The organism is Mesorhizobium sp. WSM1293 (assembly GCF_000513875.1).
Classification (GTDB): domain Bacteria; phylum Pseudomonadota; class Alphaproteobacteria; order Rhizobiales; family Rhizobiaceae; genus Mesorhizobium; species Mesorhizobium ciceri.
Map to the genome: position 1 here is coordinate 55,846 of NZ_AZUV01000019.1, position 55,032 is coordinate 110,877.

The window sequence follows — 55,032 nt, forward strand, 5'->3', positions numbered from 1 at the left end:
GGATCGCCACCAAGACGTAAAGCCGGCGGGCTCAATCCTGGTGCAGGATGAATTCCAGATAGAGGTTGCGCTGCAGGATCGAGTGGTTGTCGTCGGAGATCAGCGACACCATCAGCGCGCCGTCGTCGCGGGTCCAGACGTCGAGCCCTTCCATATTGTCGATCTGGTAGCCCATGTCGGCCTCCAGCAGCACCGGCCCGTCGGCGACCGCGCCCTTCTCGACGCTTTCGCCATAGATGCGCCGCAGCCGCATCTTGACGCCCCTCGCCATCGAGAAACTGCGCTCCAGAAGCAGCAGATCGCCATCCGGCAGGAAGGCGCCGTCGGTGATGTCGAAATCGCCGTTGCGCTTGACAGTAAAGACGCCCTTGTGCGGCCCCTCGATGATGGCGGCATAGATGTTGCCGGCCTTGTCGAGGCTCTTTTCGGAGACCACGACCAGGCCGCCCTCATGCTGACCGTTGGCATTGGCGTGGGTGACGGTCTCGAAGCCACGATTCTGGCGCAGCTCCTGGGCCGGAACGACGAAATCCAGCGGCTTGAACGGCGCCTTCATGTCGTTGGCGTCGATCTTGAACTGGGCGACGCGGTGGCTGCGCTCGAAGCCGACGGTGGCAATGCCGTCCTTGACCGCGAGGCCTTCCGCATCGACCTCCCATTTCCTGTCGATCGGCCGGCCGGTCTCGTCGACCATCTGCTGCATGCGGAAATTCTGGATGCCGGAGGGCCGCTTTTCCGCGTCGCGGACCACCGTGCCGAAGAACCAGAAGCCGGTGTCGGCAACGCCGATGAAGTCACCGCCGGCCTTCAGGAAGCGGAAGGCCGACAGCGCGCCGAAATCGCGTGTCGGCGAGGTCATCTCCAGCCCGCCGACGAATTCGAAAGGGCCGAATTGCTTGTCGGCACGGCCAATGTGAAATTCGGTGATCGGGCGGGCCGAGATTTCGACCGGTTCGACAGAACCAGAGTCGGGCGAACCGGCTGCCGCCGAAGCCAAGCCGGAAAGCAGGGCGATGGCGGCGAAAAGCGTCTGCTGAAAGCCGCCGCGCCTGGAGATCATCCGGCGCGCCGCATACCACCGCCGCGCCGCGTATCCTTCGCGCTTTCCTCGGCAAACAGCGAAGCCAGCTGCTCGGTCATGGCGCCAGCCAGCTCCTCGGCATCGACGATGGTGACGGCGCGGCGGTAGTAGCGCGTGACATCGTGGCCGATGCCGATGGCCAAGAGTTCCACCGGCGAACGCGTCTCGATCAGCTCGATGACGGCGCGCAGATGGCGTTCGAGATAATTGCCCGGATTGACCGACAGCGTCGAATCGTCGACCGGCGCGCCGTCCGAGATCATCATCAGGATCTTGCGCTGCTCGGGCCGGGCGATCAGCCGGTTATGCGCCCACAGCAGCGCCTCGCCGTCGATATTTTCCTTGAGCAGGCCTTCGCGCATCATCAGGCCGAGATTGCGCCGTGCCCGCCGCCACGGATGGTCGGCCGATTTGTAGATGATGTGGCGCAGATCGTTGAGCCGGCCAGGATTCGGCGGCTTGCCGTCCTTCAGCCATTTCTCGCGCGCCTGCCCGCCCTTCCACGCCCGCGTGGTGAAGCCGAGGATCTCGACCGAGACGCCGCAGCGCTCCAGCGTGCGCGCCAATATGTCGGCGCAGGTGGCGGCGACCGTGATCGGCCGGCCGCGCATCGAGCCGGAATTGTCGAGCACCAGCGTCACCACCGTGTCGCGGAACTTGGTGTCGCGCTCCTGCTTGAACGACAGCGGCTGCATCGGATCGATGACGACCCGCACCAGCCGTGCCGGGTCGAGATAGCCCTCTTCCAGGTCGAAGTCCCAGGAGCGGTTCTGCTGCGCCATCAGCCGGCGCTGCAGGCGGTTGGCCAGCCGCCCGACGACGCCGGACAGGTTGGCGAGCTGCTTGTCGAGGAAGGCGCGCAGCCGGTCGAGCTCTTCTTCTTCGCACAGCTCCTCGGCGCCGACCGTCTCGTCGAAAGCGGTGGTGAAGACCTTGTAGTCGATCTCTTTCGGCAGATTGGTGAAGGGATTGTCGTTGCGGCGCGCTTCGCCGGGTGTTTCGGCATCGGCGTCGTCATCGTCGGACAGATCGTCGGCGGTGGCGTCGGAGGCTTCCGTCTCGGCCGACTGCTCGTCATCGGCCGAAGCTTCGGCATCCTCGGACTGCGACTGCTCGGAGCCGGAATCCTCTTCGCCGCCCTCCTCGCTCTGCTCCTCGCCTTGCGGCTGGTTGTCGTCATTGTCCTCGGAATCTTCCGTCTCCTGGTCGTCGCCGAGTTCCTCGGCCATCTCCATGGAGGCGAGCATCTCTCGCACGACCCGGGCGAACGCCTGCTGGTCGCCGAGCTTGGCCGACAATCCGTCGAGGTCGGCCTTGGCCTTCTCCTCGACCCAGGGGCGCCAGAGCTCGACCAGCCGCTCGCCGCTTTTCGGGACCGGACGGCCGGTCAGCTTCTCGCGCACCATCAGGGCAAGAGCTTCCTCGATCGGCGCGTCGGCCTTGTCCTTGATGTCGACGAGGTTGGCCTTGGCGTATTTGTCCTCCAGCATCGAACCGATATTGTCGGCGACGCCCTGCATGGCGCGAGACCCGATCGCCTCGACGCGGGCCTGCTCGACCGCGTCATAGATGGCGCGGGCCGCCTTGCCTTCCGGCGCCAGCTTGGTGTGGATGCGCACATCGTGGCAGGCGCGCTTCAGCGCCATGGAATCGCCGAGGCCGCGGGTGATCGCAATATCGGTCTTCGACGCCTTCTTCGGCAATTCGGGCAAGCGCGCACGGCTGCCGGCGAGCGCCGGCCGGTCCTTGGCGAAACCGACTTCCAGTTCCTTGTCGCCGGCAATGGCGCGCATGCAGACGGTGACGGCACGCTTGAAGCTGTCGGCTTCAGACCCCGTCTTCGACTTGTTGCGCGTGTTGTCGCCCGGCCCCGCCATTGAGACTGTGCTTACCCCAGCACCACGTTGGCGGCGCTCTCGGGCAAATCCTCGCCGAAGGCGCGCTGGTAGAACTCGGCCACCACCGAGCGCTCCAGTTCGTCGCACTTGTTGAGGAAGGTCAGCCGGAACGCCATGCCGATATTGCCGAATATCTCGGCATTCTCGGCCCAGGTGATCACGGTGCGCGGGCTCATCACGGTCGACAGATCGCCGTTGATGAAGGCCGAGCGCGTCATGTCGGCGACGCGCACCATCTTGTTGACGATGTCTTTGCCCTTGCCGTCGCGATAGTGCTTGGCCTTGGCCAGCACGATGGCGACTTCGTTGTCGTGCGGCAAATAGTTCAGCGTGGTGACGATCGACCAGCGGTCCATCTGCGCCTGGTTGATCTGCTGGGTGCCGTGATAGAGGCCGGTGGTGTCGCCAAGGCCGACCGTGTTTGCGGTCGAGAACAGCCGGAAGGCCGGATGCGGGCGAATGACCCGGCTCTGGTCGAGCAGCGTCAGCCGGCCCGACGATTCCAGCACGCGCTGGATGACGAACATCACATCCGGACGGCCGGCATCGTACTCGTCGAAGCACAGCGCGACATTGTGCTGGTAGGCCCAGGGCAGGATGCCGTCGCGGAATTCGGTGATCTGCAAACCGTCCTTGACGACGATCGCGTCCTTGCCGACGAGATCGATACGGCTGACATGGCTGTCGAGGTTGACGCGCACGCAAGGCCAGTTGAGGCGGGCGGCGACCTGTTCGATATGGGTCGACTTGCCGGTGCCGTGATAACCCGACACCATGACGCGGCGGTTGTAGGCAAAGCCCGCAAGGATCGCCATCGTCGTGTTCTTGTCGAACAGATAGTCCGGATCGATGTCCGGCACATGCTCCGATGTCACCGAATAGGCCGGCACCACCATCTTGGACTCGAAGCCGAATTTCTCCTTCACCGACACCGTCGTGTCGGGCAGGTTGGCGATGTCACGATCGACCTTGTTCATATCTCTCAACGTCTCCACGGGCGAAACGTCTGATTTCGCCGGCAATCGATTTTGTCCGGGGGCGGTCTTAGAGCCTTTTCCAACCTTATGAAAGTTGGAAAACGACACGAACCGTATGGCCGCTCAGCACAGGCCCGCCTGTTTGAGCACGCGATAGGCCTGCAGCACATCGCGGAACCGGTCTTCCGAACCTCTGTCGCCACCATTCGCATCCGGATGGTGCAGTTTCACCAGTTCCTTATAGCGCGCCTTGATCTCCTTGCCAGTCGCCTTTGTATCAAGACCAAGCGTTTCCAGCGCCTTGGCCTCAAGCGGCTTGGCCTTGCGCTCGCGCGCCTCGCGCGGATCCTTGGGTCCCTTGAACAGGTCGAACGGGTCGCGCATGCGGTTATAATAGCCGGCGCGGCCGGAACGCATCTGGGCCATATCGGGCGACGACCGGGTCGAGGCCCCGTTGGCGCCCATCTTCCAGGTCGGCCGGTGCCCGGTCATGGCTTCCTTCTGGAAGCGCGCGACCTCGGTGTCCGGCACGCCGGAAAAGTAGTTGAAGCCCTTGTTGTACTCGCGCACATGATCGAAGCAGAAGTGGAAATACTCACCCTCCTTCATGCGTCCGACCGGCGCACGATGGGTGCCCGCTTCCTTGCAGCCGTCCCACTGGCAGATCGGCGAGTGCGACTTCAGCTCCGCGTCCTTGTCGGGGCGGACGCGAATCTTCTCGAAATATTTGGGGTACGGCTTCATCTTACCCATTTATGGGGCGTTCGCAGATGCGAAACAAGAATTGACATTTTCGCGATCATCGCCCTAACCGCTGAATCGCGGCATAAAGCAGGCGAATGGCGGATTTTGTTGCGCGGCGGCGGCCCCTCGCGAAACCGATTTTCGGTTTCCAGGCCGAGACGCCAACGATATGTGGTGAAGGGAGATGGCGATGTCCATACAGGCGACCATGGAAGACAAGCTCAACAAGGCATTTTCGCCGGACAGGCTGGTTATCATCAACGAGAGCCATCTCCATGCCGGCCACCACCATCACGGCTCCGACCATCACGGCACTTACGACGGCACCGGCGAGACGCATTTTCGCGTCCGCGTCGTCGCTTCCGCCTTTGCCGGCATGAGCCGCATCGACCGTCACCGCGTCGTCAACGAACTGCTTGCCGACGAACTGAAGGCCGGCGTGCACGCGCTGGCGATCGAACCTGCGGCTCCCGGCGAAAAGACCCGCTGGTAGGTCGCTTCCCCGCGCTCAGAGCACCGCTTCGATGAGGAACGGCCCGCGCCGTGACAGCGCACTGTCCAGCAACGCGTCGAAGCGCTCGCACGTATCGGCGCGAGCCGCCTCCACGCCCATGCCTTTGGCCAGCGATACCCAGTCGAGCGAGGGATGGTCGAGGTCGAGCATGCGCCTGGCGTTCTCGCCGATGGCGCCGACGCCGACATTCTTCATCTCGCCATGCAGGATCGCATAGGTTCGGTTGGAAAACACGATCGTCACCACGTCGAGCTTTTCCCGCGCCTGCGTCCACAATCCCTGCACCGTGTACATGCCGCTGCCGTCGGCTTCGAGATTGACCACCTTGCGGTCGGGACAGGCGATTGCCGCCCCGGTCGCCATCGGGATGCCGCCACCGATCGATCCGCCCGTGCCCATCATGTAGTCGTGCGGCGCGGCAAAGGCCGACAGCGCGAAGAAACGCCTGGCCGAGGTGACCGCTTCATCGCAGACGATCGCATCGGCCGGCAGTTTGCGCGCCACCGAAAGTGCGACGGCATCTTCCGTCAGCTTGCCGTTCGGCGTTGCCTCGTCGGGAAAAGCGGCCGCCAGCACCTTGTGTCGCGACGGCTTGATGCCAAGTTCGTCGCGAAGCGCCTCCAGCGCCGCATGCAGATCGTCGCCATGGGCGGCCAATGTCAGCACCTCGCAGCCTTCCCGGACAAGCCGTCCCGGTTTTCCCGGATAGGCGAAGAAGGCAACCGGCTCCTTTGCGCCGACCAGGATCAGAACATCGACGTCGCTCAGCACAGCCATCGCCGCATCGACCGGATAGGGGATGCGGGTCGGCGCGACACGCCCGCGCCCGCGTTGCATCCGTGCGATCAGAACCTCGCCGAACAGCCGGACGTCGCTGCCCGTCGAGATCTGCCCGGCGATGGCGAGCGCATCGGCGCGCGCGGCCTTTCCGCGAACGGTCATGCCGGCCCGGCCCGGAGCGGCACGGATCGCCGCGGCGATCTTGCGTACCGCGTCCATATCGACGGCCGGCGTCGGCGCCAACGTCACCTTGCCGGGCAAAACCGCCTCGACTTCGCCCCAGGCGGCATCCGCCGGCAGGATCAGGGTCGCGACGCCGGGTGGTGTCAGCGAGGCGCGAAAGGCCGCTTCAGCTGCCGGCACGACATCGGCCGGACCCTTGACGCGGCCGACCCAGTTGGACATCGGCGCCGCAAGGCTCTCGATATCGCTGGTGAGTGGGGCATCGAGCGGCAGATGGTAAGAGGCGTGGTCGCCGACGATGTTGATCATCGGGCTGAAGGCACGCCGGGCATTGTGCATGTTGGCCAGCCCGTTGGCCAGGCCGGGACCGGTATGCAGCAGCGTCGCGGCCGGCCGATCGGTCATCCGCGCATAGCCATCGGCGGCACCCGTCACCACGCCTTCGAACAGCCCGAGCACGCAACGCATTTTCGGCTTGCGGTCAAGCGCTGCAACGAAGTGCATTTCGGAGGTGCCGGGATTGGCGAAGCAGACCGTCACATCATTGGCCAGAAGCACGTCACACAGGACATCGGCGCCGTTCATGCAATTCCCTCCCGCTCAAGATCGCAGAGCAGTTGCACCCGCGAGCACCTGCAGCAATGTCTTGCCGCTACTTTTGATCTAATCCAGTGCCGTAAAGATCAGCCAACCGTCGATTTCAGGAATGCCAGCGCGGCCGCGGTCAGCGCGTCGCCCTCCTCGCCGAAATCGCGATTGATCGACATATGCGTATAGGCGCTGCCGTCGAACAGCGTAACCTTGGTGCCCGTCGAGCGCAGGCGCTCGGCAAAGGCCTTGGAGTCCTCGCTCCGGCCCGATGCCCGCGAATAGGCGATGAAAGTCGGCGGGTGCTTGCGGCCGTCGACATAGCTGGCCGGCGAAAGTGCCGCCCATTGCGCGGGATCGGAAAAGACGCGGGCATAGGCCCGGACCATACCGCCATTCTTGGCAAGTGCTGCAAGATCATAGGCCCTGGTGTCGTCGAGGATGAGCGCGGCTATGCCCGGCAATCCGCCGCGCATGCCGGTCAGCGCAACCAGATGGCAGCCGGCCGAATGGCCCATGCCGACGATGCGGTTGGGATCGCCGCCATGCCGGGCGATGTTGGCCCTGATGTAGGCATAGGCCTTTTCGACGTCACCAGCCTGGGTGGCGACATTGGCCTGCGGCAGCATGCGGTAATCGATGGAGACGAAGCAGAAGCCGTTGGCGAGCAGGAAGGCCGATTTGGCGTCCACCTGACTGCGTTTGCCAAACTGCCAGGTGCCGCCATGAACGAAAAACACGACCGGCAGGCCGATTGCACCATCGGGCGCGTAGATGTCGAGCTTGGCCGGCCCGTAGTCGAAGGTTTCTGGCGTGGGCCGGCGTGTTTTCCACGCGGCCGACGCTTCCAACGGCAGCATCGCCGCCATGGAGGCCATGATCAGGCTTCGTCGATCGATCATCATTGTCTCCTGGCAAGGCAAGACTGCACGCGGCCGCCCCAGCCGTCCAGTCAAGGGTTCGCAACACACCCGCTACCCGCGCTGAATACGGCTCCGCAACGAGCGCTTTGGTCTCGCGGAGTAGCCTCAATCCTTAAGATCGCGGCCACCTCTTCACATGAAGGGAACAAACGGTGCCCCCCGGCAGTTGAATGCGAGACGAGCCGAATGGAAGCCACAGCGGCTCCGAGGGCAAAAGCATCATGCGAGAGAACCAGTCTGACGTCTTCGATCTCTTTTCGGAAATTTACACCAACGCGGCGCAGGAAGAGATCAGCATCCAGCAATATCTCCTTGCCTGCCGCGAGGACAAGTCGATGTATGCCTCGGCGCCTGAACGGATGGTCGAGGCGATCGGCGAGCCGAACCTGGTCGACACCAGCAAGGATGAGCGGCTCGGCCGCATTTTCTCCAACCGGACCCTGAAAGTGTACCCCTCCTTCGCCGATTTCTACGGCATGGAGGATACAATCGAGCGCATCGCCGGCTATTTTCGCTATGCGTCCCAGGGGCTCGAGGAGCGCAAGCAAATCCTCTATTTGCTCGGCCCGGTGGGCGGCGGCAAATCCTCCCTTGCCGAGCGGCTGAAGAAGTTGATGGAACAGCGTCCGATCTACACGCTGAAGGTCGGCAACCAGGTCAGCCCGGTTTTCGAATCGCCGCTTGGCCTTTTCCATCCCGATCGCATGGGCGACCTGCTGGAGGATAAATACGGCATTGCACGACGCCGCTTGAACGGGCTCATTTCGCCATGGGCGGCCAAGCGCCTCGACGAACTTTCCGGCGACATTTCCAAGTTCAGCGTCGTCAAGCTGATGCCGTCGCGACTGCGCCAGATCGGCATCGCCAAGACCGAGCCCGGCGACGAGAACAATCAGGACGTTTCGGCCTTGGTCGGCAAGGTCGACATCCGGCAATTGGAAAACTTCAGCCAGTCCGATCCGGACGCCTATTCCTATAGCGGTGGACTGAACCGGACCACCCAGGGCCTGCTTGAATTCGTCGAAATGTTCAAGGCGCCTATCAAGGTCCTGCATCCGCTGCTGACGGCCACCCAGGAAGGCAGCTACAACGGCACCGAAAATTTCGGCGCCTTTCCCTACCAGGGGATCATCGTGGCCCATTCCAACGAGTCGGAATGGCTGCAGTTCAAGAACAACAAGAACAATGAGGCTTTCCTCGATCGCATCCTCGTCGTCAAGGTGCCGTATTGCCTGCGGATAACCGAAGAGCGGCAGATCTACGAGAAACTGCTGCGGGAGAGCGAATTGGCCGCCAGTCCCTGCGCTCCAGAGGTGCTGGACATCCTCAGCCGGTTTACCGTCTCGACCCGCTTGGCCGAGCACGACAATTCGCCGCTCTACACCAAGATGCGCGCCTATGATGGCGAGAACCTCAAGGAAGTCGACCCCAAGGCCAAGTCGGTTCAGGAATATCGGGACGCCGCCGGCGTCGACGAGGGCATGGCCGGCGTCAGCACGCGCTTTGCCTTCAAGATCCTGTCGCAGACCTTCAACTACGACACCGAAGAGGTGGCCGCCGACCCCGTGCATCTCATGTACATCCTGGAGGAGGCAATCAAGCGCGAACAGTTTCCGAAGGAGACGGAAGCCGCCTATCTGGAGTTCATCAAGTCCGAGTTGGCCGCGCGGTATGCCGAATTCATCGGCCATGAGATCCAGAAAGCCTATCTGGAATCCTACAGCGAGTACGGCCAGAATCTTTTCGACCGCTACATCGCCTACGCCGACGCCTGGATCGAGGACCAGGACTACAAGGATCCTGACACAGGCCAGATCCTCAACCGCGAGGTTTTGGACAACGAGCTTTCACAGGTCGAAAAACCGGCCGGCATCGCCAATCCCAAGGACTTCCGCAATGAGGTGGTGAAATTCACCCTGCGCGCCCGTGCAAGAAACCATGGCCGCAACCCGGCGTGGACAAGTTACGAAAAGCTGCGGGAAGTCATCGAAAAACGCATGTTCGGCCAGGTCGAGGACCTCCTGCCGGTGATCAGTTTCGGCTCCAAGCAGGACAGTGTCACGGAAAAGCGGCACAATGAATTCGTGCAGCGGATGGTCGAGCGCGGCTACACCGAGCGGCAGGTGCGTCGCCTTGTGGACTGGTACATGCGGGTGAACAGGGCGGGTTAGAGAACCCGGATGGTTCCATGCCGATCTTCATCGACCGCCGCCTGAACCCGAAAGACAAAAGCCTCGGCAATCGCCAGCGCTTCCTGCGACGCGCGCGCGAGGAATTGAAACGCAGCATACGCGATCAGATCCGCACCGGCAGGATCGCCGACGCGGATTCCGAGCATGCCGTGCGCATGCCCGAAAGAGGCACAAGCGAGCCGAGCTTCAACAACGCCCGCGACAGCGGCAGGCGCCAGCACATCTTGCCGGGCAACAGGCATTTCTCCGCTGGAGACCTGATCCCCAAACCCGGCGGGGGCGGCGGGGGAGCATCGTCGCCGGGAAACAAGGCATCTGAAGACGACTTTCGTTTCGTGCTGTCGCGCGAGGAAGTGCTCGATCTTTTCTTCGAGGATCTCGAGCTCCCGGACATGGTCAAGCTCAACCTCAAGGAGATCCTTGCCTTCAAGCCGCGCAGAGCCGGCTTCGCCGCCACAGGTTCGCCGACCAACATCAATGTTGGCCGCACAATGCGCAACAGCCACGGCCGCCGCATTGCGCTGAGGCGCCCCAAGCAGGTCGAACTGGATGCGATCCTCGAGGAAATCGCCTCGCTCGAGTCGACGCCATCCAGCGCCGACGCGCGCCAGCGTATTGCGGCATTGCGCGAAGAGCTCGACCGGCTGGAACGCCGCCGCCGCCGGATTGCCTATGTCGATCCGGTCGACATCCGCTTCAACCGCTTCGATTCCCGGCCGGTGCCGAACGCCAATGCCGTCATGTTCTGTCTTATGGACGTGTCCGGGTCCATGGGCGAGCGCGAGAAGGATCTGGCCAAGCGCTTCTTCGTTTTGCTGCACCTGTTCTTGAAACGGCGCTACGACCGCATCGAGATTGTCTTCATCCGCCACACGCACCTGGCTCAGGAGGTCGACGAGGAATCATTTTTCTACAACACCCAAAGCGGCGGCACCGTCGTTTCCACCGCGCTGGAGGAAATGCACCGTATTATCACCAGCCGCTACCCGGCCCATGACTGGAACATCTATGCCGCCCAGGCCTCGGACGGCGACAATTTCGCCGGCGATTCGGAGCGATGCATTTCGCTGCTCAATGGCGAGCTCATGCGGCTGTGCCAGTATTTTGCGTATGTCGAGATCATCGACGAGCGTGAAGCTCATATTTTCGGCTCGACAGAAAACGGGACATCGCTGTGGCGTGCCTATAACTCCATCGACCAGAAATGGCCGAACTTCCAGATGAGCCGCATCGCCACACCCGCCGATATCTATCCGGTTTTTCGCCAGCTCTTCGGCAGGCAACCGGCCGCCCTCAAGAGGGCATGAGGGTTCCCGATGGCCAGACAAGCGAGCAAATCCAGCCTGCTTTTTTCAGGGTCCGACTGGGATTTCAAAACATTGTCGCGGGCCTATGACGCTATCGAGGCACTTGCGGTCGAAGAGCTTCATCTGGACACCTATCCCGTTCAGATGGAGATCATCTCGTCGCAGCAGATGCTCGACGCCTATTCGTCCATCGGCATGCCATTGATGTACCGTCACTGGTCTTTCGGCAAACATTTCCTCCACCAGGATCTGCTCTATCGCAAGGGCGGGCGGGGGCTTGCCTATGAACTGGTCATCAATTCCAATCCCTGCATCGTCTATCTGATGGAGGAAAACACCATGGCCCTGCAGGCCCTGGTGACGGCCCACGCAGCGCTCGGGCACAATCATTTCTTCAAGAACAATCAGCTGTTCAAACAGTGGACGGATGCGGGTGCGATCCTCAGCTACCTGGACTTCGCCAAGGGCTACATAGTCCGCTGCGAGGAGCGGCACGGCCTCGCCGCCGTCGAGGCTGTTCTCGATTCCGCCCACGCGCTGATGGATCAGGGCGTGTTTCGCTATCACCGGCCGCCGAGGTTGTCGTCGGAACGGCAACGCGAAGGAATTCGCGAGCGTCTCGAATACGAGGAGCGCTCCTACAACGACTTGTGGCGTACGCTGCCGGCCTCGCAGCAAGCGGCCAACGACAAGGGCCAGGACCCAGAGTGGAAGAAATCGCTCAATCTGCCCGAGGAAAACCTGCTCTATTTCCTGGAAAAGAACAGCCCAGTCCTGGAGCCCTGGCAGCGCGAGATCATCAGGATCGTTCGTGTCATCGCGCAATATTTTTACCCGCAACGGCAGACACAGGTGATGAACGAAGGTTGTGCCACTTTCGTGCACTATACGCTGATGAACATGCTGTTCGACCGAGGCCAGATCAGCGAAGGCGCCATGCTCGAAATCCTGCGCAATCATTCCAACGTGGTCTTCCAGCCGGCCTTCGACGATCCGCGTTTTTCAGGCATCAACCCCTATGCTCTCGGCCTCGACATGATGCAGGACATTCAGCGCATCTCGACCAAACCCACGGCCGAGGACCGCGATTGGTTCCCCGACATGGCCGGCCAGGGCAACTGGCGCGAGGTCCTGCTGGACGCCTGGGCCGAGCATCGCGACGAATCCTTCATCCGCCAGTACCTCAGCCCGGCCTTGATCCGGAAATGGCGGTTTTTTGTGCTCGGCGACGCTGCCGACCAGCCGCATTGCCTGGTCGCGTCCATCCACGATGAGCGCGGCTACGCCAAGATACGCGCCGCGCTCGCCAACAGTTATGATCTCGGCGCGAACCGGCCGGACATTCAGGTGGTGGATGTCGATCTGCTCGGCGACCGCCATTTGCGGCTGCAGCACAAGGTCAATGACGGCATCCTTCTCGAGGATGCCAGCCGCGACGCCACGCTTCGTCACATCCGCAGGCTTTGGGGTTATGAAGTCAGCCTGGCGGCCATGGATGCCGAGACCGGCGCGACGATCCACGAACGCTCGACGAGCCAGATCGCGGGATGACGGCACCCGGTCTCCCGGCGCACATCAGGCGTCGCCGGCTGGCCTGATCCTCAGCCTTGCGATCCGGTTCTTGTCGCGTTTCATGACGATGAAGCGCTTGCCGTGGAACGTAAAAGCCTGCTTCTCCTCGGGGATCGATTGCGTCTCGTGGATGACGAGGCCGGCAATGGTGGTTGCCTCCTCATCCGGCAGGTTCCAGTCGAGAGCCCGGTTGAGGTCACGGATCGGCACCGTACCGTCGACGACCACGGAGCCGTCGGCCTCCTGCTTGACGCCCTGTATGTCGACATCGTGCTCGTCGGCGATCTCGCCGACGATCTCCTCGATAATGTCCTCCAGCGTCACCAGCCCTTCGACCTCGCCATATTCGTCGACGACGACGGCGAAATGCGCCTTGCGGCGAAGGAAGGCGTTGAGCTGTTCCTGCAAGGTCGTGGTGTCGGGCACGAACCAGGGTTTCGAAGCGATCTTCATCACGTCGATCCTGGAGAAATCGTTGCCGACTTCGTTCAAGGCGCGCAGCAGATCCTTTGCATGCAGCACGCCGACGATGTTGTCGAGCGAGCCTTTCCACAGCGGCATGCGGGTGTGCGGGCTTTGCAAAATCTCGCGCACCACCGCTTCCGGCGCATTGTCGGCATTGACCGAGCGCATGTTGGTGCGGTGGACCATGATGTCGGAGACTTCGAGCTCGGCGAGATCGAACAGGCCGCCGACGCGGTCGCGATCCTCGCGCACCACCTGGCCGTCGCGGCGGAAATCGTCGACCGCGCCGCGCAATTCGTCCTGGCTGGAGCGCTGCGGCTCGATGCGCGAAAGCTCGTACCCGAACATGGCAAGCAGGCGCGTGCGCACGGCAACGAGCAGCACGATGAGGATGGCAAGGACGGCGACAACGATCCAGCCGGGCTCGTTCATCTCCGGTCGCTTTCCTTTGGGTGGTTCTCCCTCAGAAACGACAGCACTTCCGATGCCGGAACATCCTTGGCAATGAAAGCCTGGCCGACGCCGCGCGTCAGGATGAAGGTCAGCGCGCCGCGCGACACCTTCTTGTCCTGGGTGATGAAGGCAAGCAGCGCCTCGGCGTCAGGCAGATCGCCCGGGATGTCGGCTATTCGCCAGGGCAGGCCGACGGCGCGCAGATGCGCCTCGACGCGCGCGGCATCGTCGGGGCTGGCCAGATTGAGCCGCGACGAGAACCGGTAGGCCAGCGCCATGCCGATGGCGACCCCTTCGCCATGGACGAGGCGGCTTCCGTCATATTGGGTGGCGGCTTCCAGCGCGTGGCCGAATGTGTGGCCGAGATTGAGCAGCGCGCGGTCGCCGGTCTCGAACTCGTCACGCGCAACCACGTCGGCCTTGGCGCGGCAGGCTTCGGCAATCGCCTGCGCCCTCTCCGGCCCGCCGGCAAAAACCTGGACCCAATTCTTTTCCAGCCAGGCGAAAAATTCCGGCCGGTCGATGAGCCCGTATTTGGCGAGCTCGGCATAGCCGGCGCGGAATTCCCGGATCGGCAGCGTGTCGAGCACCCCTGTGTCGGCCAACACCAGTTTCGGCTGATGGAAGACGCCGACAAGATTCTTGCCGCGTGGGCTGTTGATGCCGGTCTTGCCGCCGACCGAGGAATCGACCTGCGCCAGCAGCGAGGTCGGAATCTGCACGAAATTCATGCCGCGCCGCACGATGCCGGCGGCAAAGCCGGCAAGGTCGCCGATAACGCCGCCGCCGAAGGCGATGACGATGTCGCCGCGCTCCAGTTTCGCAGCCAGCACACCGTCGACCACCTCTTCGAGGTGGGCAAAACTCTTGGTCTTCTCGCCAGGCGGCAGGGTGATCACTGCGGTCTGGATGCCACCCGTTTCGAGGCTGGCCTTCAGCGCACCGAGATGCGCTGCAGCGACATTGGCGTCGGTGACGACCGCGGCGCGTGTGCCCGGCAGCCGGCGCGCAATCTCGGCACCCGCGCGGGCCAACAACCCCGAGCCGATCAGAATGTCGTAGGTCCGGTCGCCAAGGCCTACTTCGACGACAACGGGTGCCTCGATGCTCACTGTTCCACCTCGCCCGTCGCAGCCGCCTGATCAATGCCGAAATGCCGGCACAGCGCGTCCACCACCTCGGTAGCGATGACTTCCTTGCGGTCGTCGCGGGTCGGCACTGTGACGTCCGATGTCGCGTAGACCGGATAGCGCTCGCCCATCAGCCGCTCCAGCACGGCGCGCGGGTCGGCGCTTTTCAGGAGCGGCCGGTTCTGTTTCTTGGCGACGCGATCCATCAGAAGGTCGAGTTCGGCCTTCAGCCACACCGAGACGCCGTGCGCTGCAATCGCCTCGCGAGTCTGCGCATTCATGAAGGCGCCGCCGCCGGTCGACAGCACCTGCGGGCCGTTTTCCAGCACGCGCAGGATGACGCGCTGCTCCAGCGCCCTGAATTCGGTCTCGCCGTAGCGCTCGAACAGTTCCGGAACGGTCATGCGCGAGACGCTTTCGATCTCCTGGTCGCTGTCTATGAAGGGCAGCGCCAGCATCGTCGCCACCTTGCGGCCGATCGCCGTCTTGCCGGCGCCCATCAGTCCGACGAAGACGACGGAACGGCTGCCCAGCCTGCCGAGCAACGCGGCGTGGTTCTCGTCTGGAGGATTTGCTGGCAGCGCGTTCATCGGATGTTTCGAAGGCCCTCTTTGCCGGCGTATCGACATGAAAAGCCCGTTTGCGTCAAGCGTGGCAAGTGCCTTGAACCCGATATGGACCGGCAGGGTCTGCATCAGAAGTTGCTAACAGGCCCCAGCTTCTTCCTTGAATTGGCCGGATTGGCGTCCCATAAGGGGACAGGGTTTGGAAACGCAGAACAAGAAGACGGGCGAAAATTGATGCCGACACTGTTTCGCTTTGTCGTGGTAACGGCGATTCTGGCTGGCATTGCCTATGGTACGATGTTCGCACTGGTGATGTTCGTCGAGCCAAAGAAGGGGGAAATGAGCGTGCGCATCCCTCCGGAAAAGCTCAATCCCAAGAAAAGCTGAATGAACAGCGCGGCCCGCATCGAAGCCTTTCTGGAAATGATGAGCGCCGAGCGGGGCGCGGCCGAAAACACGCTTTCCTCCTACCGCCGCGACCTCGAGGACGCTTCCGGCGCGATCGATGGCGGGCTGGCCGGTGCCGCCGCCGCCGATATCCGCGCCTATCTCGACGACATTGCCGCCCGCGGCTTTGCCGCCACGTCGCAGGCGCGCAAACTGTCGGCGATCCGCCAGTTCTTCAAATTCCTCTACGCCGAAGGCCTGCGCGGCGATGACCCGACCGGCACGCTGGACAGCCCGAAAAAGGGCCGCCCGCTGCCCAAGACGATGAGCGAGGCCGACACCGGCCGGCTGATCGACCGTGCAGCAATTGAAGCCGGCGATGTCTCGTCGGGCGATGGGGACAGCCTGGCATCACTGCGCCTGCATGCGCTGGTCGAGGTGCTTTACGCCACCGGCCTGCGCGTTTCCGAGCTGGTCGGCTTGCCGGTGACGGTGGCGCAACGCGACGACCGCTTCTTCATGGTGCGCGGCAAGGGCGACAAGGAGCGCATGGTGCCGCTCTCCGCCAAGGCACGCGCGGCGATGAAGACCTGGCTTGCCGCCCGCGCCAAGGTGCCAGCCTTCGCCGACAGTCCGTTCCTGTTTCCGGCCGCCTCGGACAGCGGCTATCTCTCGCGCCAGGTCTTCGCGCGTGACCTGAAAGGGCTGGCGGCAAGGGCCGGCATTGCCTCGGCGAAGATCTCGCCGCACGTGCTGCGCCATGCTTTCGCCAGCCATCTCCTGCAGAACGGCGCCGATCTGCGGGCCGTGCAGCAATTGCTTGGCCATGCCGACATATCGACGACACAGATTTACACCCATGTGCTGGAAGAGCGGCTGGTGCGGCTGGTCAACGATCATCATCCGCTTGCCGACTAGGCCTCATATCGCTATGTGAGGACGACATTTCACCGCCCGGAGCCTTGGATTCAAGGGTTCCGTCAGCCACTGCCTTCCGACGTATCGGTCCGCTCACGCATGTATAATTACCTCGATTTCGAAAAGCCGGTGCAGGACCTCGAGGGCAAGATCCTCGAGCTGAAGAAGCTTGCCGAGAATGGCGAGGCGGTCGATGTCGGCGACGAGATCAACCGTCTCGAGAAGCGCTCCCGCGACGCATTGCGCGATGCCTACAAGGCGCTGACGCCTTGGCAGAAGGTGCAGGTGGCGCGCCATCCCGACAGGCCGCATTGCGTCGACTACATCAAGGGCCTGTTCACCGATTTCACGCCGCTGGCCGGCGACCGCAATTTCGGTGAGGACCAGGCGATCGTCGGCGGTTTCGCCCGTTTCCGCGGCGAACCCATTGCCATCATCGGCCAGGAAAAAGGTTCCGACACAGCCAGCCGCCTGAAGCACAATTTCGGCTCGGTTCGGCCGGAGGGCTACCGCAAGGCGGTACGGCTGATGGAACTGGCCGACCGCTTCAAGATCCCGCTCCTGACGCTGGTCGACACGGCCGGCGCCTATCCCGGAGTCAACGCCGAGGAGCGCGGCCAGGCGGAGGCTATCGCCCGTTCAACCTCGACCTGTCTCGGCCTGAAAGTACCGTCGATCTCGGTGGTCATCGGCGAAGGCGGTTCGGGCGGCGCCATTGCCATCGCCACCGCCAACCGCGTCTACATGCTCGAACACGCCATCTATTCGGTGATTTCGCCGGAAGGTGCCGCCTCGATCCTGTGGCGCGACACGACACGATCGAAGGACGCGGCGACCAACATGAAGATCACCGCGCAGGATCTTCTGGAACTGAAGATCATCGACGCCATCATCCCCGAGCCGCTCGGCGGTGCGCATCGCGGCGCCGAAACCGTGATCGCCGCGACCGGAGACCTCATCGCCAGGACGATGAAGGACTTCGCCGGCGCCAACACCGATTTCCGCGAACAGCGCCGCGAAAAATACCTGGCCATGGGCCGCAGTCTCTGACCACAGGCACCCTTGGCCGCAACAATGTGGCGGAGCGGAGCATTTTTGCCACAAAAATGCCGCTGCATTCGGCTCAATGAGACTGCCGCAGGGGGATGCGTCGGCACTTGCGGTAAGGAATTTATTAGGGTTAACGGGCTTAGGGTCCGTCGATGCGCAGTGTAGCAGCCGGGGCAGGAAACGTCCTGGCGCCAGAGAAAAGACGATATCTGTAGCCATGTTTGTCAAGCTTGCCCGCACCGGAATCCTGATCGCTGCCCTCGGCGTTGCCGGCTGCAACAATTCGTCGATGAAGGATTTTGCCCCGGAGGCCAACAAGCCGCTGCCCGACAAGATCCTCGCCGACATGAGGGCCAAGGGCATGGTCCGCACCTCGTCGGTGATGGCCCGCATCTTCAAGGAAGAAGGCAAGCTCGAGATCTGGAAGGCCAAGACCAACGGCCGCTATGACATGGTCGCCAGCTACGACATCTGCAAATGGTCGGGCAAGCTCGGGCCGAAATACACCGAAGGCGACCGCCAGGCGCCGGAAGGCTTCTACACGGTGCGCCCGGCGCAGATGAATCCGCGCTCGAACTACCATCTGTCCTTCAACATCGGCTATCCCAACGCCTATGACCGCGCCAATGGCCGCACCGGCTCCAATTTGATGGTGCACGGCGCCTGTTCGTCATCGGGCTGCTATTCGATGACCGATGCGCAGATCGAGCAGATCTATGCCTTCGGCCGCGATGCTTTCCAGGGCGGCCAGACCGAGTTCCAGATCCAGGCGTTTCCGTTCCGCATGACCGCCGCCAACATGGCGCGCTACCGCAACGACCCGAATTACGACTTCTGGAAGATGCTCAAGGTCGGCTACGACAATTTCGAGATCACCAAGGTGCCGCCGAAGGTCGATGTCTGCGAGAAGCGTTATGTCTTCAATCAGGTAGCCGCCGACGGTCAGACATTCGATCCGACTGGCGCCTGCCCGGCGACGACGCAGCCTGATTCGCTGAAGAGCGCCTACAATTCCTACATGAGCACCTATGACGCGGCGTTCAGCGGCGCGGTCAAGGCCAGCGTGCCGGCGCCCAAGCCGACCATCGCCGGTATCAAGGAAGCCAGCATCGTCTCCGACTGGTCCAAGCGCCGCGCACGCGGCGAACGCGTACCGATCGATCCGCCGTCGCTCAACAATGACGGCTCGGTCACCGAGACGGCACGCATGGGCCGCATCGATTCGCCCGCCGGCCGCAAGATGGCGGCTCTTGATGCCGAAAAAGCTGCCAAGCAGAAGGCCGAGGAGCAGAGGCTGGCTGCCATTGAGGCGGCCAAGCAAGCCAAGGAAGCCGCCAAGGCCCAGGCTCTGGCCGAAAAGGAGGCCGAGAAGGCCGCCAAGGAGGCCCCTGTCGCCACCGCGACCATCGCGGCTCCTTCGGAAACGGCGCCAATGGCTGAAACGCAAGCGGCGAGTGCCGACGAGAGTCGCGTGACGAAGCTGAAGAACAAGCTGCTCGGCATGTTCGGCGGTTGATATCGCCCGTGGCTGATCGCGCCGCTATTTATGACCTCAAGGGGCTGAACTGCCCCTTGCCCGTGCTCAAGGCCAAGAAGCGCCTCGCGGGGATGCAACCGGGCAGCCGGCTCTGGTTGGAGACCACCGACCCGCTCGCCGTCATCGACATTCCGGCATTCTGCTCCGAGAGCGGCCACCAGTTGATTGAAACGGCCGCGGTCTCCGGCGGCCATCGCTTCCTGGTCGAGCGCGGCGCGCCGTAATCGTTGGGGGCTACCGCCCGGCGATCGCCAGCGGATTGTTTTCCAGCGCCGCGCGGTCGGGCGTGTCAACCGACGGCCGGTCGGTGAAGGCGGCGAACAGCCTGCGGATATAATCTTCCGGCATGTCGAGCGTGATCAGCACCAGCCGCGTGCCACGCTGGCCATCCGGCCAGGACGGCAATTGCACCGGCGGATGCAGGATCTTCTGCACGCCATGGATCACCAGCGGCCGCGACGGGTCTTCCCTGAGCTCGATGACGCCCTTCATGCGCAGCAGGCGCTCGCCATGGGTCGAACGCAGCAGGTCGAGGAACATCTCGATCGCCGAAAACGGCACCGGGCCGTCATGCACCAGCGAATAGGAGCGCACGCGCTGATCGTGACGATGGCCGTGGTCATGGCCATGCTCGTGATCATGACCAGCATGATGGTGATGATCGTGCGCCGCTTCCTCGCCAAGCCAGCGCCGCACATCGGCGGATTTGGTTGCCGGGTTGTAGAGGCCGCAATCAAACAGCGCCGCCACGCCTGTCTCCGTGTCGCCGGCATCGAGCAGTTCGGCGCCCGGATTGATCTGCCGCAGGCGCGCCCGCAGCATTTCCAGCTCATTGGGGTCGGTGGCCAGATCGGCTTTGCTGAGCACGATGCGGTCGGCGACGGCAACCTGCTTTACCGCCTCGACATGGGCATCGAGCGTGGCGTTGCCGTTGACGGCATCGACCAAAGTGATGACGCCGTCGAGCCGGAAGGCCTGGATCAGCGCCGGATGCGCCATGATCGACTGCAGCACCGGCGCCGGGTCGGCAAGGCCGGTGGTTTCGACGATGACGCGGGCGAGCCGGGCAATGCGGCCGGTCTGCAGCCGGTCGACCAGGTCGGCCAGCGTATCGACCAGTTCGCCGCGCACCGTGCAGCACAGGCAGCCGTCCGACAGCTGGATGATGCCGTCGGAAGACTGCTCGACCAGCAAATGGTCGATCGCCACCTCGCCGAACTCGTTGATGATCACCGCGGTGTCGGCCAGCGCCGGATCCTTGAGCAGCCGGTTGAGCAGCGTCGTCTTGCCGGCGCCGAGGAAGCCGGTCAGCACCGAGACTGGGATCGGGAAGCCGCTGCCCATTGGCTAGTTCGCAACCTTGACCGGCTGGTCGCCCTGCGCGGCGGAGCCGGCAATCTTCGGGCCGGTGCCGGCCGGTGCCGGCCTGTCGGGCCGCCAGCTCGGGATCGGCACATCGGCAAATTCCTGCGCGCCCTGGTCGAGGATGGCCTTCGGCGCCGGACCGGTGGCGCCGCCAAGGCCGACGGCAACCAGCGTCGGCACATGGTCGAGCTTTTCCTGATAGGGTGATTTCGGCACGTTCTTGGCGGCGGCCGGCGGCGCCTCGGACTGCTCCTGCGGCGTCTTCTTCTTGCAGACCTCGTCCTGCATGTCGTTGGGTGAGACCGTGTCGCCATAGGGCGCCAGCGTGGTGACGGTGGCCGAGCCGGCGACAGGCGTGTCGAACCCCTGATCGAGCAGTTTTGCCGCCGTCTCGGCGCGGGTGACCGCCGACTTCTCGCCAAGCACAACCGCGACCAGCGTGCGCCCGTTGCGCGTCGCCGAACCGATCATGTTGAAGCCGGAGGGGCAGACAAAGCCGGTCTTCATGCCATCGGCGCCGGGATAGCGGCCGATCAAGAGATTGTAGTTGGGGATCGCCTTCTTGCCGACGGCAAGGCCCTCGATCGAGAACCACGGCACATATTGCGGAAATTCGCGGCGGATCGCCATCACCAGCACGGCGAGGTCGCGCGCCGTCGTGTACTGATCCGGCGAATAGAGCCCGTTCGGATTGACGAAATGCGTGCCGTTCATGCCGAGCCGGGTCGCCTCGGCGTTCATCCGGTCGGCAAAGGCCGCCTGCGAACCGCCGACATTTTCGCCGACAGCCATGGCAATGTCGTTGGCCGATTTGACCAGCATCATCTTCAGCGCATTGTCGAGCCGCATCACCGAGCCCGGCTTGAAGCCCATCTTGCTTGGCGGCTCGGCGGCGGAGTGTTTGGTCACCTTGATCGGCGAATCGAGCTGTACCTCGCCGGCCGCGATCGCCCGAAAGGTGACGTAAGCGGTCATCAGCTTGCTCAGCGACGCCGGATACCAGCGCTTGAACGCATCCTGATGCTGCAGGATCTTGCCGCTGCCGAGGTCGAACACGACCACCGGATTGGCCAGCGCCGGCCCGGCCACAACCGACAGCGCGATTGTGCCAGCCGAGAATAGTTTGAGGAAATGCCTGTACCGCATGATCAAATCCGAAATCGCCTCTTGCCGTAGTCGCCCCTGGCTCCGTAAGATTTCATTACGCGATCGCCAGCATATGGTCCGACCCTCAAAAACCGGACCCCATTGTTGCGGTGCTATTTACTCTATGTGACGCCAAGATGGCAAAGTGCCTGGCGATCACAATTGCAAGGCAGCGGCCAACACCCGCCGTCCCAACAGCGAGATGGAACCATCATGCCAATCCTGAACCGTGCCGCCGAAATGCAGGACGAAGTTGCCGGCTGGCGCCAGCATCTGCATCAGACGCCAGAACTGAACTTCGACGTCTTCAAGACCGCCGCCTTCGTCACCGAGAAGCTGAAGGCTTTCGGCTGTGACGATGTGGTCACCGGGCTCGGCAAGACCGGCGTGGTCGGCATCATCCGCGGCCGCCAGGGCGAAGGTCCCACCATCGGCCTGCGCGCCGACATGGACGCGCTGCCGCTCAACGAGATATCAGGAAAGCCCTACGCCTCGACCATCCCCGGCAAGATGCATGCCTGCGGCCATGACGGCCACACGGCGATGCTGCTGGGTGCGGCCAAATACCTCGCCGAGACGCGCAACTTCACCGGTTCGGTGGCGGTGATCTTCCAGCCGGCCGAAGAGGGCGGCGGCGGCGGCAACGAGATGGTCAAGGATGGCATGATGGAGCGTTTCGACATCTCCAGGGTGTTCGGCATGCACAACATGCCGGGCCTGCCTGTCGGGCAGTTCGCCATTCGCCCGGGCCCGATCATGGCGGCGACCGCCGAATTCACCATCACCGTGCACGGCAAGGGCGGCCACGCGGCGATGCCGCACGGCACGATCGACCCGATCGTCATCACCAGCCAACTGGTCGGCGCCTTGCAGACGATCGCCTCGCGCAGCACCGATCCGGTCGAGGCCGTGGTGGTGTCGGTGACCAAGTTCCACGCCGGTGACGCCTACAACATCATCCCCGAAACCGCCGAAATCGCCGGCACCGTGCGCACCTTGCGAAAAGAAATCGCCAAGAAGTCCGAAGAGCGCATCCGCAGCATTTGCGACGGGCTGGCGACCGCGTTCGGGGCCAGGATCGAGGTCGACTACCAGGCGAATTATCCCGTGACCTTCAACCACGCGGAAGAGACGGTGTTTGCCGGTGACGTCGCGATGAGTGTCGCCGGCGACGCCCATGTCCACCGCGGCATCCAGCCGGTGATGGGCGGCGAGGATTTCTCCTACATGCTCGAAGCCCGCCCCGGCGCCTTCATCTTCATCGGCAATGGCGACACCGCCGGTCTGCACCACCCGGCCTACGATTTCAACGACGAGGTCATCCCGCACGGCATGAGCTACTGGGTGAAACTGGCTGAAACCGCGCTGGCCGCCTGACAGCGGCAGCGCAGGCCGGCCGAATTGCCTTCGGCCGGCCTCTTGGCGAAACGATCCGAAGCGGCTATGTGTCTGGCCGCGTGGTCCCGTAGCTCAGTAGGATAGAGCGGCAGATTCCTAATCTGTAGGTCACAGGTTCGATTCCTGTCGGGATCACCATGCTTTTCATCAGCTTAGGAAATTGACGTCGTACTTGAAACAGTACGACGAATTCTAATCTCGGCGGGAATGCATCACCGAACAAGGAACGATCAGCTTCGCTACGAAGAGCGGGCACTACAATGGCCCTTTTGTCTGGCCGAAGGCTGCCTGCAGGATCATTAGGAGCTGATGGTTGACCGTGGTGCGCTGTGACCTAGCTTAAAGTTCATGATGGACAGTCCTAAGCCCGGAAATGGCGAATTGTCCGCACCGGCGAACTCTCGCGAGGTTGCTATGCAGAGGCGCAAACCGGCGTTTCAGAGCCCTGCATGCGTCCTTGGTCGGCCATTGCCCGCTACGGAATATCAACTGCGGCGATCTATCGGCACGCGACCGGCGCCCCGCCATCCGCAACAATTCGCAAGGACCAGAAGGATCCCGAAGAAAGCGACGCTCCGAGAGCGGTAAGGCCTTGGCGAATACCAAGGCGAATGACCAGACATCGCTTTATGAACTTGGCAATACCACCAGAACGCACGGGCACGGCAATGCCAAATTATCTTGCCGAAATGTATGCAAACGACGTAAATCTGGCCATTCTGAGCGCAGTGGTGACGCTTGCATCGGTGGGCGTCTATCTTGTGCTCCGGCGTATCCTTGCCGCGGTGCGACGGCGCCGCCTTGCAGCGTTTGACGAAGGCAGACCCGGTATCGCCGACGAGGCTTCTTGGGAATGGGAAAGCCCGGCCGGACTTGTCGCCGGGCCTGCTTCTTCCAAGGCTGCCAACCCCTTGCATGCGGTCGGCCTGAATGTTCGGGCTCAAAATTCCAACTACTCTCGGTTCGGAGTGCGAATCGAACATTTCGCCGCGACATCCGAACCCAGCGGGAGCTCGTCAGTGGTCGAGACCGGTGCTCCTGCACCGAACAGAGTGCAGTCTGGCCGGCTTGCAGCATCCATCAGCGCGATCGCGGAACGTGGGAAGCGGATTTGCGGGTCGGCACGGGACCAATTGCGCCATAAGGCTTCACCGCCAAAAATTGCTCCGTTGGCCTATGCTGCGGATCGCGGTTTGAATTTCATAGCTCAGATGGGAGATCCCGACCCGGCCATGGCGCCTGCCTCAAACCCTGTCGTTCGCAGGCCGATCGTTCTTGTATCGCGCTTGGGTCTCGCCGCCATTTGTCTGGCCGCGCCGATTGGCTATGCGATGACGAGACAAATCTGGGTCGAAAGCGCTTCCGCCATCTCGCAAACCCAAGACCAGGCCCATCGAGACCTTTCGCGCCCGCTGGGACTTCAGGCGAGTGCCGAATTGCTTGGCCCGGATCTCACGGCTAACCAGGCGCAAGCCGGGACGGATCGTGCTCAGGCTGCCGCTGCGAGACAATTGGCCGACCAGGAGCACCGGGCGGCGGAAGGCGAGCGTGCCAGGAGCGCCGCTCTGCAGGCAGCGCTCCTCGAGGCGAGCAAGCAGATCCACACGCTGAGGGCAAGCATGGCAGCTGCCGATGACGCGCGCGAGGAGCGGTTGCGCAATGAACTCGCGGCAGCCCGCACCCTTGACGCGTTGCGGCGCATTGCGGGAGAGGCCCGCACGATGCTGAGCGAGGCCGCCAGCTATGTCCTTAAGGAGATGCCCGCTGCTCATCTCGAGCAGGAGCAAGCCCAAAGGCAGGCGCGCGATTTCTCGCAAGCGCGCGTCCAAATTGAAAAGCTTGAGACCGAGGCCGCCAAGGATCGCGCCACGGCCAAGGCTTCACTGGCGCAGGCGAGCGGCATACTCGACGACGAGCGCCGGAAGACGGAGCTGCTTCGTGGCGATCTCGCCGAAGCGAAACTGGCCAATGACGCACTCATGAAGCGTACGGCTGCGGCTGAGCGCGAACGGACCGACGCGGTCACAGCGAGACAACAAGTGGAGCGGACCGCCGCTGACACGGAGCGAACGCTCGCACGAGAACGCGCTGCAGCAGCAGCGGCCGTTGAGGAGCTGAAAGAAGCTCGCATCGAGCGCCAGGCGGCTGAACTGGAGCGAGCCAAGGCAGTCTCAGCGAAAGAGCGTGCCGAGCAGGCCGCAACCGAGACGGCACAGGCTCTGGCACGGGAACGTACTACAGCCGTCATGAATCGTAAGGATCTCGACAGAGCACGCATCGAGCGCGAAGCCGCCGCCCAAGCTCTTTTGGTGCGTGTCGCTAAGCTTCAGGAGGCTCTGGACGAGCAACGCGAGGCCACTGTTTCTCTTGCCCGCGACTTGGCTGCGGCGCGCGGGGACAACGACAGGCTCAGGACCGAGCGCCGCAGCGCGCAGATCGAACCGCCCCTGAAGCCGCGTTCTGGCCGCGCGGCAGCCAGCCAGGTGAAGGCCGTCAGCAAGAAGATTGGCAAGGTTCGCAACCCTTCGCGGATGACCCGGGTGCGTTCGATCACACTTCCTTATTCGCTCTTGCCAAGACACGTGACACCGCAGTGATTTCCGACTGCGCGGTCGCTTCCGTGGAAGGCCATTTTTGATGCCCCGCACCCCTTCGTAACGCATCCGAGGCCTGCTGCCATTTCGGCCAAAGATGAATGGCCTCTCGAATTCACCCTGCTTCATCAGCGAGAGTGTTCTGCGCGGTTCGCTATCAGACCGATCACGCTGCCTGTCGCGTCCAATTCGCATTGGATCGCCGCCTGCCGCGTTTCCACGCTGCCTTGCCGCGCATAGTCGATGCTGACTTCGATGGGGGCCGAGATCGTCGCCCGACTCAACTGATGTACGAAGCCCGCGCTGGTGACGCGCACGCTGGTCGCCCCCAACGGAGCGGCGGCCGACTCGATGGCATCATGGCAGGCCCGAACGACTTTATCCGGGACGCCCGGCAGCGCCTCGGTTCGGCTGACTGTTGATTGAGTTTTGCTGTCGCTGGGGGGCTGGAGAGCGGCCGGGAGGTCGAGCGACTGTCCGCCCCTTGCGGACGCAACAGCAGTAGCGGTGGCCGTACCTACCGTCCCCGGGGCTGTCGTAGTGCCGCTTGTGCTGGTCTCGCCGTCGTCCGCCGACGAACTGGAGCCGCCAGGGTCGTCGCCAGTCCCTTTGTGCGAGCCGCCCTCGTTGCCGCCGGCGCCATGACCTCCACCGCCACCATGGCCACCAGAACCATGGCCCCCGTTGCCATGCCCTCCGCCTTGCTGACCACCCGTTGCAGCTCCTGCGCAAACTGCCGCGATCGAGCAAGCTAAGACGAAATACGCACAGGTGAATCCACGCGATTGACGCACGACGACCTCCATGGATGCGTCGGTCCAACCGTCTTTCCGCGGCGTGCAGTCAGAACGGCGCGAACCGCCGCTGCCCCGAGGCAACCTCGCGATTGCCGCGCCCCCGAAAGAACTAGGGGATCAATCCGGTGTATCAAGGATACTTGGCCGGTAAGCACCGATGAGAGATCGCTTGGCTGGCGAGTGCCGTATCATTCATGTCGAGGCCGACCGTCTGGATGACGCCACAGACGCCTTCATGACCCAATGACCGGAGTCCGAGGAGTGGCCTGGCCGAGGCCCCGGCGAATGCAGAGATCAGCGAATACGCTTACCGCGCCCAGGTCAGCGCACCTCCTCCGAGCCATCGGCGACACCCACGCGATGTCGGGTGGGATGGCCTCCAAAAGGCCCCCGGAGGCACGAAAAAGCTTCGCTTGAGCACTCGCCGCGATGGCGCGGCCAGACGGATCACCCCGCTTCAGCCGACCCGCACGACAAAATGCTTCGTCACCGGCTCGATGATCTTCCAGGTTCCCTTGAAATCCGCTTCCACGACGAAGGCATCGCCGGGGCCGACCTCGACCGGCGTGCCGCCGTCCGGCGTGATGATGATGCGGCCGGCGATCATGTGCACGAACTCGTAGTCGGTATAGGTGGCGTGATAGGTGCCGGGCGTCGCCCGCCAGGTGCCCGACAGCACCTTGCCGTCCTCGGTCGTGTGCTGGACGGCGGTTTGCATGGTCGGCCTGCCCTCGACGACGATCCAGCCAGCCAGATCGCCTGCGTCCGCGTGTTCGACGGTGCCGAATTTGAGGATTGTCTCGCGTGTCATGTGCTGAACTCCGTTTGGGGATTGCGTGGCGCTGTTTGCCTGGCCGGTCAGATAACCGATGCACCTGCCGCGAGCAATGCCGCCGCCATACGGCCGGCACCTTGGCTGACGGTGCATCAAACAAAAACCCGCCTGTGCGGCGGGTCACTGGCGCAAATCAGCACCATAGGCAAAAATGTACCATAGCTGAGGTCACCGAGTCAAGAAAAAATTCCTATCGCGAAAAAGCTGGCGGCGCAAAAGCTGCCAGCACTGGCTGCCATAAGGCCGTTTGTTGATTTGAAGTCAGAGCCCTGCCATGCGGCGCACGCCGCGCCCTCTCGACGGGCGGGTTAGGGTTTGTGGCGCGCCGAAACGAGTTCCGCCTTGCGCCTTGCCGTCTCCAGCCCGAGCCCGATGAAGGCGCGCGCGTGCTTGGCCAGCGCCATGTTGTCCGTCCACAGATTGCGCCAGATGGCGGTCTTCTTCGACAGGTGCTCATCGACGATTTCCGAAGAGAAGGATTCGAAGCTGAGATCGTCGCTGTAGCCGATCGCCGTCAGCGCATCGAAGATCGCGGCGAAATCGATATTGCCGGTGCCGAGGAAGCCGCGATGGCTTTCGCCGATATGGACATAGCCGATCTTATCGGCGGCTTGACGGATGGCCAGCCCGACATCGGCCTCCTCGATGTTCATGTGGAACGTGTCGAGATGCAGGAAGATGTTGTCCGAGCCAGTGTCCTCGATGAAGGCCAGTCCTTGCGCGGCGGTGTTGAGCAGATTGCTTTCGAAGCGGTTGACGATCTCGAGGTTGAGCGTGACGCCGGCCGCCTTGGCTGTTTCGGCAACCTTGGCCAGCGTGCCGGCACTGCGTTGCCATTGATCGCGCGTCGGCGCCTCGACCTGCAATCCGTGGCTGGTCGAAAGAATGCCGGCGACCTTCCGGCCGCCGAGATCGCGCGTCAGCGCGATGGTGTCGTTGAGGATTTCGACGCCGCGCGCGGCAATCGCCCTGTCGGCGCTCGAAATATCGCCATTAACAGGCAATCCGATGCTGATCGCCACGCCGAGGCCAAGATCGGCGATGCGCCTCGCGAGCCCGCCGATGTCGACATTGGCGGGGTCGAGATAGGAGAATTCGATGAGATCGAAGCCGGCCTCCCTGGTGTTGGCCAGCGTGCGCTCCAGATCGGCCTGAGCCGAGCTCGCCGACCAGACGAAAGAATGGATTCCAATACGCGACATCATCGTCTCCGGTGCTGACAAGGTGCGGCCGGGTCATCCCGGCCGCCCCGGCCTTGGGAAGAATTTAGCGGGCTGCGGTCCAGCCCTTGTAGTCCTTCAGGTTCTCGGCCGTGATCAGCTTCGGGTCGAGCAGAACGGTCGGCTCCGCCGGCTTCTTGCCGGCCAGCAGTTCGGCCGCCATCGTCAGTGACTGGCCGGCCATTACATAGGGATCCTGCGAGGCCGAGGCCTTAATCATCGAGGTGCCGGAAGAGAGTTCCTTCTCGATATCGGGCGCGCCGTCGACGGCGGTGAAGATGAACTCCGAACGGTTGAGCTGCTTGGCAGCGAGCTGGGCGCCGATCGCCGTCGGGTCATTGATGGCAAACACCGCATCGATCTTGTCGAAGCGGGTGAGCAGCGACTGGAACACCTTCAGGCCGCCGTCGCGCGAGCCTTCGGCATTCTGGTCGTCGGAGAGGATCTTGATGTCGGGATGCTGCGAAAGCACGTTCTTGCAGCCCTTCACCCGCTCCAGGATCGACGACGATGCCGGTCCGTTGAGGATGACGTAGTCGCCCTTGCCGCCGGTGTGGTCGACCAGGTACTGGCAGGCCTCTTCGCCGGCCTTGACGTTGTTGGTCATCACAGTGACGTCGGCGCCCGGCGCCGAAACGTCGAAGGCGGCAACGACGATACCTGCGGCCTGTGCCTTCTTCACCGCCGGCGCGATCGCCTTGGCGTCGACGGCATTGAGCATGATCACGTCGACACCGGCGGCGATGAACGAATCGACCTGCGAGACCTGCTTGTTGAGGTCATAGTCGGCCGATACCGAGGTCACCTCGACCTTCGGGTTGATCTTCTTGGCCGCGTCCTCGATGCCCTTGATGGTGGCGACGAAGAAGGGATTGCCGAGCAGGCCGACCGAGATACCGACCTTGTTGAGGTCCTTGGCCGAAGCAGGCGCGATGGCGAGCGACGCGAGTGCGACGCCGCAGAGCAGTTTGGCGATGGTCTTCATTGCTTTCCTCCGATTGCCCCGCGCCTCTCACGGTGCGTTACACAAACCGGTCGTTGACGCCGGCGACTAAGGTCAATCACGTTCTTGCTCCTGCCTGGAGCCTGTAGCGGTCGAGGGCGACCGCCACGATGATGACCAATCCCTTGATGATGTACTGCCAGATGTCCGAGACACCGGCCAAGATGAGCCCGTTGGAGAGCACCGCGATGATCAGGCCGCCGATCAGCGTTCCCCAGATCGAGCCGACGCCGCCGACGAAGCTGGTGCCGCCGAGAATGACCGCGGCAATGGCGTCGAGTTCGTAGGACTGGCCCAGCTGCAAGCCGTTGGCGGCGTAGAGCCGGGCCGCCGACATGGCGCCGCCGAGGCCGGCCAGCAGGCCGGAAACGCCATAGACGAAGAGCAGCACCAGCGGCACCTTGATACCGGTCAGCCGAGCCGCTTCCGCATTGCCGCCGACGGCGTAGATCCAGGTGCCGAGCACGGTGCGCTTGAGCACCAGCCAGGACAGCACCACCACCGACAGCGCGATGATGACCAGCCACGGGATGCCGAACAGCGAACCGTTGCCGATGAAATCGAACGGCAGGTCCGAATTGAACACCGTCGTGTCCTGGCCGAGCAGGCGGGCGACACCGCGCACCGCGGTCAGCGAACCCAGCGTGACGATGAAGGGCGGCAGCTTGATGTAGGCGATGAGCAGCCCGTTGATGAGGCCGAAGCCGAGGCCGACCAGAATGGCCGCCGGCACGCCGAGCAAACCCCAGTCCGGCACCAGCGATACGATCACCGCCACCATCGCCGATGCGGCGAGGATGGCGCCGACGGACAGGTCGATACCGCCGGTGAGGATGACGAAGGTCATGCCGGCCGCCAGCACGATGTTGATCGACGACTGCTGGGTGACGATCAACAGGTTGGTCTCGGTCAGGAAGCGCGGGTTCAGGAACTGGAAGCCGGCCGCCAGCAGGATCAGCACCGGCAGCATGCCAAGGGCAGCGAAAGCCGTGCGCAACCGTCGGCTCGTGCCGGTCGCCTGGCCGCCCGCGCTGATCTCGGTCGCCTTGTCGGTCATTGCTGAGCCGCTCCCGTTGCAAGTTCCATGATTTCCTCCTGGCTCAGCGGTTCGCCTTGCGATGCCGTCACCTCGCCCGATATCTTTCCGTCGCGCATCACCAGCACGCGATCGGCGACGCCGATCACCTCGGGCAGTTCGCTGGAGATCATCAGGATGGCGATGCCCTGCTTGGCGAGATTGTCGATCAGCCGGTAGATTTCCGATTTCGCTCCGACATCGACGCCGCGGGTCGGCTCGTCGAGGATGACGACCTTCGGCTCGGTCTCGAGCAGGCGGGCGAGCAGCACCTTCTGCTGGTTGCCGCCCGACAGCGAGCCGGCATTGGCCTGCACCGAACTGGTGCGGATGGAGAGATCGGCAACGGCCTTGGAAGCACGCCTTTCGGCGGCCGCGAAGTCGCGCAAGCCGCCGGCGCGCGAATCCCGCGCCAGCACGCCCATGCTGATGTTGTCGGAGATCGACATGTCGAGGAACAGGCCGAGTTCCTTGCGGTCCTCGGTCAGATAGGCGATGCCGGCATCGAGCGCCTCGCGCGGCGAGCCGATGGTTACAGGTTTGCCGTCGAGTTCCAGCGTGCCTGAAATGTGCCTGTCGGCGCCGAAGATCAGCCGCGCAAGCTCTGTGCGGCCGGAACCGACCAGACCCGCCAGCGCCAGCACCTCGCCCTTGTGCAGGTCGAACGAACAGTTTTTCAGGAGACGGCCGTCGGACATGGCGCGCACCGAGAGCGCCACCGCGCGCTTTTCATCCGGCGGCCGATGATCCTTCTTGTAGAAAGCCGACAAATCGCGGCCGACCATCATCGAGACGAGGCGCGAGGCACTGAGGTCGGCACGCTCGAGCGTGCCGACATAACCGCTGTCGCGCAGCACGCTGACGCGGTCGGCAAGCTGGTACACCTCTTCCATGCGGTGGCTGATGTAGATGATGGCGATGCCTTGCGATTTCAGCGTCGCGATGACCTCGAACAGCCGGTCGGTCTCGCGCGAGGTCAGCGACGTGGTCGGCTCGTCCATGACGATGATGCGCGCATTGGTCGATAGCGCGCGGGCGATCTCGACCAGCTGGCGCTCGCCGAGCGACAGGCTGGAGACCATGTCGCGGGCCGAAAAGGAAACGCCGAGCCGCTTGATGATCTCGCTGGCGCGCCGGGTGCACTGGTCGCGATCGACGATGCCGAAGCGTCGCGGCTCGTTGCCGAGGAAGATGTTCTGCGCCACCGTCAGATTGGGCGCCAGCGACAGCTCCTGATAGATCACCGCGACGCCGCTGGCGCGCGCCTTGATCGGATCGCCGGTCGCAGCCGGCATGCCGTCGATCAGGATCTCGCCGCCGGCATCCGGCCGATAGGCGCCTGAAAGCACTTTCATCAATGTCGACTTGCCGGCGCCGTTCTCGCCCATCAAGGCGTGCAGCTCCCCGGCATGGACGCTGAGCGAGACATCGTGCAAGGCACGGATCGCGCCGAACGTCTTTGAGATGTGGCGCATCTCCAGCACCGGCTGGCGCGCCGTCTCGACCTGGGCAATCGCACTCATCGCGCACCTCCCACTGCCGCACCGGCGACGCCCCGGTCCATCGTGGCGTCACGCCAGTTGCTGCGATAGCCTGCCAACCCGGTGAAACGCGACGCGTGCACCGGCTCTGGAACTTCGGCGGCGAATTCGCGCCCGACGCTCTCGAAGGCGAGCGCCGCTGCACCCGTGGCGCTGCCCTCCAGCGTGGCGCCCTGCAGGAAAGCCTGGCCGGGACGCAACTGCGCCAGCAGTCCGGCCAACACACCGCCTGTGTTCAGCCCGCCATCGACGATCACCGTGTTGTTCGAATGGATGAGGTCGAGCGACAGATCGACCATCAGCGCGACGTAGAGCAGCGCCGCCGCCGCGCGTTCCTCGGCATCGGGCGTGCGCCCCACCAGCCGGCCGGACTGACTGGGCATCGGCCCGCCTGGCGCGAAGCTCGGCAGCGCCATGATGCCGGCATCGATCACCTGCTGCACCACCGGACGGGCGATCTCGCCTTGCCAGCCGCCGCTGATGGTTGCGAATTCGCGCCCGCCCATGAAGCGAATGGTCGGCACCGGGCCGCCGCCGACATCGACATTGACCAGCATGTCGCGATCCCGGTCGAGTGCGTCGAGCGGGCAATCCGGATTGAGCACGACGACCCAGGTGCCGGTCGAAACGACGGTGACCGGGCCAAGCTCCTGCCGGCGATAGGCATAGAGCGCCGCATTCGAATCATGGACGCCGTTGTGGATGGCGATCGGTCGCGCCGCAGCGTCGAGGCGGTGCTCGCCGATAACAGTGCCGGCGCGCTCGAAGCCAGGCATCCGGTCACGCCAGCCCTGCGCGTTGACCAGCGAGGAAAAGTCCTGGCTCCGCGGCGCCCACAGATGCGAATGGCAGCCGAGATAGGACACTTCCGAGACCGCCCGCCCGCCAAGGCGCCAGCTCCAGTATTGCGGATAGCCGAGGATCGATTTCGACGTAGCGAACGCGTCGGGATCGACCTCCTGCAGCCACAGCATGTGGCGGCCGTAGTTGAAGCCGAGCGGCAGCCGCGGCGAAAAGGTCTCGGAAAAGTCCGGAATGCGGCGATCGATCCGCGCGGCAATCTCGGCCGGCGGCTCTTGCTCGTAATCGAGGATCGGATGCGTCAGCGCCGCTTCGTCGACCAAGGCAAAGGTGCAGCCATGGCCCGACACCATGACCCCTTCCACACCATGACGGTCGACCGCATCGGCAACGGCGCTGAGCGCCCAATGGTGGAGCGCCGCCTCGTCGAGCACGCTGAAGACGCCTTGGCGCACCCATTTCGGCTGTGTCCGGCGCTCGTCGATGATCCGCCCGTCCTGGCCGAAGACGAACAGCTTCGAATTGGTCTTGCCGAAATCGAGGACAGCCACCTTCACTGGATGGCTCCCGAGGCTATCCGCACCATGACGCCGGCGTCTTCCAGCATGCGCGCATCGGCGTCGGAGAGACCGTCGTCGGTGACCAGCGTGCCGATGCGGGAAAGCGGCAGCGCGACGTTGCGCGCGTGGATCGACAGTTTGCGGCTGTCGGCCAGCACCACGATCTGGTCGGCGCAAAGGCTGAGATCGACGATCGAGCGTACCAGCAGCGGGTGCGATTCCATCACGCCTTCCTGGCCAAGGCCTTGCGCGCCGAGAAAGAATTTGGAGGCATAGAAGGGCACGGCCTGGCTGAGCGAATGGATGATGCCGGGTTCGCGATGCAGATCACCGCCCGCAACCGTCAGGCTGCAATGGCCGTGGTCGCTGAGATAGGCCGCCAGCGGCATCGAGTTGGTGTAGAGGCGGATGTTGCGCTCGGCGAGCTTGACGCCCAGATGGAAGCAGGTCGAGCCGCCATGCACGATCACGGCGTCGCCGTCGCGCACCATGGTCGCCGCGAGAGCGGCGATCTGCCGCTTGGCCTCGACCGCAAGGTCGCGGTTCTCGTCGTAAGGCCTGGCGTAGGCAACACCGGCCTGGGAAGCGCCGTCGAGCGCCGAGATGCCGCCATAGACCTTCCGCGCTTCGCCGGCCTCGTCGATCCTGTCGATATCGCGCCTGACCGTCGCGGCTGAAACGCCAAGCCGCTCCTGCAACTCGCGCACCGAAGCGAACGGACGATCCCGCAACAGTTCGACGATCTGACGCTGGCGGCCGGAGTCGCTCAATTCTTTCCTCCCGGATGCCATTTTCCATGGCAATTGGCGTAACTTACTCAACATTAGTCGGATTGCAAGCGTGTTTGATGACAGTAGATCACTATTGACGTAGATCACTCGTATCTGCGATATCAGCGCCAATTCGATCCCGGCAACGGGATTTCGCGCAGGACACGGCCGAGCCGTTGGAGGAAAAGCGCCATGGCGACCCAAGCTGACGCGCAGGAACTGGCGGCCTTGCGGGCGCTTTCGGCCAGCATCGGGCGGAGCCCGCATCTCACCCAGGCGGCAGGCGGCAACACCTCGCTGAAAGCCGGCGACACGCTGTGGATCAAGGCCTCCGGCACCTGGCTGAAAGACGCGCTCGTCGATGACATCATGGTGCCGGTGGCGATGGCGCCGCTGCTGAAAGCCGTCGAACAGCGGGATCGCGCCGCCGACCAGCCGCAGGGTTTCACCATTGCAGCGCTCAACCCGCGCGGCCTGCGGCCATCGATCGAGACCACGGTGCACGCTTTGATGCCGCAGCGCGTCGTTCTGCATGTCCATTGCGTCGACACCATCTCGCTTGCCGTGCAGGCCGATGGCGAGGCCGAGGTCGCCAAGCGGCTCGATGGCATCGAATGGGCCTATGTGCCCTATTTCCGGCCCGGCCTGCCGCTTGCACGCGGCATTGCCGAAAAACTGCGGCCTGGTGTCGACGTGCTGATCCTTGGCAATCACGGGCTGGTCGTCGCTGCCGAAACCGTCGCCGGGGCGGAGCTTCTGCTGCGCCGTATCAGGTCATTGCTGGCCCGGCCGGCGCGCGCGACCGCCGCACCCGACCTCGACGCCTTGGCCGCGCTTGCCGGCGACAGCGGCTACAGATTGCCGGCCGATGTCGAAGCGCATGCGGTTGCGCTCGACCCTGAGAGCCGCCGCATGGCGCAGGCCGGCAGCCTCTATCCGGACCACGTCATCTTCCTCGGCCAGGGCTCCGTCGTGGCGAAGCCAGGCGAGGCCGTGGCCGATGTCGTTGCGAGACTGGGCACGCCGCCTGCGGCGATCCTGTTTCCCGGCGCAGGCGTGCTGATGCGCGGCGACGCCAGTGCCGGCGCCGATGCCATGCAACGCTGCCTCGCCGACGTGACGGCGCGTGTCGACATCGCCGCGCGGCTGAACTATCTCACCGCTTCCGAGAATGACGAGCTGGTCAACTGGGACGCCGAGCAGTATCGCCAGAAACTTAACGCGGCTGGCGGCTAGCATGGACATGATGCCACTTGTCATCGGCATCGACATTGGCACATCAGGTGCGCGCGCCGTCGCCATGCGCCCTGATTTTTCCATAGCCGGGCATTCGGCCGTTCCACTCGACAGGTTTGGCCGCGATGGCCGAGCCCCCACGGCGTGGTGGCAAGCGGTCAAGGCGGCGCTGACGGAGCTGCTTTCCGGCATCGACCGCACGGCGGTCCGCGCCATCGCCGTCGACGGCACCTCCGGCACGCTGCTGCCGGTCGACGCCGCCGGGCGGCCGCTGGCCGAACCGCTGATGTACAACGACAAGGTCGATGACGACGACATCCTGGCCGCGATCGCCCGCACCGCGCCGGCTGCAAGTGCAGCGCACGGAGCGACATCCGGCCTCGCCAAGGCCCTGCGCTTCCAGCATCTGCCGGGTATTGCAATGGTGCTGCATCAGGCCGACTGGATTGCCGGAAACTTCTCCGGCCGCTTCGATGTCAGCGACGAGAACAATGCCCTGAAGACAGGTTATGATGTCGAGGCCCGCCGCTGGCCGGAATGGATCGCGGCGACCGGAATGCGCATGGAGTTGCTGCCGCGCGTGGTCGTGCCGGGCGAGGTCACGGGCGCCCTCACCGCGGAAGCCGGGGAACTGTTCGGCTTGCCGCGCGATGTGGCCGTCGTCGCCGGCACCACGGATGGCTGCGCCTCGTTCCTGGCGACCGGTGCTGCCGCGATCGGCGACGGCGTCACTGCGCTGGGATCGTCGCTGACCATCAAGATCCTGTCCGACCGGCCGATTTCGGCGCCGCGCTTCGGCATATACAGCCATCGGCTCGGCAACGCCTGGCTGGCGGGCGGTGCCTCGAACTCGGGCGGCAAGGTGCTGGCCCAGCACTTTCCGCTCGCCCGTATCATCGAACTCAGCGCGACAATCGACCCGGAGACGGGCACCGGCCTCGATTACTATCCGCTTCCCGCCACGGGCGAACGGTTTCCGATCGCCGATCCGGCGCTGCCGCCTCGCCTTGCGCCGCGGCCGGCGGACGACGCCGATTATCTGAAAGCGATGTTCGAAGGCATCGCCGCGATCGAAGCGCTCGGCTATGACAGGCTTGCCGAACTCGGCGCGCCCACGCTGATATCGGTCAGGAGCGTCGGAGGCGGGGCAGCGAACCCGGCCTGGACGGCAATCCGGCGTCGCAGGCTCGGCGTCGATTTCCTGCCCGCGCTTTCCGACGAGGCCGCCGCCGGCACGGCGCGGCTGGCGCTGATGGGTGCAAGCCGGGCAGGACTCCTATGAGCGCGAAAACGATCGAACGTCTCGACGGCCTCGGGCCGCTGGCGGAGCGCTATAATGTGTTTCTGCTCGACCAGTTCGGCGTGCTGCACGACGGCACGCGGCCCTATCCAGGCGCAGTGGCAGCGCTATCGGCGCTGAAACGCGCCGGCAAGACCGTGGTGCTGGTTTCGAACTCCGGCAGGCGGGCTCAGCCCAATGAAAGCCGGCTCATAAAACTCGGCTTCGAAGCGGGAAGCTGGGATCATTTCGTCTCTTCCGGCGAGGTGGCGTGGCGATCCTTTGGGGAGATGGCGGCGTCGGGAAAGCTGCGCCCGGGGACAAAATGCCTGCTGATCAGCCGCGACAATGACCGCTCCGCGATCGAAGGCCTGCCATTTGCGCTGACCGGGTCCGGCGATGAGGCCGAGCTGGTGCTGATCGCGGCCAGCGAGGGTGACCGCTTTGACCTTGACCATTATCGCAGGCTGTTCGCGCCGGCGGCGGAGCGGCGGGTGCCGTGTTTCTGCACCAATCCCGACATCATCATGCTGACGGCCGTTGGCCCTCGCTTCGGCGCCGGCCAGTTGGCCGATCTCTACGAAAGCCTGGGCGGCAGCGTTACCCGCATCGGCAAGCCCGACACGGCGATTTTCGACGCCGCGCTGGCGCTGGCCGGCGAGCCGGACCGTGGCACCGCGGTCTGCGTCGGCGACAGCGTCGAACACGACATATCGGGGGGAAACAGCACCGGCATCGCCACCGCGCTGGTGCTGAGCGGAATACTGGCGGACACACCGGATCTCGCCGCTGTTTTCGACGAACAGCAGGCCTGGCCGGACTACATCATGGATAGCTTCAGCTTCCGCTGACCGCTTCCAGCATGCGCCGCGCGCTCTCCTCGTCGGTGATCAGGATGGTTGGGGCGATGAGGGTCATGGCGCCGAGCAGCGCTTCGGTTTTCTCCTCGCCACCGGAGGTGAGGATGCGGATCGGTGCCTTGCGCAGACGGTCGACATCCACCGACATCACGTGGCTGTTGACGGGGTGGTCGACCAGATCGCCGTTGCGGTCGAAGAAATGGAACAGGAGGTCACCCACGGCGCCACGCGCAAGCAGGGCCTCCCGATCCGCCTCCTTGAGGAAGCCACCACGAGAGAAGGTGGTGGCCGAGGCGATCCCGCCGACGCTCAGCAGAACGGCATCGAGCACGTCGGCCATTTCGAAAATCTCCTGCAGGCCGCAGCGCTCGATCAGGGCGATCTTGGTCTCGACGCTGTCGACCACGGCTGGTGTCGGCATCAGATAGCCGTCGCCCTGGAATATCTGAGCGAAGCGCCAGGCGAACTCGGCTGGGTTGACCCGGCGCACGACGCCGACACCGCCAAGCAGCGAAATCACCTTGAAGTCGGTGAGCGACTTGGCGCTGATGAAAGGCAGGCTCGAGAACAGCGTCTGCCCCCAGCCGACGCCGACCCGCATGCCGGACTTCATCGTGTCCGACAGGAAGCTGCCGGTCTTGGCGCTGATCGCTGGTATCGGATCGGCATCGGCTGCCGAAAGCGGCGCCACCAGCGCCTGCTGCAGCCCGAACGTCTTCTCCAATGCGCGCTCAAGCCGCACGATTTCCGACAATTCGCTCTCGATGGTGATCTTCACTTCGTTGCGCGCCCGGGCATCCGCCAGCATGCGCACGATGGTGACGCGACCGACGCCGAGCACGTCGGCGATCTCGTTCTGCGTCATCTGTTCGACGAAATACATCCAGGCGGCGCGAATCCTGAGGCGATCCGTCCGGCTTTCGCTGGCGACCTGCTCGGTTGCCTCGCCTCGACCGTCTTCGCTTTCGCCCTGTCGTCGTCTGCCCAAGTCTGTCTCTCCCCCTGCGGCGACGGACGAGGGCGCCGCCGCCGATTCTGCATGCTGGTCTAGTATCGCCTATTGATCTACCTATCGATAGGAACAATGTAGAGAGTGGCGGCTGCCCGGTCGGCTATCCGCAGCAAATTTCAAGGCGATCCGCGATGCTCCGACAAATCTCCGAAGATGTCCGCGTCAATCTGAAGGACCGGCTGCGGGAAGTCCGCGAAATCATCCGCCAGAGCCGCCATGACGGCAGCGGCGATGCCAGTATCCTGCGCGAAGCAACCAGCCATCTGCCACCGTTTCCAGGCAAGGGCATCGAAGGCCTGCTCAGCCATGCCGCGAGTGCCGTCGACGAAGCACTGTCGATCGCCGAAGCTTTCGTCCCGCATGAGCGCCCGATCAAGGTGGACGGCACCACGGTGAAGGGCCTCGGCACCTATTTCCCGGTCGGCAACGAGGATCGCCAACTGGACGCCGAGCGCCTGTTCCGGCGCGATATGTATTATCTGACCAAGGCGGTGCTTGCCGGCCTGAACATCGACAATGCCCGCATCCACGAAGCCGATTTCGCGGCCGTCCATGCCACGATGCGCAAGCGGCATGGCGATCTCCTGGCCGCATTGGCCGCGCCGGGTGCCGGACTGCAGGCAATCGCGGCCACCTGCTCGGCGCTGCTGGTCGAGTGCCTCAATCAGCGTCCCGTTCGCTTTGCCGAGACCGAGCCGGGAACGCCGACGGGCGGCCGGGCGCTCGACATAAGCTGCCTGGCGCCGCTCGCTTTGGCCTGCGGCCTGGCGACCACCGGCAGCGACGGCGCGCCGGAGCCGGATATGCTTGAGATCGCGATCTTGGCGGCGGATATTCGCCACGATCGCATCGTTCAGGCTTGCGCCAAGGCAAACCCGATCAGTGAATTGACACCGGTCTTCGCCACCTTGCTTGCCCATCTGCCGTAGTTGGCCGGCCTGGGCTAGCCTTCGGCGGCCATGGCCATGATCGCTTTCTTGGCGCGCTGGATCGAAGCCGGGCTCATCGAGAGTTCGGTCAGCCCCATCTTCACGAAAGTCGCAATCAGATCCGGACGGCCGGCCGCCTCACCGCACATGCCGACCATGATACCGGCGGCGACGCCGGCTTTTGCCGTCATTTCGATCGCCGACATGACGGCCGGATTGGTGACGTCATTGAGCTTGGCGACGGTCGGATTGAGCCGGTCGGCGGCCATGATGTACTGGGTCAGATCGTTGGTACCGATCGAGAAGAAAGCGACCTCCTTGGCCAGCGCCGGGGCAATCAGCACGGCGGCCGGGGTTTCGATCATGACGCCGAGATCGAATGATGCGTGCGGCACGCCTTCGGCTTTCAGCTCGGCCGTGCATTCGTCGACCAGCACGCGCGTCTGCCTGACCTCCGAGATGTCGGACACCATCGGCAGCATCACCTTGATGTTGCCGTGCACGGCTGCGCGCAGCAGCGCCCGCAGTTGGCGCTTGAAGATGTCGGGCCGGTCGAGACACATGCGGATGCCGCGCCAGCCGAGGAAGGGATTCTCCTCGTCGGGAAATTCGATGCCGGCAATCGGCTTGTCACCGCCGATGTCGAGCGTGCGCACAATGACCGGATAAGGCGCAAAAGCCTTGGCCAGCGCCGCATAGGTCTCGGCCTGCATGTCTTCCGAGGGCAGATGCATATGGCGCATGAACAAAAGCTCGGTGCGGAACAGGCCGATGCCCATGGCACCAGCCTCTTGCGCCGCTTCGATTTCCTCGAGTGAGCCGATATTGGCCGCCACCTCGATGATCCTGCCGTCCGCGAGCTTCGGCGTCACCGTCTTGAAGACGGTCAGCCCGGCGCGCTCCTTTGCCGCCGCTTCGATGCGGCCGGCGAAATCGGCACGGGTCGCCTCGTCGGGGTCGATGATCACATGGCCGGCATTGCCGTCGAGCGCGACGTCTCGCGCGGTACGCAAGGCATTGACCTGGTCGCCGAGGCCGAGCACGGCCGGAATGCCGTGCGAGCGCGCGATGATGGCGATGTGCGAGGTGGCGCCGCCATGGCCGCACACCACGCCGCCGATACGCTTCAGCGGCGCGCGTGCCAGATCCCAGGCGCCGATGTCGTCGGCGATCAGGATAGCGCCTTCAGGGATGTTTTCGAGGCTGACATCGTCTTGGCCCAGCAACACCAGGCAAATCTGCCGCCCGACCGCATGAACGTCATCCGCCCGCGCGTTGAGATAGTGATCGTCGACGGCGCTGAATTCGGCGGCAATGGTGGAGGCGGCGGTGATGACGGCGGAAACCGCGTCGTTGCCGCCCTTGATCAGGCCCTCGGCCTCACCAGTCAGGCTGTCGTCGGCGGCGATATCGCGCAGCGCGGCGACGATGCCGCGGTCTCCAGCCGACAGGCTGTCCTGCGCCAACGCATGATCCATGCGGGCCTGGACCGCGCCGACAGCCGTGCGGAACCTGTCGATCTCGCCTTTTATCTCCTCGGCCCGCAACATGCGGCCCTGTCCGGCGATATCGGGTGGGAAATGCGCAAAGGCCGGGCCGACGGCGAAACCTTCGCTGGCGGCCACGCCACGCAAGCGGTTTGCCCCGCCAGGTGCCGCCGGCACGGATCCCGGCGCGGGTGCCGCTTCCTGCCCGGCATCGTTGGCTGGGCTCTGCGCTTCCGCTTCATCATCGAGGCCGGCCCGCGGATTCTCGAGATAGCCGATCAGCGCCTCGAGCGCCTCGATGGCATCGGCGCCATTCGCCCGCACCGTGACTTCCTGGTTCTCCTTGACCGCCAGCAGCATCAGCTTGACCGAACTCTTGGCGCTGACCGCCTTGCCGTCCTTGATCAGTTCGACGTCGGATTCGAAGCCCTTGGCGAGCTTCACGAACCGCGTCGCGGGACGGGCGTGCAAACCTTCATGCACTCTGACGATGGTCGAGCGTTCCATGGCAAATACTCTGGTTTTGGGCGCCGCTCCCAACATGGGCCGCGGCGCGAATGCTGTCAGGCGGCGATGGTGATGATCGCGCCGGTCTTCAGGGCGGCCACGAGCGCTTGCGGATCGACTTGCGACGCACAGATCTCGCCCGGTCTCTCGGCCTCGGTAGCGCCGTTGAACGAAATGACGACATGACCCATTTCCAGCACCTTGCTCCACGCGCTGGAGCCGACCGCTGTGATAACAGCGGCAACCGGGCCGAGGGTGATCGAAGCGCCCTTGGCGGGCGCTCCGTCACTTGGTCCCTGCTCCGCCTTGTGGAGCACCGAAACCTCGGCAAGCTCCGGCGGCGAGCCATCCGCAAACAGGATGACCACGCCCCCTTCGGCAAGGTCCGCCACTTCGGGGCCGATGGCAGTGACCCGTGTTCTCAAAAGAACCGTCATATGGCGAACCTCATTTTCTCAACTTTCCCTAGAGCGGTGAACCGCTCTATCTCTTTGTTTGACGCAGTTTCCAAGGGAAAGCATTGTGCGCTTTTCCCGGAATTGCCTTAGAACACGATCAGGCTGACGACCCAGGCGATCAGCACCGAGACCGGCCCCATGATCTGGCGGCTGATGAGCACCGCCGGAACGCCGATTTCGATCGTCTTGGGCTTGGCCTCGCCGAGCGCCAGGCCGACGGGGACGAAGTCGCAGCCCACCTGGGTATTGTAGGCAAACAGCGCCGGCAGTGCCATTGCCGGCGAAATCGTGCCGTTGGCGATCTGCGGGCCGATGATGGCAACGCCGATGACCTGCGCGATGACAGCGCCTGGCCCGAGGATGGGCGACAGGAACGGCAGGCCGCAGATCGCCGAGATGATCAGCAGGCCGACGATGTTGTTGGCCAGCGGACCCATGGGCTGCGCCAGCACATCGCCGATGCCGGTATACAGGATCAGACCGATGAGCATGGTCACGAAGGCCATGAACGGCAGCACGTTGCGAATGACCTGATCGATGGTGCGGCGGCCGGCATTGAAGAAGATGCCGACGATACGTCCCATGACGCGGCCGATCGTGCTGATGAGGCCGATCAGCCCACCTTCGCTCGGCAGCGGCTGTGGTGCCGCGGTCGCATTGTTGCTTGAACTCATCGCTGCTGCTCCCCCTGCAGTCGTGATCGTTTCGGATCCGTCCGCCATTGTGATGTTGGCCGGCTTCACGCCCGAAACGTAGATGTCCTCGGTGATGAACTGGGCCAGCGGCCCGGATTGACCGACCGGCGTCAGATTGACGGTCGGGATACGTTTGCGCGGATAGACGCCGCATCGTGCGGTGCCGCCGCAATCGACGACGACAACCGCCATCTCGCTTTCGATCGGCGGTGCCCTGAAGCCGTCGACGGCCTCGGCGCCGGTCATGTCGGCGATGAGCTGCGCCACCGGGTGAATGCCACCACCGGTGACGGAAACCACCTTGCTGCGCTGTTCGGTCGGCTCGATGATGAGCGGGCCACCCCAGCCGGTTTTGCCCTGGGAGATCTTAACGGCTTTATATGTCTTGGCCATGATGTCCTCCCCGCCCTTACAGCTCGACGCCCTGGCGGCGTGCCATGATCGCGGTGATGCGTTCGGTCAGCATGCCCTTGAGCAGGATGACGACGAGGCCGACGATGGCGTACCAGATCGCCACCTTGACGTGGTAGCCGGCGACGACGACGCCCTTCTTTTCCAGCTCCAGCAGCGCGACGAGAATGCCGCCCCAGACGAAATACTCGCCGGGATTGATGTGCGGGAACAGGCCGAGCGGCGGGTGCACATAGGACACGGCCGCGTCATAGAAGGCTGGCTTGTGCTTTTCTTCCAGGAACGATCCGAACGTATAGGCCATCGGATTGGTGAGGAAGAACACCGCCAGCAGCGGCAAAAGCGTGTAGCGCGTCAGCGCGATCCGGCCGGCGCCGCGCGCCAGGCCATGCACGCGCTCTTCACCGACCAGTTCGGTGACGGCATAGAAGGCCGTCATCAGCACGACCAGCGTCGGAATGATGCCGGTGACGAAGCCGGCGAAGACCTCGCCACCCTTCTGGAAGATGCCGATGAAGTACTTGCCGATGGCGGTCAGCCAGCCGAGCTGCTCTTCCTGCTGGACGTCCTTCAGCTTTTCCTTGAACTGATCGACGGTGATCGGTCCGCTGTCCGCTTGTGCGAGGACAACGAGATGGTCGGAGGCATGCTCGACAGCGAGCTTGCCATGCAATGCGGCATCCGAAACCATGGCACCTGCGACATGCAGATTGTGCACGGCCATGTCGGCATGCTGCGCCAACAACGAAAATACAGACATTTCTCCTCCTTATGCCACCCGCCGGTTGATCCCAGTCGGTGCGCGGCGTCCTCTATCCCTTTGATTTAGAGCCCGAAATCATCCGGCTCTAAGCCCTTGCTACGTTCAAACCGGACAGGCCCGGCTTCTTCCCCGGCTCCGACCGTGTCTTGTCGATCTGCTCGATCGCCCGTTTCACGGCCTCGGCCACACCGGGTTCCCCCTCCCCCATGATTGCAGGGTTGGACCGGAGTCGATCGAGGGGAACACCCTCGAATTCTTCATGTCGCTTGAACTTGGTGAAGACGGAACGGCCGCTCATCACCATCAGGCGGCGCACGACCAGATCGGGCGTCACCACCACGAGCGCGATGGTGCCCTTGGCCAAGCGTCCGCGAAAATTGCCGGCTCCGACGAAGCCGTCCTTGTACTGGTCGGTGACGCCCCTGAAGACATCCGAATAGTGCCGCATCTGCAGCCAGACGCCGAGCGACTGCAGTGCCCACACGATAACCAGCAGAAGCAGTCCCCACTGCCAAATCGCCATTCGGTTCTCCTCCCGAAGCCTCAGTTGAATCGCACCTTGGACCGGCGCGTGACAACAGCAAAGTGAGAACATTTGTTTCCGAGAATGTCAATATGTATGATATTGGACTCTGAAGCGGTCATCTACAGGGCCGCTGACAGATTTCGGCGGCGGCGCGCTTGTGCTAGGCTAACCGGGAAACAGGATACGAGGAAACATGGACCTGCCCTTCAGGGACGAACTGGCCTTGATGCCCGATCTTCGCCATCGGCTGCGGCAGTTGCGCTGGTTCCGCGCCACCTTTCGCGGCAGCGCCAAGGTGGTCTCGGACACGTTCGGCGTGCGCTTCGAGATCGACGAGGCCAAGCTCACCAGGGCCTTTCTCGACTGGGTCGAGATCATGGAGGCGCAGAAGCGCTTCGCCGCGATCGACCGCGCCGACTTCATCGTCTTTGCCGCCGGCCTCGTGCTGCGTGAGCTGATAAAACAGGCGCCGGCCAGGGAAATCTCCGGCCTCACGCAGCTGATCGAGACGGAAACGAACGCCGGCACGCTGGAAATCGTCCGCTTCTGGCCGGAGGGTTTCCTCTACACCAACTACTGCGTCTCGGTGATTTCGGCGATCCACGAGCAGGAATTCGGCACGGCACCCGGCATCGACAAATGCGCCGACGATTTGCGCACCTGGTGGTCCTATCGCGAGAATGTGACCGAGATGCCGGCCTATGCGGTGGCTTTCCTCGACCGCTTTCTCGGCGCCGAACCGAACTGGATCACCCCGGATCGCGCGCAGTCCCGGCAAGCCATGCAACGGGCGCTCGGGTCTTCCCGTGCGAGCGATGCGTTGCGCCAGCTTTGAGCCCGCTCTTCGCGTCCCCAAAAACGCACGTGCTATTGAACATTTGACTTTTTGCCGATAGCGATGTGCGAAAATTGACTCGAGAGGGAAACGCGTGGCGCGACCAAGGCCTATTATTTTCGATTGCGACGGCGTTCTTGTCGACAGCGAGCCTCTGGCCGCCCGCGCCTATGAGCGCGTCTACGAAAAACACGGCATGCCCGGCGTCAACACCAGCATCATCGCCCAATGCATCGGCATGAAGCAGTCCGATATCATCGCCAGGATCAAAGATTTGACCGGCCACCAGTTTCCGGCGGCGGCGGACGGCGACATCTGGGCCGAGACCAAGGTGCTGTTCTCGCAGGAATTGAAGCCGACACCGGGAATCACTGCGTTTCTGGATGCGCTCGCGGGCGATCGCTGTGTCGCCTCGTCCTCCTCCGTCGAGCGCATAAACCACAGCCTTGCGGTGACCGGGCTGGCGCGTTTCTTCGGCGATGCGATCTACAGTTCCTCGATGGTCAAGAACGGCAAGCCCGCGCCGGACATCTTCCTCTTCGCGGCGGACAAGATCGGCGCCAATCCCGTTGACTGCATCGTCATCGAGGACTCGCCCTTCGGCATCCAGGGCGCGATCGCCGCCGGCATGACGGCGATCGGCTACACCGGTGGCGGCCATACCTATGCCGAGCACGCCGCGCGGCTGACGGCTGCCGGTGCCGATTTCGTCTGCGCCGACTGGCAAGAAGTTAGCCGGCAATTGGCTAGGTTTGGTGTGCCGGCCTAGTTTAGACGATACTTTGTGAATCCACGGCTGGCCCATTCGCCAGGCGGCACGAGTGAGCCCACACGGAAGTTGAAGGACAGGACCCTCGTCGCATCGGCGTCGACTTCGCATCGGAAATTTAGGTTGTACCAAGCGTTTCTGGTGCTGAAGGCGGCCTGCGAAGGATTGAGAACATTGCCTTTGTCCAGCGTAATGGTTGGCACCCATTTGACCGTATAGTCGGCACTTTGCAGTTCCCGGCTCAGAACATTGCCGCAAAGGGTGGCCACCCGCTGACCGCGCGGCACATTCTCCATGGAGCTTGTAGCGAACGCATTGCCGGTTGCCCCTTGCGAGTAAAGCTTTCTGACGCCCGGAAGGCCGGAATAGATTGGTGATCCTGCAACGTCGTTGTTGGTGGGATTTGACCTTCCAGCATTCCCGATCGGCGCTTTGAAAGCTCTTGCGGGTTTGAACGTCATTGTCTTGGCAGGTTTGGACTTTGCCTTTCCAGTCGAAGCTGGAGGCGCCGGCTTGTCACCGGTCTCAGCCGTCAATGGCTTTGGCGTCACGACGGCTTGCTTTTCGTCAGGTTGCGGTGCGAGTTCTTGTTTGTCCGGCTGCTGTTTGTCGGTGTCCTCGGTCGCCTGCTTTTCCTCGCCTTGCGCGGGCTTTTCGTCCGGCGCAACGGTGGCCGGCTTCTCGTCAGGCTTGCTGGGGTCTGCCTTCTGCTGTGGCGTTGCAGCCGGGGCGGGCTCCGTCGGCGCGGGTGTCGGCGCGACAGGCGGCTTTGCAGCCTCATCCTTGGCCGGCGACGGCGTGTTGGGTTTAGCGCTGCTTCCGTCGAGCGATTTCTCCGGCCCGGTATCTTTCTGGCCGTACTGGAAAACGCGCTTCAGAACCTGGTCGTCTGGCGGTTTCGGCGGCGGCGGCTTTTGTTCAGGCGGCTTTTCAGCCTTCTTTTCAGGTGTCGGTTCCGGCGGCTTTGGAGCAGGTTTCGGCTTGGGCTTCTCGGGCGGCGGCACGATCGCGACATTGACGGGCTGTTCCTGCTGAACCGGCTGCTGCTCGGGTCTCGGCAGGCCATAGATCAGAAACGCTGCGATGAGCGCATGCAGGATCAGCGATGCGGGCAAAGCCCACAGCAAATGCCGCCGCCGTTCTCCTGTTTCGCCCTTCATCCGCACCGATGTGGAATGAAATAGCGGCGGCTTCAAGCAGAGGTAGTGGATTGGCTTGATTTAACCGCTGACAGGTTGGTGATCGGATGACGACGCGCAGACCTCAGGTCAGCCAGTTTGCCGCTGGCGCGGGATCCCGTCCAGAAACCGTTCGTCCAGCCGCGTCTCGCCAAGCCAGTTCAGCCGGTTGATGCTGATGAAGCCGGCATCGATCGCGTCGTTCTCGTCGCCCGGCTGGCTGTCGTGAGCCCGCCCGCGCGGCACGGTGATGACCGTGCGGTCGCCGTCGCTCTCCACGATCTCGGCCTTGCGGGCGATCTTGTCGCGACCGATGCGCGGCTGGCGGATTTCGGCCGGCAGCGAGGTCGGCAGGTTGATGCTCAGCCAATGACCCTCAGCGGCCCAGTCGGCGCGCGATTGCCACAGGGACACGATCAGCGCGCCAAGCCATTGGTCGTCGCCATCGGTGAAATCAGGATTTTTCACGCGTGAGAAGCCAATGGCCGGAACGCCCCAGAAAGTCGCCTCCCGCGCAATGCCGAGCGTGCCGGAATAGGCAAGGTCCTCGGCAACGTTGCGGCCATCGTTGACACCCGACAGCACCAGATCTGGCTTCTTCGTATCGGCGAACAACCAGGTCATGGCGCTTACCACGCAATCGGCCGGGGTGCCGGAACAGGCGTACCAGTTCGGTTTGAGGCGCCGCATGGTCAACGGCCTGGCAATCGTCAATGACGAGCCGGCAGCGGTGCGCTTGCCGTCGGGCGCGACCACCCAGACATCGCCGCTCAACGCGCTGGCGGCCGCGACCAGACGGGCAAGCCCCGGCGCTTCGATGCCGTCATCGTTGCAGATCAGAATTCTCATCGTTTTCTTGCCTCCGACACCACTATGCGCTGGCCGGTGCGGCATTGCGTGCGCAGCGACGGGATGTGGGTTTGCAGGTCGCCGAGAAGATCCGGCGTGCAGGAATGGCCGAGTGCCGCGGGACGGCCGGCCTTCTCCCAGATATCGACATTGCCCGACAGCGTCGGATGGGTCGGCATGCGTACCCAGTCCGCCCGACCGGCCTTGTGCAACAGATCGCCCGGCGAACCTGACGGCAGATGCCCGGTAAGCAGCACCGGAAAACCGGAATGGTCGGCACGCGGCAAGAGGCGCGACGATGGGCCGGCTTCACCCATGCCGTCATCCGCCAGCAGCGGCATGGACGGCAGGGGATCGGCATCGGTCCAGTCGGCTGCGTCTTGCAGGCGGCGGCGCAGCAACGTTGAAACGCCCGGCAACAGGGCTGCCGTGGCGCCGATCTGCGCTTCCAGGGACGAGCGCATGCCGGCATGGATGGCGAACGGCCCCGGCAAGGCCGCGATCAGCTCCAGCGAGCGACCAGAGAGCGGCGTCGGCAAAAGACACCGGTCCGAATGCCTCGCAACCCATTGCGAGATTTCGAGCGCCCGCGCCGCCCCCGGCACCGGATCGGCGCCATAGGAAGCATCGAGGACAAGCAGGTCGCAGTGCGGGATGGTGTCCATGACGAAGACATTGCTGTCCGGCACCACATCGGCGGAATAGGCGACGCGGCTCTCGCCATCGTCGACGGCAAACCAGACGCCGCCCACGACATGTCCGGAGCGTCCCGTCCGGATCGTAAGATTTCCGCTCTTCAGCGTATCGCCGGGTTCGAACAATTCGATGCGATCTTCGGGAAAAGGAAACCGCCTGAAATCCTCGGGCTCAGCATAGCCCGCGAGCGTGGCAGGCGCCTCGTCGCGGGTCTCGGCGGTCATGAAGATCGGACCGGCATAACCGCGCGACAGCAGCCAGCTCAGCGCGCCGACATGATCCTCATGCGCATGCGAGACGAACAGCGCATCGATGTCGGCGACCGAGCCGTTCAGCGCCGGATAGTAGTCCGCCCCCGAGGCGCCGACCTTGATGCCGACGTCGAGCAGGATGCGATCCTTGCCGCTGCTGACAGCAAGGCTGGTGCGGCCCTTTTCGCCAAAGCCGCCGAGCAGGTCGAGCATCATCACGATGCCGCCCCCGCCGCCGGGATCAGCCAGCCGGAGCGTATCCGCAGGCGTGCCTGGGCTCCGCTCTCCAGCGCGACCGGATCGGGCTGTTCGAAATGCAAGGTGAGGTCGGGATTGGTCGAAGGCGTGAATTCGATGCGCGCCGAGCCACCCTGGTAGATCACCCGCTTGACCAGACCATCGAAGCCGGGGCCATCCGGCGACACGTCGAGATCGGCCGACCGGCAGCAGACCTTTGCCCCGGTTCGCGGCCGCTCGCCTGGCCGGCAGCGGACAATCAGTTCAGCGCCGAGAACGCGGACCTTGCAGTGCCCTCTTTCTTCCGCGCTCAACACATCCGCAGGCAGCAAAATGCCCTGCGAAATGAAGGAAGCCACCATTTCATTTGCCGGCTCATGATAGAGTTCGCGTGGCGTCGCCAGCTGGGCAAGACGCCCGCCATCCATCACCGCGATCCGATCGGCCAGCGCCATCGCCTCGGCCTGGTCATGGGTGATGTAGACGATCGTCGTGCCGGTGCGCTTGTGGAAGGACGCGAACTCGTCCTCCATCGAAGCCCTCAGATGCACGTCGAGATTGGCCAGCGGCTCGTCGAACAGAACCAACGAGGGCGCGGCGACAAGGCAGCGCGCCAATGCCACGCGCTGGCGTTGGCCGCCGGACAGATTGGCCGGCCGACGCTCGCCCAGCCCTTGCAGATTGACCAGGGCGAGTGCGTCTTCAACCTTCCGGCGGGCGACGGCCTTGTCGAGCTTCGCCACCTTCAGCGAATAGCCGATGTTTTCGGCGACCGTCATGTGCGGCCACAGCGCGTAGTTCTGGAAGACGATGCCGACGCGCCGCTTTTCCGGCGCGACGCTGCCGCCCTTGCCCGACACGACCTCATTGCCGATGCGGATTTCGCCTGAGGTCACTTTCTCGAATCCGGCCACCAGCCTCAGCAACGTCGTCTTGCCGCAGCCGGAAGGGCCGAGCACTGCCAGGAACTCGCCGTCGGCGACGTCGATCGACACGTCCTTGACGGCATCGAAATTGGCGAAGCTCTTGGTCACATTGTCCAGGCTCAATCGCGCCATGGCAGCACTCCGGTCGGAAGGTAGGGGGCAAGCAGATTGGTGACCAGCATCAGCACGAAGGTGACCGCCACGGTGATGACGGACATCGCCGCCGCATAGTTGGAATCGCCGCCCTGCTCGAAGGAGAACATCACCACGCCGATGGTTTCCGAGCCCGACGACCACAGCAGCGCCGAAACGGTGAGTTCGCTCAGCGCCGTCATGAAGATCAGCAGGCCGCCGGCGATCGCCGCCGGTGCCACCAAGGGAAAGATGATCGTGCGCATGCGCGTGAACAGCCCGGCGCCGGCCACTTGCGCAGCCTCCTCCAGCGCCCGGTCGATCTGGTGGTAGCCGCTGATGGTTGGCCGCAGCGCCAGCACCAGGAAGCGGGCGAGATAGGCGTAGAGGATGATCCAGACGGTGTTGTAGAGCTGGATGCCGGTCAGCGGGATCGGCCGCAGGAACATGAGCAGCGAGGCGATCGCCAGCACCACGCCGGGCAAGGCATAGGGCAGTTCGACCGACAGATTGAGCAGCCGCACCCAGCGCTGCTTGCCCCAGGCGATCAGATAGCCGATCGGCACGGCAACCAGGACCGCGAAGAAGGCCGCCGCGATCGACAGCCAGAAGCTGTTGAAGAAAGCCCTACTGGCGGCATCATGCTCGAACAGCACGAAGCGATAATTGTCGAGCGTCACCGTCTTGGCGGTGAGCGCGATGCCGTAGCCCGGCACCAGCGATGTCAGAACCAGCCCGAACAGCGGCAGGAACAGCACCACGATGATCAGCAGCCACATGCCGGCCTGCACGGCGGGCCGCCAGCGGCCGAGTTCATAGGGCTCGGCCGAAAGCGATGTGGAGCTGATGCGATAGTCGCGGCGGCGGCTCATGATCTCCTGGGTAAGGATGCCGGCCATGGCGATGATGCCGATCAGCACCGACAGGAACGCGGTTTCGCCGAGCACGGCAGGACCGCCGCCGGCCAGCTTCTGATAGATCAGGGTCGGCAGCACGAGATAGTTGGCGGGAATGCCGAGAAAGGCCGGAATGCCGAAATTGCCGACGCATGAGACGAAGGCAAGAGCAGCGGCCGCCATGATCGACGGCGTCATCAAGGGCAGCACGATGGTGACCAGCACGGTGAACCAGCCGGCGCCGCCCGCCCGCGCGGCTTCGACCAGCTCGCGCGGCAGCTTGCGCAGCCCGGCGCGCACCAACAGGAAAACCAGCGGGCCATACTGCACGCCGAGCAGCAGGATGATGCCCGATGTCGAATAGAGCGGGTTCCTGGTACCGAGCGGCGGTGCCGCCCCAAACAGCTTGAGGAACGGGCTTGCCGGGCCGAACAATTGCAGCCAGGCCAGCGCCGTCACCTGCGGCGCGATCATCAAGGGCATGACGTAACAGAGCACCATGGCGCTGCGAGCGCGGATATCGGTCAGGGTGACGAGGACGGCCACCAGCGTTCCAGACAGCACCGCAAGCAGGGTGCCGCCGATACCGACGACCAGTGTGTGCCAGGTGGCGATCCAGGTCGCCGGACTGGCGAGCCCCGCCTTTATCGCGACGGTCGACAGCGTGCCGCCGGGCGCCACGATCTCCTTGATCAGGCGCAGCATCGGCAGCAGGGAAAGCAGGACGATGACGATGGCTACCGCCGCCGTCAGGACCATTTCCTGGCCCCGGCTTTCCCTGATCCGTGTTGACATGATTGCGTTTCCTGGGGTCGATCAGCCGAGGCGATCGGGGTTTTGCCCGTCAGGGATACCGCTGGGACGGCACCCCTGACTGGATTGCCGGCTCAGCCGCCGAACAGTTCCGAGAACTTCGCCTTGTCGGCGTCGGTTTTGGCGACGATTGCCTTGGTGTCGAACGGCATCACCTTGACCTTGACGCCTTCCGGCAGCCATTCGGGGCGGCCGACCGAGGCGCGCGCCGGCAGATAGCCCATCGAAAGCGCAAGCTTCTGGCCGTCATCGGAAAGAATGAAGTCGACGAACTTCTTGGCGCCGTCGACATTCCTGGCGGTCTTCATGATGGCGACCGGTTCGGTCACTGCCGGCACACCTTCCGAGGGGAACACGAACTCGACCGGGGAACCCTTCTTCTTGGCGTTCATCGCCATGAAGTCGACCAGGATGCCATAGGGCTTTTCGCCCGATGCCACCGACTTCAGCACCGCACCATTGCCGCGCACGCTGACGGTGTTGTTGGTCTTCAGCTTCTGGAAGAAATCCCAGCCATAATTGGCGTCGCCGACGAAGCCCGAAAGCAGGTAGGCGGCGGCACCCGAATAGAGCGGGCTCGGCATGACCAGGCCATCGGCATAGGCGGGCTTGGCAAGATCGGCCCAATGCTGCGGCTTCTCGGCCGCGGCGGTGTTGTAAACGATGCCGGTGGTGATCAGCTTGCTGCCGAAATAGGTCTTGTCGGCGTCATAGGCATCCGCCTCGATGCCATCGAGCTTTGCCTCGGGATAGGGCAGTAGCCGGTCGTCCTTCTTCAACAGCTCCATCGAGACCGCATCGGCGATCAGAAGCACGTCGGGCTGCGGGCTGCGGGCGGCAAACTCGGCCGCCATCTTGGTCAGGATGTCGCTCGTTCCGGAGCGATAGATATTCACATCGATACCCGGCTGGGCCTTCTTGAAGGCATCCACGGTCTTGGCCGCGTCGGCTTCCGGCTGGGACGTGTAGAGCGTCAGTGTTTCGGCGTTTGCCACGCCGGCAAACAAAGTTGCCGCGAGTGCCAGCTGGCTGGCCAGCAGCTTGATGAAGTGCGTCTTCAATGAGACCTCCTGTCTTTCTGTGCATGACCGGTCCGGCTCAGGCCGGCTCCCCGTCTCTTCCTCCCTGCACGGCGCATATGACTGGTGGATGACACAGCGCGTGAAACCCACAAAATATGTTCATATGTACGATGTCAATTACAAATGAACAGAAATGTGCGACAATCGACACGCCGCAGATCCGGCATCAGTTGACATCCGGCCGGTATTTCCTTGATGAGCACCGGTCAGGCCACGGCTCATGAGGGACAGGAACCGATGACCACAGAAAAACCCAGACAGGCTCGCCTGCCGATGGTCTCGTCGGACCTTACCGTCAAGACGGCATGGCTCTACTATGTCGAAGGTTTCACCCAGGAACAGATTGCCGAAAAGCTCGATGTCTCCAGGGTGAAGGTCATGCGTACGCTGGCCTCCTGCACCGCCGAGGGCATTGTCGTCACCATGATCAACGCGCCGACCGCCGGGCAGGTGGCGCTCGAGCGGGGACTGGAAAAGCGCTGGGGTCTGAATGCCGCCGTCGTCATCCCGACGCCTTCGGCGCATGACCATCTGGAGAAAGCCATCGGCCATGCCGTCGCGGCCTATCTCGGCGAGCAGATGCAGGACGGCATGACGCTCGCCATCGGTGGCGGCGCGACCCTGCATGCCAGCCTCGGCTTCCTTGCCCGCCGGCAGCTGAAGCGTGCCTGTGTGGTGGCGCTCGTCGGCAGCCTGCCGCACTCGCAATGGATCAATCCGTCCATCGTTGCCGCCAAGGTAGCCGATGTCTTCGAGGTCGACAGCTACCAGATCACCGCGCCGGTCACGGTCGACAATTCCTCGCTGCGCGATCTCCTCTGGGCGCAGCCGACCCTGCAGGATGTACGCCAACGCGCGGCCGCCGCCGACATCGCGCTGCTCACCGTCGGCGACATGTCGCCCGACGCCACCATCTTCCGGCATGGCATCGTTCCGTCATCGCTGATCGCTCCGTTGAAAGCGAAGGGCGCGGTCGCCAACATGCTGTGCTATTTCGTCGATGCCAATGGCCGTTTGGTGGACCACGAGGTCAACGGGCGTGTCATGGCCATCGATCTCGATGTGGTCGGCAAGGTGCCGAATGTGGTTCTCGCCGCGGGCGGCAAGCGCAAGGTCGCGGCGATCCTCGCCGCACTGAAAGCAGTCGACACCAATGTGCTGATCACTGACAGCGACACCGCCACGGCGCTGCTTGCCAAGGGCGGTTAGATGAGCCCGCGCTCGCGCAAAAAATCCTCGACGCCGACATGGGTCATGGATTCGAATTCGGCGATCGCCTCGGCCACCCGCTTGCGCTGCGCCGCCAACAGTGTGAACACCTGCTTCATCTCGCCGGAAACACCAAAACGGCTCCACCGCTCGGCGATATGCGTGGGCAGACCGATGTCGGCGCAGAACGCGTCCAGACTGTCATAGCCGAGGCTGGTGACGAGCTGCCTGGTCTCCTCCGCCGACATGCGAGGCTCGAAGGCGTGGTCGTGCAGGCGCTGCGCCACCAGCTTGATGTCGGATGGCGACGCACCCATGACCTTGCCGAACAGGGTTTTGACGTCAGATGGGTCGAATGCAGGCATATTTGGCCTCCCTGGATCGCAATCCAGATAGAACATGGGTCAAGGGTCAGCGCCTGACAAGTCGTTTCTGTCGCAAGCCGGCGCATCAGTCGGCGCCGGCTTCTGCTTGGTGGATCAGACCAGCAGGCCCATCGGATTTTCAAGGAGGTTCTTGAAGGCGACCAGCAGTTCGGCACCCAGCGCACCGTCCACGGCGCGGTGGTCGGTCGACAGCGTCACCGACATCACGGTGGCTATTCTGATCTCGCCGTTCTTGACCAC

At 63.6% G+C, this 55,032-nt stretch carries 52 protein-coding genes and 1 tRNA gene (1 of these 53 only partly in view); 20 read left to right on the forward strand and 33 right to left on the reverse strand.

Annotated elements, in window-relative coordinates:
• On the forward strand, positions 1 to 20 hold the final stretch of the coding sequence (locus M729_RS0122460; RefSeq protein WP_027162922.1) for a hypothetical protein. It extends 652 nt beyond the left edge of the window; only the last 20 of its 672 coding nucleotides appear in the window; its start codon lies beyond the left edge, outside the window; it ends in the stop codon at positions 18 to 20.
• Between the two features lie 11 nt (positions 21 to 31).
• On the opposite strand, the gene M729_RS0122465 is transcribed toward M729_RS0122460, so the two are convergent.
• The 4 genes from M729_RS0122465 to M729_RS0122480 form a co-directional block, all read right to left on the reverse strand.
• Positions 32 to 1,060: an esterase-like activity of phytase family protein gene (locus M729_RS0122465; protein ID WP_027162923.1), complete on the reverse strand. Its 1,029-nt coding sequence runs from the start codon at positions 1,058 to 1,060 to the stop codon at positions 32 to 34.
• A complete protein-coding gene (cobT, locus tag M729_RS0122470; RefSeq protein ID WP_013529369.1) occupies positions 1,057 to 2,958 on the reverse strand; it encodes a cobaltochelatase subunit CobT in 1,902 nt (633 codons plus the stop codon). Before cobT ends, M729_RS0122465 begins: the two co-directional genes overlap by 4 nt.
• Before the next feature lie 11 nt (positions 2,959 to 2,969).
• Positions 2,970 to 3,956, reverse strand: coding sequence for a cobaltochelatase subunit CobS (gene cobS / locus M729_RS0122475; protein ID WP_013529367.1), 987 nt, complete (start codon positions 3,954 to 3,956; stop codon positions 2,970 to 2,972).
• A gap of 123 nt (positions 3,957 to 4,079) precedes the next feature.
• Entirely contained in the window at positions 4,080 to 4,709 is a 630-nt protein-coding gene (locus M729_RS0122480) for a J domain-containing protein (protein ID WP_013529366.1), read from the reverse strand.
• Between the two features lie 181 nt (positions 4,710 to 4,890).
• Here M729_RS0122480 and M729_RS0122485 point away from each other — a divergent pair, with 181 nt between their 5' ends.
• Entirely contained in the window at positions 4,891 to 5,193 is a 303-nt protein-coding gene (locus tag M729_RS0122485) for a BolA family transcriptional regulator (protein WP_027162924.1), read from the forward strand.
• A 15-nt stretch (positions 5,194 to 5,208) separates the two neighbouring features.
• On the opposite strand, the gene M729_RS0122490 is transcribed toward M729_RS0122485, so the two are convergent.
• Positions 5,209 to 6,762: an acetolactate synthase large subunit gene (locus tag M729_RS0122490; protein WP_027162925.1), complete on the reverse strand. Its 1,554-nt coding sequence runs from the start codon at positions 6,760 to 6,762 to the stop codon at positions 5,209 to 5,211.
• A 98-nt stretch (positions 6,763 to 6,860) separates the two neighbouring features.
• Positions 6,861 to 7,667 (reverse strand): alpha/beta hydrolase, encoded by an 807-nt coding sequence (locus M729_RS0122495; RefSeq protein ID WP_027162926.1) that lies wholly within the window; start codon positions 7,665 to 7,667, stop codon positions 6,861 to 6,863.
• Positions 7,668 to 7,909: 242 nt separating this feature from the next.
• Here M729_RS0122495 and M729_RS0122500 point away from each other — a divergent pair, with 242 nt between their 5' ends.
• From M729_RS0122500 to M729_RS0122510, 3 genes are read left to right on the forward strand one after another with little or no spacing between them, the layout of a single operon-like run.
• A complete protein-coding gene (locus M729_RS0122500) occupies positions 7,910 to 9,859 on the forward strand; it encodes a PrkA family serine protein kinase (RefSeq protein WP_013529362.1) in 1,950 nt (649 codons plus the stop codon).
• A gap of 17 nt (positions 9,860 to 9,876) precedes the next feature.
• Entirely contained in the window at positions 9,877 to 11,187 is a 1,311-nt protein-coding gene (locus M729_RS0122505; protein ID WP_027162927.1) for a YeaH/YhbH family protein, read from the forward strand.
• 9 nt (positions 11,188 to 11,196) lie between these two features.
• Positions 11,197 to 12,738: a SpoVR family protein gene (locus M729_RS0122510; RefSeq protein WP_013529360.1), complete on the forward strand. Its 1,542-nt coding sequence runs from the start codon at positions 11,197 to 11,199 to the stop codon at positions 12,736 to 12,738.
• Between the two features lie 24 nt (positions 12,739 to 12,762).
• On the opposite strand, the gene M729_RS0122515 is transcribed toward M729_RS0122510, so the two are convergent.
• From M729_RS0122515 to M729_RS0122525, 3 genes are read right to left on the reverse strand one after another with little or no spacing between them, the layout of a single operon-like run.
• Positions 12,763 to 13,656: an HlyC/CorC family transporter gene (locus M729_RS0122515; protein ID WP_013529359.1), complete on the reverse strand. Its 894-nt coding sequence runs from the start codon at positions 13,654 to 13,656 to the stop codon at positions 12,763 to 12,765.
• Positions 13,653 to 14,789 carry a 3-dehydroquinate synthase gene (aroB, locus tag M729_RS0122520; RefSeq protein ID WP_013529358.1) on the reverse strand — a complete coding sequence of 379 codons (1,137 nt, stop codon included), beginning with the start codon at positions 14,787 to 14,789 and terminating at the stop codon, positions 13,653 to 13,655. Before aroB ends, M729_RS0122515 begins: the two co-directional genes overlap by 4 nt.
• Complete coding sequence (locus tag M729_RS0122525; RefSeq protein WP_013529357.1) at positions 14,786 to 15,397, reverse strand: shikimate kinase; 612 nt, start codon at positions 15,395 to 15,397, stop codon at positions 14,786 to 14,788. Before M729_RS0122525 ends, aroB begins: the two co-directional genes overlap by 4 nt.
• Before the next feature lie 210 nt (positions 15,398 to 15,607).
• On the opposite strand from M729_RS0122525, the gene M729_RS0122530 reads away from it, so the two are divergent.
• From M729_RS0122530 to M729_RS0122550, 5 genes are all read left to right on the forward strand, one after another.
• The gene (locus M729_RS0122530; protein WP_013529356.1) at positions 15,608 to 15,760 is read left to right on the forward strand and encodes a hypothetical protein; all 153 of its coding nucleotides are present in this window, start codon (positions 15,608 to 15,610) and stop codon (positions 15,758 to 15,760) included.
• Positions 15,761 to 16,678: a site-specific tyrosine recombinase XerD gene (locus tag M729_RS0122535; protein WP_013529355.1), complete on the forward strand. Its 918-nt coding sequence runs from the start codon at positions 15,761 to 15,763 to the stop codon at positions 16,676 to 16,678. It begins immediately after the preceding gene.
• 99 nt (positions 16,679 to 16,777) lie between these two features.
• Positions 16,778 to 17,728 carry an acetyl-CoA carboxylase carboxyltransferase subunit alpha gene (locus tag M729_RS0122540; protein ID WP_024503734.1) on the forward strand — a complete coding sequence of 317 codons (951 nt, stop codon included), beginning with the start codon at positions 16,778 to 16,780 and terminating at the stop codon, positions 17,726 to 17,728.
• A gap of 217 nt (positions 17,729 to 17,945) precedes the next feature.
• On the forward strand, positions 17,946 to 19,244 hold the full coding sequence (locus M729_RS0122545) for a murein L,D-transpeptidase family protein (RefSeq protein ID WP_024503733.1): 1,299 nt from the start codon (positions 17,946 to 17,948) through the stop codon (positions 19,242 to 19,244).
• A gap of 8 nt (positions 19,245 to 19,252) precedes the next feature.
• The gene (locus M729_RS0122550) at positions 19,253 to 19,489 is read left to right on the forward strand and encodes a sulfurtransferase TusA family protein (protein ID WP_024503732.1); all 237 of its coding nucleotides are present in this window, start codon (positions 19,253 to 19,255) and stop codon (positions 19,487 to 19,489) included.
• 10 nt (positions 19,490 to 19,499) lie between these two features.
• Here the strand turns inward: M729_RS0122550 and M729_RS0122555 are convergent, their stop codons facing one another.
• A complete protein-coding gene (locus M729_RS0122555) occupies positions 19,500 to 20,609 on the reverse strand; it encodes a GTP-binding protein (RefSeq protein ID WP_027162928.1) in 1,110 nt (369 codons plus the stop codon).
• 3 nt (positions 20,610 to 20,612) lie between these two features.
• Positions 20,613 to 21,776, reverse strand: a complete 1,164-nt coding sequence (locus M729_RS0122560; protein ID WP_013529350.1) for a D-alanyl-D-alanine carboxypeptidase family protein — start codon at positions 21,774 to 21,776, stop codon at positions 20,613 to 20,615.
• A 213-nt stretch (positions 21,777 to 21,989) separates the two neighbouring features.
• Here M729_RS0122560 and M729_RS0122565 point away from each other — a divergent pair, with 213 nt between their 5' ends.
• The 3 genes from M729_RS0122565 (at position 21,990) to M729_RS1000000139340 (ending at position 25,771) form a co-directional block, all read left to right on the forward strand.
• Positions 21,990 to 23,153, forward strand: coding sequence for a M20 aminoacylase family protein (locus M729_RS0122565; RefSeq protein ID WP_024503731.1), 1,164 nt, complete (start codon positions 21,990 to 21,992; stop codon positions 23,151 to 23,153).
• A gap of 82 nt (positions 23,154 to 23,235) precedes the next feature.
• Positions 23,236 to 23,312: transfer RNA gene (locus M729_RS0122570), tRNA-Arg, on the forward strand.
• A 530-nt stretch (positions 23,313 to 23,842) separates the two neighbouring features.
• Complete coding sequence (locus M729_RS1000000139340) at positions 23,843 to 25,771, forward strand: hypothetical protein (protein WP_245267613.1); 1,929 nt, start codon at positions 23,843 to 23,845, stop codon at positions 25,769 to 25,771.
• A 125-nt stretch (positions 25,772 to 25,896) separates the two neighbouring features.
• Here M729_RS1000000139340 and M729_RS1000000138920 read toward each other — a convergent pair whose 3' ends face one another.
• The 8 genes from M729_RS1000000138920 to M729_RS0122615 form a co-directional block, all read right to left on the reverse strand.
• Positions 25,897 to 26,085 (reverse strand): hypothetical protein, encoded by a 189-nt coding sequence (locus M729_RS1000000138920; RefSeq protein WP_198032125.1) that lies wholly within the window; start codon positions 26,083 to 26,085, stop codon positions 25,897 to 25,899.
• Positions 26,086 to 27,022: 937 nt separating this feature from the next.
• Entirely contained in the window at positions 27,023 to 27,376 is a 354-nt protein-coding gene (locus M729_RS0122585) for a cupin domain-containing protein (RefSeq protein WP_024503728.1), read from the reverse strand.
• A 332-nt stretch (positions 27,377 to 27,708) separates the two neighbouring features.
• Entirely contained in the window at positions 27,709 to 28,602 is an 894-nt protein-coding gene (locus M729_RS0122590) for a sugar phosphate isomerase/epimerase (protein WP_027162930.1), read from the reverse strand.
• A gap of 64 nt (positions 28,603 to 28,666) precedes the next feature.
• Complete coding sequence (locus M729_RS0122595) at positions 28,667 to 29,605, reverse strand: ABC transporter substrate-binding protein (protein WP_013529341.1); 939 nt, start codon at positions 29,603 to 29,605, stop codon at positions 28,667 to 28,669.
• A gap of 76 nt (positions 29,606 to 29,681) precedes the next feature.
• Positions 29,682 to 30,680, reverse strand: coding sequence for a COG4158 family protein (locus M729_RS0122600; RefSeq protein ID WP_027162931.1), 999 nt, complete (start codon positions 30,678 to 30,680; stop codon positions 29,682 to 29,684).
• Positions 30,677 to 32,221 (reverse strand): sugar ABC transporter ATP-binding protein, encoded by a 1,545-nt coding sequence (locus M729_RS0122605; RefSeq protein WP_027162932.1) that lies wholly within the window; start codon positions 32,219 to 32,221, stop codon positions 30,677 to 30,679. The genes M729_RS0122600 and M729_RS0122605 overlap by 4 nt, the downstream gene beginning before the upstream one ends.
• Entirely contained in the window at positions 32,218 to 33,597 is a 1,380-nt protein-coding gene (locus M729_RS0122610; RefSeq protein WP_027162933.1) for a carbohydrate kinase, read from the reverse strand. Before M729_RS0122610 ends, M729_RS0122605 begins: the two co-directional genes overlap by 4 nt.
• Positions 33,594 to 34,370 carry a DeoR/GlpR family DNA-binding transcription regulator gene (locus tag M729_RS0122615; protein ID WP_013529337.1) on the reverse strand — a complete coding sequence of 259 codons (777 nt, stop codon included), beginning with the start codon at positions 34,368 to 34,370 and terminating at the stop codon, positions 33,594 to 33,596. The genes M729_RS0122610 and M729_RS0122615 overlap by 4 nt, the downstream gene beginning before the upstream one ends.
• Positions 34,371 to 34,562: 192 nt before the next feature.
• Between M729_RS0122615 and M729_RS0122620 the strand changes: the two genes are divergently transcribed.
• From M729_RS0122620 to M729_RS0122630, 3 genes are read left to right on the forward strand one after another with little or no spacing between them, the layout of a single operon-like run.
• Positions 34,563 to 35,606, forward strand: coding sequence for a class II aldolase/adducin family protein (locus tag M729_RS0122620; RefSeq protein ID WP_027162934.1), 1,044 nt, complete (start codon positions 34,563 to 34,565; stop codon positions 35,604 to 35,606).
• A 7-nt stretch (positions 35,607 to 35,613) separates the two neighbouring features.
• Positions 35,614 to 36,888 carry an FGGY-family carbohydrate kinase gene (locus M729_RS0122625; protein WP_027162935.1) on the forward strand — a complete coding sequence of 425 codons (1,275 nt, stop codon included), beginning with the start codon at positions 35,614 to 35,616 and terminating at the stop codon, positions 36,886 to 36,888.
• A complete protein-coding gene (locus M729_RS0122630) occupies positions 36,885 to 37,736 on the forward strand; it encodes a TIGR01459 family HAD-type hydrolase (protein ID WP_027162936.1) in 852 nt (283 codons plus the stop codon). Before M729_RS0122625 ends, M729_RS0122630 begins: the two co-directional genes overlap by 4 nt.
• Here M729_RS0122630 and M729_RS0122635 read toward each other — a convergent pair.
• The gene (locus M729_RS0122635; protein WP_013529333.1) at positions 37,723 to 38,733 is read right to left on the reverse strand and encodes a sugar-binding transcriptional regulator; all 1,011 of its coding nucleotides are present in this window, start codon (positions 38,731 to 38,733) and stop codon (positions 37,723 to 37,725) included. The genes M729_RS0122630 and M729_RS0122635 overlap by 14 nt on opposite strands.
• 155 nt (positions 38,734 to 38,888) lie before the next feature.
• On the opposite strand from M729_RS0122635, the gene M729_RS0122640 reads away from it, so the two are divergent.
• Complete coding sequence (locus tag M729_RS0122640) at positions 38,889 to 39,686, forward strand: hypothetical protein (RefSeq protein ID WP_027162937.1); 798 nt, start codon at positions 38,889 to 38,891, stop codon at positions 39,684 to 39,686.
• A 14-nt stretch (positions 39,687 to 39,700) separates the two neighbouring features.
• Here the strand turns inward: M729_RS0122640 and ptsP are convergent, their stop codons facing one another.
• The 5 genes from ptsP to M729_RS0122665 form a co-directional block, all read right to left on the reverse strand.
• On the reverse strand, positions 39,701 to 41,680 hold the full coding sequence (gene ptsP, locus M729_RS0122645; RefSeq protein ID WP_027162938.1) for a phosphoenolpyruvate--protein phosphotransferase: 1,980 nt from the start codon (positions 41,678 to 41,680) through the stop codon (positions 39,701 to 39,703).
• Between the two features lie 56 nt (positions 41,681 to 41,736).
• The gene (locus tag M729_RS0122650; protein WP_013529330.1) at positions 41,737 to 42,117 is read right to left on the reverse strand and encodes a PTS glucitol/sorbitol transporter subunit IIA; all 381 of its coding nucleotides are present in this window, start codon (positions 42,115 to 42,117) and stop codon (positions 41,737 to 41,739) included.
• A gap of 107 nt (positions 42,118 to 42,224) precedes the next feature.
• Positions 42,225 to 43,226 carry a PTS glucitol/sorbitol transporter subunit IIB gene (locus M729_RS0122655; protein ID WP_024503717.1) on the reverse strand — a complete coding sequence of 334 codons (1,002 nt, stop codon included), beginning with the start codon at positions 43,224 to 43,226 and terminating at the stop codon, positions 42,225 to 42,227.
• Positions 43,227 to 43,242: 16 nt separating this feature from the next.
• A complete protein-coding gene (locus M729_RS0122660; RefSeq protein WP_013529328.1) occupies positions 43,243 to 44,004 on the reverse strand; it encodes a PTS glucitol/sorbitol transporter subunit IIC in 762 nt (253 codons plus the stop codon).
• Between the two features lie 88 nt (positions 44,005 to 44,092).
• Positions 44,093 to 44,530, reverse strand: a complete 438-nt coding sequence (locus M729_RS0122665) for a transcriptional regulator GutM (protein WP_013529327.1) — start codon at positions 44,528 to 44,530, stop codon at positions 44,093 to 44,095.
• A gap of 196 nt (positions 44,531 to 44,726) precedes the next feature.
• On the opposite strand from M729_RS0122665, the gene M729_RS0122670 reads away from it, so the two are divergent.
• The gene (locus tag M729_RS0122670; RefSeq protein ID WP_027162939.1) at positions 44,727 to 45,368 is read left to right on the forward strand and encodes a hypothetical protein; all 642 of its coding nucleotides are present in this window, start codon (positions 44,727 to 44,729) and stop codon (positions 45,366 to 45,368) included.
• 94 nt (positions 45,369 to 45,462) lie between these two features.
• Positions 45,463 to 46,137, forward strand: a complete 675-nt coding sequence (locus tag M729_RS0122675) for an HAD family phosphatase (RefSeq protein WP_027162940.1) — start codon at positions 45,463 to 45,465, stop codon at positions 46,135 to 46,137.
• Here M729_RS0122675 and M729_RS0122680 read toward each other — a convergent pair.
• From M729_RS0122680 to M729_RS0122705, 6 genes are all read right to left on the reverse strand, one after another.
• Positions 46,134 to 47,297, reverse strand: a complete 1,164-nt coding sequence (locus M729_RS0122680; RefSeq protein ID WP_027162941.1) for a DUF930 domain-containing protein — start codon at positions 47,295 to 47,297, stop codon at positions 46,134 to 46,136. The genes M729_RS0122675 and M729_RS0122680 overlap by 4 nt on opposite strands.
• Positions 47,298 to 47,405: 108 nt before the next feature.
• The gene (locus M729_RS0122685) at positions 47,406 to 48,164 is read right to left on the reverse strand and encodes a 5'/3'-nucleotidase SurE (protein ID WP_027162942.1); all 759 of its coding nucleotides are present in this window, start codon (positions 48,162 to 48,164) and stop codon (positions 47,406 to 47,408) included.
• Positions 48,161 to 49,327, reverse strand: coding sequence for an MBL fold metallo-hydrolase (locus M729_RS0122690; RefSeq protein WP_027162943.1), 1,167 nt, complete (start codon positions 49,325 to 49,327; stop codon positions 48,161 to 48,163). The genes M729_RS0122685 and M729_RS0122690 overlap by 4 nt, the downstream gene beginning before the upstream one ends.
• On the reverse strand, positions 49,327 to 50,406 hold the full coding sequence (locus tag M729_RS0122695) for an ABC transporter ATP-binding protein (protein WP_027162944.1): 1,080 nt from the start codon (positions 50,404 to 50,406) through the stop codon (positions 49,327 to 49,329). Before M729_RS0122695 ends, M729_RS0122690 begins: the two co-directional genes overlap by 1 nt.
• Positions 50,394 to 52,097 (reverse strand): iron ABC transporter permease, encoded by a 1,704-nt coding sequence (locus M729_RS0122700; RefSeq protein WP_027162945.1) that lies wholly within the window; start codon positions 52,095 to 52,097, stop codon positions 50,394 to 50,396. Before M729_RS0122700 ends, M729_RS0122695 begins: the two co-directional genes overlap by 13 nt.
• Positions 52,098 to 52,189: 92 nt before the next feature.
• Positions 52,190 to 53,176: an ABC transporter substrate-binding protein gene (locus tag M729_RS0122705; RefSeq protein ID WP_027162946.1), complete on the reverse strand. Its 987-nt coding sequence runs from the start codon at positions 53,174 to 53,176 to the stop codon at positions 52,190 to 52,192.
• A gap of 258 nt (positions 53,177 to 53,434) precedes the next feature.
• Here M729_RS0122705 and M729_RS0122710 point away from each other — a divergent pair, with 258 nt between their 5' ends.
• Positions 53,435 to 54,406, forward strand: coding sequence for a sugar-binding domain-containing protein (locus M729_RS0122710; RefSeq protein ID WP_027162947.1), 972 nt, complete (start codon positions 53,435 to 53,437; stop codon positions 54,404 to 54,406).
• Here M729_RS0122710 and M729_RS0122715 read toward each other — a convergent pair.
• Positions 54,403 to 54,771, reverse strand: a complete 369-nt coding sequence (locus M729_RS0122715) for a hypothetical protein (protein ID WP_027162948.1) — start codon at positions 54,769 to 54,771, stop codon at positions 54,403 to 54,405. The genes M729_RS0122710 and M729_RS0122715 overlap by 4 nt on opposite strands.
• A gap of 114 nt (positions 54,772 to 54,885) precedes the next feature.
• The coding region (locus tag M729_RS1000000137540) for a 2-oxo acid dehydrogenase subunit E2 (RefSeq protein ID WP_198032126.1) at positions 54,886 to 55,032 on the reverse strand (147 nt) is incomplete at its 5' end.

What these genes read in the sequence shown, in the direction of transcription:
- M729_RS0122465 (WP_027162923.1), bottom strand. Translation starts at nt 1,060, where the DNA reads ATGATCTCCAGGCGCGGCGGCTTTCAGCAGACGCTTTTCGCCGCCATC.
- cobT (WP_013529369.1), bottom strand. Translation starts at nt 2,958, where the DNA reads ATGGCGGGGCCGGGCGACAACACGCGCAACAAGTCGAAGACGGGGTCT.
- cobS (WP_013529367.1), bottom strand. Translation starts at nt 3,956, where the DNA reads ATGAACAAGGTCGATCGTGACATCGCCAACCTGCCCGACACGACGGTG.
- M729_RS0122480 (WP_013529366.1), bottom strand. Translation starts at nt 4,709, where the DNA reads ATGGGTAAGATGAAGCCGTACCCCAAATATTTCGAGAAGATTCGCGTC.
- M729_RS0122485 (WP_027162924.1), top strand. Translation starts at nt 4,891, where the DNA reads ATGTCCATACAGGCGACCATGGAAGACAAGCTCAACAAGGCATTTTCG.
- M729_RS0122490 (WP_027162925.1), bottom strand. Translation starts at nt 6,762, where the DNA reads ATGAACGGCGCCGATGTCCTGTGTGACGTGCTTCTGGCCAATGATGTG.
- M729_RS0122495 (WP_027162926.1), bottom strand. Translation starts at nt 7,667, where the DNA reads ATGATCGATCGACGAAGCCTGATCATGGCCTCCATGGCGGCGATGCTG.
- M729_RS0122500 (WP_013529362.1), top strand. Translation starts at nt 7,910, where the DNA reads ATGCGAGAGAACCAGTCTGACGTCTTCGATCTCTTTTCGGAAATTTAC.
- M729_RS0122505 (WP_027162927.1), top strand. Translation starts at nt 9,877, where the DNA reads ATGCCGATCTTCATCGACCGCCGCCTGAACCCGAAAGACAAAAGCCTC.
- M729_RS0122510 (WP_013529360.1), top strand. Translation starts at nt 11,197, where the DNA reads ATGGCCAGACAAGCGAGCAAATCCAGCCTGCTTTTTTCAGGGTCCGAC.
- M729_RS0122515 (WP_013529359.1), bottom strand. Translation starts at nt 13,656, where the DNA reads ATGAACGAGCCCGGCTGGATCGTTGTCGCCGTCCTTGCCATCCTCATC.
- M729_RS0122525 (WP_013529357.1), bottom strand. Translation starts at nt 15,397, where the DNA reads ATGAACGCGCTGCCAGCAAATCCTCCAGACGAGAACCACGCCGCGTTG.
- M729_RS0122530 (WP_013529356.1), top strand. Translation starts at nt 15,608, where the DNA reads ATGCCGACACTGTTTCGCTTTGTCGTGGTAACGGCGATTCTGGCTGGC.
- M729_RS0122535 (WP_013529355.1), top strand. Translation starts at nt 15,761, where the DNA reads ATGAACAGCGCGGCCCGCATCGAAGCCTTTCTGGAAATGATGAGCGCC.
- M729_RS0122540 (WP_024503734.1), top strand. Translation starts at nt 16,778, where the DNA reads ATGTATAATTACCTCGATTTCGAAAAGCCGGTGCAGGACCTCGAGGGC.
- M729_RS0122545 (WP_024503733.1), top strand. Translation starts at nt 17,946, where the DNA reads ATGTTTGTCAAGCTTGCCCGCACCGGAATCCTGATCGCTGCCCTCGGC.
- M729_RS0122555 (WP_027162928.1), bottom strand. Translation starts at nt 20,609, where the DNA reads ATGGGCAGCGGCTTCCCGATCCCAGTCTCGGTGCTGACCGGCTTCCTC.
- M729_RS0122560 (WP_013529350.1), bottom strand. Translation starts at nt 21,776, where the DNA reads ATGCGGTACAGGCATTTCCTCAAACTATTCTCGGCTGGCACAATCGCG.
- M729_RS0122565 (WP_024503731.1), top strand. Translation starts at nt 21,990, where the DNA reads ATGCCAATCCTGAACCGTGCCGCCGAAATGCAGGACGAAGTTGCCGGC.
- M729_RS1000000139340 (WP_245267613.1), top strand. Translation starts at nt 23,843, where the DNA reads ATGCCAAATTATCTTGCCGAAATGTATGCAAACGACGTAAATCTGGCC.
- M729_RS0122585 (WP_024503728.1), bottom strand. Translation starts at nt 27,376, where the DNA reads ATGACACGCGAGACAATCCTCAAATTCGGCACCGTCGAACACGCGGAC.
- M729_RS0122590 (WP_027162930.1), bottom strand. Translation starts at nt 28,602, where the DNA reads ATGTCGCGTATTGGAATCCATTCTTTCGTCTGGTCGGCGAGCTCGGCT.
- M729_RS0122595 (WP_013529341.1), bottom strand. Translation starts at nt 29,605, where the DNA reads ATGAAGACCATCGCCAAACTGCTCTGCGGCGTCGCACTCGCGTCGCTC.
- M729_RS0122600 (WP_027162931.1), bottom strand. Translation starts at nt 30,680, where the DNA reads ATGACCGACAAGGCGACCGAGATCAGCGCGGGCGGCCAGGCGACCGGC.
- M729_RS0122605 (WP_027162932.1), bottom strand. Translation starts at nt 32,221, where the DNA reads ATGAGTGCGATTGCCCAGGTCGAGACGGCGCGCCAGCCGGTGCTGGAG.
- M729_RS0122620 (WP_027162934.1), top strand. Translation starts at nt 34,563, where the DNA reads ATGGCGACCCAAGCTGACGCGCAGGAACTGGCGGCCTTGCGGGCGCTT.
- M729_RS0122625 (WP_027162935.1), top strand. Translation starts at nt 35,614, where the DNA reads ATGATGCCACTTGTCATCGGCATCGACATTGGCACATCAGGTGCGCGC.
- M729_RS0122630 (WP_027162936.1), top strand. Translation starts at nt 36,885, where the DNA reads ATGAGCGCGAAAACGATCGAACGTCTCGACGGCCTCGGGCCGCTGGCG.
- M729_RS0122640 (WP_027162937.1), top strand. Translation starts at nt 38,889, where the DNA reads ATGCTCCGACAAATCTCCGAAGATGTCCGCGTCAATCTGAAGGACCGG.
- ptsP (WP_027162938.1), bottom strand. Translation starts at nt 41,680, where the DNA reads ATGGAACGCTCGACCATCGTCAGAGTGCATGAAGGTTTGCACGCCCGT.
- M729_RS0122650 (WP_013529330.1), bottom strand. Translation starts at nt 42,117, where the DNA reads ATGACGGTTCTTTTGAGAACACGGGTCACTGCCATCGGCCCCGAAGTG.
- M729_RS0122655 (WP_024503717.1), bottom strand. Translation starts at nt 43,226, where the DNA reads ATGGCCAAGACATATAAAGCCGTTAAGATCTCCCAGGGCAAAACCGGC.
- M729_RS0122660 (WP_013529328.1), bottom strand. Translation starts at nt 44,004, where the DNA reads ATGTCTGTATTTTCGTTGTTGGCGCAGCATGCCGACATGGCCGTGCAC.
- M729_RS0122665 (WP_013529327.1), bottom strand. Translation starts at nt 44,530, where the DNA reads ATGGCGATTTGGCAGTGGGGACTGCTTCTGCTGGTTATCGTGTGGGCA.
- M729_RS0122670 (WP_027162939.1), top strand. Translation starts at nt 44,727, where the DNA reads ATGGACCTGCCCTTCAGGGACGAACTGGCCTTGATGCCCGATCTTCGC.
- M729_RS0122680 (WP_027162941.1), bottom strand. Translation starts at nt 47,297, where the DNA reads ATGAAGGGCGAAACAGGAGAACGGCGGCGGCATTTGCTGTGGGCTTTG.
- M729_RS0122685 (WP_027162942.1), bottom strand. Translation starts at nt 48,164, where the DNA reads ATGAGAATTCTGATCTGCAACGATGACGGCATCGAAGCGCCGGGGCTT.
- M729_RS0122690 (WP_027162943.1), bottom strand. Translation starts at nt 49,327, where the DNA reads ATGATGCTCGACCTGCTCGGCGGCTTTGGCGAAAAGGGCCGCACCAGC.
- M729_RS0122695 (WP_027162944.1), bottom strand. Translation starts at nt 50,406, where the DNA reads ATGGCGCGATTGAGCCTGGACAATGTGACCAAGAGCTTCGCCAATTTC.
- M729_RS0122700 (WP_027162945.1), bottom strand. Translation starts at nt 52,097, where the DNA reads ATGTCAACACGGATCAGGGAAAGCCGGGGCCAGGAAATGGTCCTGACG.
- M729_RS0122710 (WP_027162947.1), top strand. Translation starts at nt 53,435, where the DNA reads ATGACCACAGAAAAACCCAGACAGGCTCGCCTGCCGATGGTCTCGTCG.
- M729_RS0122715 (WP_027162948.1), bottom strand. Translation starts at nt 54,771, where the DNA reads ATGCCTGCATTCGACCCATCTGACGTCAAAACCCTGTTCGGCAAGGTC.